This is a genomic window from Caballeronia sordidicola (assembly GCF_000729995.1).
Taxonomy (GTDB): domain Bacteria; phylum Pseudomonadota; class Gammaproteobacteria; order Burkholderiales; family Burkholderiaceae; genus Caballeronia; species Caballeronia sordidicola_A.
Genome location: NZ_JNFG01000202.1, coordinates 288,358 through 344,266 on the forward strand (window position 1 = coordinate 288,358; position 55,909 = coordinate 344,266).

Below are 55,909 nucleotides of genomic sequence, written 5' to 3' on the forward strand. Positions count from 1 at the left end.
TCCAGTTCCAGCGGTTCGATAAACGTCTGGAACATGTTCAGCACCAGCGCATTCGAGCGCTGCACGATCTCGTTCGACGCACTGTCCACCAGCGTGGTGAACACAATCGGCCGACGGCCATCGAGCGACACGGCCTCGTTGATCTTCGCGATAGTTGCGCGCGCCTTTTCGGTCGAATCGACAAACGGCACGCGCACGAGCCGGAATTTCTGGTCGAACTGGGACAGGATCGAATGCGCGAAGGTCTCGGCAGTGATCCCGGTGCCATCTGAAACGATGAATACGGTAGGCGGCATCGGCGTGAAGGTGCGTGAAATTACGTGAAATGAATTGACGGTGATTATGGCCGATTAAAAAACCCGCCATATTGACGCAAACGCGTGAATATCACTACCCACCAACGCCGTGGCGCGCATGGCGTCGGGCGAATAGCTCCAAACTAAGCGTCCGCTAAAACGCGCGATGTGCGCCGCCACACCATGCGCGTGTGAGGGGTCTCATTACGCAGCGTTTTTATGCCCTGCCATGAAACATTTTCGAGAGGTAGCACGGTAGAATAGCGGCAACCTGTTCGATAAGCAATTGCGGACGATTAATCATCGATTCACGAAAGTTACCGCCTATTCGTGCGTTTTCGAAACAAAACGTAGATTTTGTAGGCAGTTTTAACCGATATCGATATGTTTCGACGTCGTGCTTTTCAGCGTCGCAGCGTGGTTCATGCAGGGCTTCACGCTCCGGCCACAGCACGATGCGTCGCGCCCTCAAGGCGCGTAGAGAAGCGGCATGTGCTTATCAAACAGGTTATGCAGGTTGCGGTACGCGCTTCCAATGAGCGCCGCCGCTTCGAGCCCACTTGCATGATCGTGAATTCCATCCACCTTAGGGGCTTACATGACTAACGAAGCTAACGTTGCAAAGGACCAGGCGTATGTAGTGCCATTCGAGCAGTTGCGAATGACCGATGTCGACATTGTCGGCGGTAAGAATGCGTCGCTCGGCGAGATGATCAGCCAGCTCGCTGAAGCCGGCGTGCAGGTGCCGACCGGTTTTGCAACGACGGCGCAGGCGTTTCGCGATTTCCTGCATCACAACAACCTGACGGAACGCATCGCCAAACGTCTGGAACTCTTCGACGTAGACGACGTGAAAGCCTTGGCCGAAGCCGGCAAGGAAATCCGCCAATGGATCATCGACGCGCCGATGCAACCGCGCCTCGAAGAACTGATCCGCAAAGGCTTCGACACGCTGCAAAACGGCTCGCCGGAAGAGCTTTCGTTCGCCGTGCGTTCTTCGGCTACCGCTGAGGACTTGCCGGACGCATCGTTCGCGGGTCAGCAGGAAAGCTACTTGAACGTGGTTGGCATCGACGAAGTGCTCGATCGCATGAAGCACGTGTTCGCGTCGCTGTATAACGACCGCGCTATTTCGTATCGCGTGCACAAGGGTTTTACGCACGCTGAAGTCGCGTTGTCGGCGGGCGTGCAGCGCATGGTTCGCTCGGACGTGGGCGCAGCCGGCGTGATGTTCACGCTCGATACCGAATCAGGCTTCAAGGACGCCGTGTTCATTACGTCGAGCTACGGCCTGGGCGAAACGGTCGTGCAGGGCGCCGTGAATCCGGACGAGTTCTACGTCTTCAAGACCACGCTCGAACAAGGCAAGTACCCGATCATCCGCCGCTCGATTGGCTCGAAGCTCATCAAGATGGAATTCACGAACGCTGGCGAAGCCGGCCGCGTGAAGACGGTCGACGTATCGCACGAGCAGCGCAACCGCTTCTCCATCAGTGACAATGATGTGATCCAGCTCGCGAAGTACGCGGTGATCATCGAAAAGCACTATCAGCGTCCGATGGATATCGAGTGGGGCAAGGACGGCCGCGACGGCAAGATCTTCATTCTTCAGGCGCGTCCTGAAACGGTGAAGAGCCAAGCTGCGGGCAAGGCTGAAATGCGCTTCAAGCTGAAGGGCCAGTCGAACGTGATCGCCACGGGACGGGCTATCGGCCAGAAGATCGGCGCGGGTCCGGTGCGCGTGATTCACGATCCGTCGGAGATGGATCGTGTGCAGCCCGGCGACGTGCTGGTGGCCGACATGACCGACCCGAACTGGGAGCCGGTGATGAAGCGTGCATCGGCCATCGTCACGAATCGCGGCGGTCGGACCTGCCACGCGGCCATCATCGCGCGCGAACTGGGCGTGCCGGCCGTGGTGGGTTGCGGTGACGCAACCGACGTGCTGAAGGAAGGCCAGTTGGTGACGGTGTCGTGTGCTGAAGGCGACGAAGGCAAGATCTACGACGGCCTGCTCGAAACCGAAGTGACCGAAGTCGAGCGCGGCGAACTGCCCGAGATTCCGGTCAAGATCATGATGAACGTCGGCAATCCGCAACTCGCGTTCGACTTCTCGCATCTGCCGAATGCAGGCGTGGGCCTGGCGCGGCTCGAGTTCATCATCAACAACAACATCGGCGTGCATCCGAGGGCGATTCTCGAGTACCCGAACATTGATGCCGATTTGAAGAAAGCCGTGGAAAGCGTTGCGCGTGGTCATGCATCGCCGCGAGCGTTTTATGTCGACAAGCTGACCGAAGGTATCGCGACGATCGCGGCGGCGTTCTATCCGAAGCCGGTGATCGTGCGCTTGTCCGACTTCAAGTCGAACGAGTACAAGAAGCTGATCGGCGGTTCGCGTTACGAGCCGGACGAAGAAAACCCAATGCTCGGCTTCCGTGGCGCATCGCGTTATATCTCGGAGGACTTCGCCGAAGCCTTCCAGATGGAATGCGTCGCGTTGAAGAAGGTGCGCGAAGAGATGGGCCTGGACAACGTCGAGATCATGGTGCCGTTCGTGCGTACGCTGGCACAGGCTGAGAAGGTCGTTGGCCTGCTCGAGAAGTTCGGTCTGAAACGCGGCGTGAACGGTCTGCGGCTGATCATGATGTGCGAGATTCCGTCGAACGCGATTCTTGCCGAAGAGTTCCTGCAGTTCTTCGACGGCTTCTCGATCGGATCGAACGACCTGACGCAGCTCACGCTGGGTCTGGACCGCGATTCGGGCATGGAGTTGCTCGCAGTCGACTTCGACGAGCGCGACCCGGCTGTGCAGTTCATGCTGAAGCGCGCGATCGAAACCTGTCTGCGGCTCGGCAAATACGTGGGTATTTGCGGTCAGGGTCCGTCGGACCATCCCGACCTCGCCGAATGGCTCGCGAAGGAAGGCATTGAGTCGATGTCGCTGAATCCGGACACGATCATCGACACATGGAAGACGCTGGCCAAAGCTTTGAATAAGTAAGCGCGATAAGTAAAACATGCAGCTGCATCGAAAGAGCATCAAGCTTTCAAAACAGTAAGCGTGCTATAACACCCCGGACGTTCCGGGGTGTTTTTGTTTGGAGGTAACGCATGGCTGCTAACGGATATTTTTGGTGGATCGGCGCCGGGGTGCTCGTGTTGCTCGAGCTGATGTCCGGTACGTTTTATCTATTGATGGTGGCGATTGGTTTTATCGCGGGCGGGATCGCGCATTTGTTTGGCGCGGGGCTGGAGATCGAGCTGCTCGTAGCCGCGCTGGTCGCGATGATCGCCGTCACTGTGTTGCGGCGCTCGAAGCTGGGCCATGTGACCCGGCGCGATGCATCGCATGATCCGGGCGTGAACCTGGACATTGGCGAGACGCTGAAGGTGAACGAGTGGCACGAGGGCCGCGCGCGGGCGCTGTATCGTGGGGCGGAGTGGGACATTGAACTGGCGCCGGGCGAGACCGAAGGCGCGCATATGTACAGGATCACGGCGTTTTCCGGTAACACGCTGGTGGTGGCGGCGAAACGCTGAGACGTTGGACCGGGGTTTGAGCTTTCCCAAGCAAGTCGATAAGCAACTCAATAAGCAAGACACGCATAACAAGGAGTAGAGATGGACGTGACTATCATCGGGGCAATTTTGTTGATCATCGTCATCGCGATTGCCGCGCAGACGATCAAGATCGTGCCGCAACAACATGCATGGGTGCTGGAGCGGCTCGGGCGCTATCACGCGACCCTGACGCCGGGGCTGACCATCGTCGTGCCGTTCGTCGACCGCGTGGCCTACAAGCACGTGCTGAAGGAAATTCCGCTCGAAGTGCCGAGCCAGGTCTGTATCACGCGCGACAACACGCAGTTGCAGGTGGACGGCGTGCTGTACTTCCAGGTGACCGATGCCATGAAGGCGTCGTATGGATCAAGCAACTTCATCTACGCCATCACGCAGTTGTCGCAGACCACGTTGCGTTCGGTCATCGGCAAGCTCGAGCTCGACAAGACCTTCGAAGAGCGCGATTACATCAACCACAGCATTGTCACGTCACTCGATCAGGCCGCGGCGAACTGGGGCGTGAAGGTGCTGCGCTATGAAATCAAGGATTTGACGCCGCCGAAGGAAATCCTGCACGCGATGCAGGCGCAAATTACGGCCGAGCGCGAGAAGCGGGCGGTGATTGCTGCGTCCGAAGGTCGCAAGCAGGAGCAGATCAATATCGCTTGGGGCGCGCGTGAGGCAGCCATTCATAAGTCCGAAGGCGAGCGTCAGGCGCAGATCAATCAGGCCGAAGGTGAGGCGTCTGCCATTCTGGCGGTGGCTGTTGCGAATGCTCAGGCGATTGAGAAGGTGGGCGCGGCGATCACGTCGGCTGGCGGCATGGAAGCCGTGAACCTGAAGGTGGCCGAGCAATACGTCACTGCGTTCGGGAACATCGCGAAGCAGGGCAATACGCTGATCGTGCCGGGGAATTTGTCGGAGATGAGTTCGATGATCGCGTCCGCGCTGACCATTATCAAGGGCGATGGAGCGGGTGGCGGGGTAATTCGGAAGAGCTGAAGCCTTACGTAGAATCAGCTAGCCACACGCAAAAAGGGCGTCGACTTTCATGGTCGACGCCCTTTTTGATTGGATATGCTCACGATCATGCTGGTGGTGCTCAATGCTTGGCGCCGCGCATGATTTGCGCTTTTTCGCGTTCCCAGTCGCGCTTTTTCTCGGTTTCGCGTTTGTCGTGGAGCTTCTTGCCCTTCGCAAGGCCGATCTCGCATTTCACGCGGCCGCCCTTGTAGTGGAAGTTCAGCGGGACAAGCGTATGACCTTTCTGCTCGACCTTGCTGATGAGCTTCGAGATCTCTTCACTGTGCAGCAGCAGCTTGCGCGTGCGGACCGGGTCCGGGTGGATGTGGGTCGATGCTTCCGGCAACGGGCTGATGTGCGCGCCGATCAGGAACAATTCTCCGTCGCGAATGATGACGTAGCCTTCCTTGATCTGGCCGCGGCCGGCCCGGAGCGCCTTGACTTCCCACCCTTCCAGCACGAGCCCCGCCTCGTAGCGATCTTCGATGAAGTAATCGAAGAAGGCTTTTCTGTTGTCGATGATGCTCATGAATGAAAAGTGCCTAACTCGTTTAAAATCCTGATTTTAGCAGCGCGGGCGAGGTAAAGCCCGCAAAGCTTCCCACTCTTGCCACGCGTTGCGCCCTTTATGGCAGATGTCCAGAAAACTGTATTGATTCGTCATTCTGCAGAGCAGATGTTCGACCTCGTCACCGATGTCGCCGATTACCCGAATTTCTTGCCGTGGTGTGGAGGCGTGGAAGTAGGCCGGCACGACGAACACAGCATGGAAGCGAAGATCCACATCAATTTCAAGGGCATCAAACAGCATTTCGCCACGCGTAACGTGCATACGCGGCCGACCACCATCGATATGGAGTTCATGGACGGTCCTTTCAAGAAGTTCACCGGATACTGGCGGTTCACGCCGCTGCGAGCCGATGCCTGCAAGATCGAGTTCGCGTTGCACTACGAGTTTTCGAACATCATTCTCGAGAAGATCATCGGGCCGGTTTTCAGTCACATTGCGCACACGTTCGTGGATTCGTTCGTGAAGCGCGCCGATCAGCGGTATGGAAAGTGATGACGCTCTCCGTTGAGGTTTGTTATGCGCTGCCGGAGGGGAAGAGTGCGGTATGCGCGCTTTCCTTGGGCGAAGGCGTGACTGTGCGGGAGGCTATCGATGCAAGTGGTTTGCTCGCACAGTTTCCCGAGATCGACCTGAACGTGCAGAAAGTGGGCGTTTTCGGGAAGATCCAGGCGCTGGATGCGGTTCTCGTCGATCACGACCGGGTGGAGATTTATCGGCCGCTGAAGGTCGATCCGAAGCTGGCGCGGCAAAGGCGGGTTGAGAAGACGCGGCGCGGCGGGTCCATTGAAGGGCGCCGGTGGACCCGTAAGGAAGCGCGGTAAGGGCGATCCTCCTGGTTGCCGAGATCTTTGCCGGCATCCGCCGGTATCCTTCGGGCATCCGCAAAACCGAACTTGTATCGAACATAAATCGAGCGAAAAACCGAAACGGCGAGGCAAATCGCCTTGCCGTCCGAGGCCCGTAAATTGCGGCAGAAAATGAGGGACGCCGCGTAAGCTGCTGTTCGGGCAGTGAAAATCCGGGGAACTATCGGTATAATTCGGTTTTGCGCCCATAGGATTTGCCATGCGTCTGATCCAGAAAGCACTCACGTTCGATGACGTGCTCCTCGTGCCCGCGTTTTCCAACGTTCTCCCGCGCGACACCAGCCTGAAAACACAGGTAACCCGCAAGATCTCCCTGAATATGCCCCTGCTGTCCGCCGCCATGGACACAGTCACCGAAGGCCGGCTCGCTATTGCGATGGCCCAGCTCGGCGGCGTCGGCATCATTCACAAGAACCTTACCGCTGCCGAACAGGCCCGCGAAGTCGCGAAAGTAAAGCGCTTCGAATCCGGCGTGGTGCGCGATCCGATCACCGTTCCGCCGCAAATGAAAGTGCGCGACGTGATCGCTCTCACGCAACAGCACGGCATTTCCGGCTTTCCCGTGGTGGAAGGGCCGAAACTGATCGGTATCGTGACGAACCGGGATCTGCGCTTCGAAGAACGTCTCGACGACGAAGTGCGCAAGATCATGACGCCGCGTGAACGTCTCGTGACCGTCAAGGAAGGCACGCCGCTCGCAGAGGCCAAGGCGCTGATGCATAGCCATCGGCTGGAACGCGTGCTGGTTGTGAACGACGCGTTCGAATTGCGCGGCCTCATGACCGTCAAGGACATCACCAAGCAAACCGAACACCCGGACGCCTGCAAGGACGAACACGGCAAGCTGCGCGCTGGCGCGGCAGTGGGCGTGGGTCCGGAGAACGAAGAGCGCGTTGAGCTGCTGTCGGCGGCGGGCGTGGACATTATCGTCGTGGATACGGCGCACGGTCACAGCCAGGGCGTGCTTGAACGCGTGCGCTGGGTGAAGCAGAACTATCCGCACATTGAAGTGATCGGCGGGAATATCGCTACGGCTGCAGCCGCCAAGGCGCTCGTGGAATACGGCGCGGACGGCGTGAAGGTCGGTATCGGCCCGGGTTCTATTTGCACGACGCGGATTGTGGCGGGTGTCGGCGTACCGCAAATCACGGCGGTGGCGAATGTTTCGGATGCGTTGCGCGGTTCGGGCGTGCCGGTGATCTCCGACGGCGGCGTGCGTTTTTCCGGCGATGTCAGCAAGGCGCTTGCCGCCGGCGCGGACGCCGTGATGATGGGCAGCATGCTGGCCGGCACGGAAGAATCCCCCGGCGACGTGTTCCTGTTCCAGGGCCGCCAGTTCAAGGCGTACCGCGGCATGGGTTCGGTCGGCGCGATGAAGGACGGCGCGGCGGACCGGTATTTCCAGGACAACTCGGCGAATATCGACAAGCTTGTGCCTGAAGGCATCGAAGGGCAGGTGGCTTATAAGGGTTCCGTTAATGCCATCCTGTTCCAGGTGGTCGGCGGCGTCCGGGCGAGCATGGGATATTGCGGTTGCCGCAATATCGCTGAAATGCACGACAAGGCCGAATTCGTCCAGATCACGGGTGCCGGCATGCGCGAGTCGCATGTGCACGACGTGCAGATCACGAAGGAAGCGCCCAACTACCACGTGGACTGACCATGAAACCGCTGCTGCGCGCTGTTCTTGTCATCAATGCACTGATTTTCCTGGCCTTTGGCGTGCTGTTCCTGCTCACGCCATGGACAGCCTTGTGGGCATCGATGCATCTCGTGACCGTGCAGCCGCCGTTTGTCGGACAGTTGTTCGGGATCGCGCTGATCGGGATTGCGTGGCTGGCGGTTCATGCCGCTATTGATGGCGCCTTGACTGCGACTGCCGCCAAGGTGTCGGGGCATGTGGAGTGGCTGTCGGGCCTGGTGATGATGGTCTGGCTGCTCGGGCTGCGTACGCCCGAGTTGACGGGGTTTGGCCAGGTGATCGCGGCGTTGGTCGGCGTGGCCATGCTGGTGCTGGGGCTGGGCAGCGTGAGGCTGTCAGGGGCGGTGCGGCGGCGTGAACGCGCTGCGCTGGCCGGTGCTGCCGCGGCTGAGCGTGCTGAAAAGCGTGCGGCGAAGACCAAGGTGGACGAGCGTGTGGAGCGCGTCACTCCGGCGCCCAGGCCTTTGTCGTCCGATCCCGTTGCCCCGGCGAATCCGCGCTGGGATAACGAACCGGTCGTGGGTGAGGCTATTGCGCGTCCCCTTGCGCCGGCGCCTTCGGTTACCGCGTTTGATCCTGCTACCGGACATGTCATCGATCCAGCCACGGGCCGCTCGCTGGATCCCGCCACTGGTCGCGCGTTCGAGCCCGTTAGCGGTCACAAGATCGATCCTGAAACCGGTCGCCCGATCGATCCGGTCACAGGGCGCACGGTAGATCCGGTGACCGGACAGTTCATCGATCCGGTTCGCCGCGACCCGCGCTGAAAGATTGCACGCGCAGGTCCTGACGATTGCGCTGGGTCGGTTGAACCTCTATCGAGGAACGGAGCGTTGTGTTTCGTTGTATCGATGAATCAGTCTTGCTGCGGTCGGCGTCAAGCGCCGGCCGTTGAACTCTCTGCGTAACGTGATGCGCGGGACCTCGTTCCTGCTGCTTGTGTTTACGCCTTTGCCAACTATTTCCGTTCACTCGCCTTCCGGCCGCTGCCATGCACGACAAGATCCTGATTCTCGATTTCGGCTCCCAAGTCACCCAGTTGATCGCACGACGCATCCGCGAATCACATGTGTATTCGGAGATCCATCCGTACGACGTCGACGAGGCGTTCATTCGCGAGTTCGCGCCGAAGGGCATCATTTTGTCGGGCGGCCCGAACTCGGTGACCGAACACGGTTCGCCGCGCGCGCCGCACGTTGTGTTCGATCTCGGCGTGCCGGTGCTCGGCATTTGCTACGGCATGCAGACGATGGCCGAACAGCTCGGCGGCAAGGTCGAACTCGGCAATGTCCGCGAATTTGGTTACGCCGAAGTGCGGGCGCATAACCATACGAGCTTCCTGAACGACATTGAAGACTTCCAGACGCCCGAAGGTCACGGCATGCTGAAAGTGTGGATGAGCCACGGCGACAAGGTGTCGGACATGCCGGTCGGATTCAAGCTGATGGCTTCTACCCCGTCCTGCCCGATCGCCGCGATGGCCGACGACGAGCGCCATTTCTACGGCCTCCAGTGGCATCCGGAAGTCACGCACACCGTGCAGGGACGCGCGATGCTCGACCGCTTCGTGCTCGAGTTGTGCGGCGCGCGGGCGGATTGGGAGATGGGGCATTACATCGATGAAGCGGTGGAGAAGATCCGCGCGCAAGTCGGTGATGAGCACGTGATTCTCGGGTTGTCGGGCGGCGTGGATTCGTCGGTGGCGGCGGCGCTTTTGCATCGTGCGATTGGCGCGCAACTGACGTGTGTTTTTGTCGACCATGGGTTGCTGCGGTTGAACGAAGCCGAGCAGGTCATGACCACGTTCGCCGATCACCTGGGCGTGAAGGTGATTCATGTTGATGCGAGCGAAGTGTTTTTATCGAAGCTTGCCGGGGTGACGGATCCTGAGGCGAAGCGGAAGATCATTGGCGCTGAGTTTGTTGAAGTGTTCCAGACGGAAGCTAATAAGCTGAAGGACGCGAAGTGGCTCGCGCAAGGGACGATTTATCCGGATGTGATCGAGTCGGCAGGCAAGGGCAAGAAGGGCCACACGATCAAGAGTCATCACAACGTGGGTGGTTTGCCCGAGACGCTGAATTTGAAGTTGCTTGAGCCGCTGCGGGAGTTGTTCAAGGACGAAGTGCGGGAGTTGGGCGTTAAGTTGGGGCTGCCGCCGGCGATGGTTTATCGGCATCCGTTCCCGGGTCCGGGTTTGGGTGTGCGGATTCTGGGCGAGGTGAAGAAGGAGTTCGCTGAGTTGCTCCGACACGCAGATGCGATTTTTATCGAAACGTTGAGGAATACGTTTGATAAGGAATCGGGGAAGTCGTGGTATGAGCTCACGAGTCAGGCTTTTGCGGTGTTTTTGCCGGTGAAAAGCGTGGGTGTTATGGGCGATGGGCGGACTTATGAGTATGTGGTCGCTTTGAGAGCCGTGCAGACGCTCGACTTCATGACCGCGCAGTGGGCTCATCTGCCGCATGAGCTGTTAGGGCATGTTTCTAACCGGATCATTAACGAGGTGAGAGGGATTAATCGCGTTGTTTATGATATTTCGGGGAAACCGCCGGCTACGATTGAGTGGGAGTGACTGAACGTCTGGCATACGGGGACGACCTCACAGTGAGACACACCTAAGCCCGCGCGATTGCGGGCTTTTTTTCGCATTTAACTTGGCAACACTTGGCACGGTAGAGCGTCAGGAAGCATCATTTTTATTCGATATGCACGTGATGGCAGAAAGCGAAAGGCCGGGTCAACCAGCCCGGCCTTTCGCTTTAACGCGACGCGGAAATCCTGCCACTAGAGCAGACGCGCAGCCTGCCCCTGCTTCGTCAGCAGAGACACCGCCTTCTTGTCGAACGAAACGAAGGTTTCTGCGCCGAGCCAAGTACCATCATAGGCAGTGACACCATCGGCAAAATCTCCGCCCGCATCGAGCAACGCAAGGCCCGCCTCGGCGGCCGGGCGATTGACCACGACATTGCTTGTGCTCAACAGCGTGCGGATCGCGGAGGCGATATGCGTGCGCTCCACACCGTATCGGCCGCGCAGCACCCATACAAGCTCACATAGCGTCTGCAGGCTCACCGCTACCATGTCGGCCGCTTCCAGCAGTTCGACAGCGCGCGTTGTTTGGGCTTCGTCGTCGTCAACAATCGCGCGAAGCAGGACATTCGTATCAGCAGTCACTTTCATGCTTTACCGGCCGCAGCCCCGGCATCGACTATGGCATCGTTGATTTCCTCAATACTCAACCGAGCGCCATTCGTCTTACCTTTGAGGATGCCCCGCAGCTCCCGGAACGAACCTGTCGGTTGCGCGGCCTTCAACTCGGCCCGGCCGTCAGGCAGCAAATCCAGCTCAATCCTGTCGCCGGGTTTAATGCCCAAGTGCTGCAATACCTCTTTCCGGAATGTCACCTGGCCCCGCGCGGTGACGGTCAGTGTGCTCATGGCGTTGGCTCCATCGGTTAAGGTGTACAGCGTAATGCAAAATTGCATTACGATCAAGCCGCTGGGCTCGGGTGGATTGCTCAGCTCAGCTCAGCCAATTTAAGTCGCTTATTGTTTTTCTTGACGCATATGGAAGGGTCGGCTCATTTGGCGATACCCAAATGAGTCGGCCTCCCGGCGTGTCCAAGATCATAGCCACGGGATTCACAATCGAATGAAAGTAGAAAGGATAATATTCTTTCCTTTTTGAATGGATAAGGCTGTAATATTATCTTTATGGCCAAGAAGACTGCTCCTTTGCTCCCCGCTACCGAACTGCGACTGCAGCAACTCGGGGAGCGCTTGCGCCTGGCCCGCCTGCGTCGCCGCTTGACCGGCAAGCAGGTCGCCGAGCGTGCAGGTATGACGCCGATCACGTTGCGCAGCCTGGAAAAAGGCAGCTCGGGGGTCACTATTGGTGCTTACCTGGCGGTTATGCAAGCGCTGGGAGCGGAGAAAGACCTCGATCTCCTGCTGAAGGACGACACGCTCGGTCGCGACTTGCAGGATGCAGCGCTGGTGCCGCGCTCAAGCCGAACAAAGCGAGCTGCCGCTTCGCCACCGGAGCGTCGAGAGTCGCCTTCTCCTCAAGACTCAACCGTGCAAGAGCCAGTCGCCAGCAGCGAATGGATGGCGGATGACACATTCGTGAGCGCTGAAAGCCTGGCGTCTCTTCTCAAGCCTCCCAATTCAAAGAAAAAGGGACCGGCGAGATGATCGAGGGCTCCGTTGGAATTTATGCAGACTGGGACGGTCTCGCCGAGCCGCTGCGCTTGGGCAGGCTCTATTCGCATCGTGCGGCTGCCCGGGAAGTATTCGAGTACGAATTTGACGCCGACGTGCTGGCGCGTCCCGATATGGCGGGTCTTAAACTCGATCCGCGGCTCGGTTGGTTTGCAGGCCGGCAATATCCGCCTGGAGGCCAGGAGACGTTTGGTGTATTCGCCGACGCCAGCCCGGATCGCTGGGGTCGGGTGCTGATGCGCCGCCGTCTTGAGCGCGCACAGCGTGCCGGCCAGATTGATCCCAAGACCCGACTCTATGAATCCGACTATCTCTTAGGCGTGCATGACATGTATCGCGCGGGAGCGCTTCGTTTTCGACGCGACGATGAAGGCCCGTTCCTGGACGATCGGAACGATATCGCTGCGCCTCCCTTCGTGCAGTTGCGCGCTCTGGAGGCCGCGAGCCTGGCTCTTGAGCGCGACGAAAACAATACGGCGAGCGAAGCGGATGAATGGCTGCGGATGCTGATCGCGCCCGGTGGCTCTTTGGGTGGCGCGCGGCCCAAGGCCAGCGTGGTCGATCCGAATGGCCATCTGTGGATTGCGAAGTTTCCCAGCGTTCGAGATGAGTCCGATGTCGGAGCATGGGAAATGGTGGTGTATACGCTGGCCAAGGCCTGCGGGCTTAATGTTCCCGATGCACTGGTAAGGCGGTTCAACAGCAACTATCACACCTTCTTGGTCAAACGCTTCGATCGCACGGTAGTGGGACGGCGGCGGCACTTTGCTTCTGCGATGAACCTGACTGGTCATCAGGATGGCGACGATGCTTCGACCGGTGCCGGCTATCTGGAGATCGCGCAAGTGTTGATGACAGACGGCGCACATACCGAAGCTGATCTACGCGAGCTATGGTCGCGCATCGTTTTTAATCTGTTGGTATCGAACACGGATGACCACCTGCGTAACCACGGATTCTTGCTTGAGCCGGGCAAGGGGTGGGCGCTGTCCCCGGCGTTCGATATGAATCCCGTGCCGCACGCGCATGGGCTAAAACTGAATATCAGCGAGGCGGACAACGCAATGGATCTGGAGTTGGCACGGTCAGTGGCGCCTTATTTCCGGTTGTCCACGAGCCACGCTAACGAAATTGTCAGTCAGCAGCAGCAGCTCATTTCTCAATGGCGAACTATCGCGACATCCCTGGCGATTCCGATCCAGCAGCAACGTCAATTTTCGACCGCCTTTCGGTTATCTGAGCAATAGGTGAGCGGATCGGCTCATCGATTTCGTGTCCATCTTCGGAAGCAAGTTTCAGATTTTTCGAGGAACTGTGCGGACAGCCACGACATCCCCTGCAAGGCCTCCTCTGACTAGGCTCTGCTCACGCCAATCGTCAAGCGCGCCACTGTCCACACTCTGCCCGACGCCCCGGTTCGTACGAATTCGACACGTCACCTGAGAATCCAGATTTCAGGTACGAACCCCGGGCGATCCACCACGGCGCCGATCCCCCCATTAGGTGATATCCGGTGATAAAGAGTCGACGCAAGATAAATAAATCTTGCCACACCAGTGGCTAATCATTACACGCAAAGACCACCTTCAGGAGCGCCGACATGACCAAAAAAGTCGCCGAAATTATCGTGAACACGCTCGCCTCGGCGGGCGTCAAGCATTGCTACGGGATCGTGCGCGATACGCTGAATCTCATCACTCACCACATCAACGAGAGCGACATCGAGTGGGTCCATGTGCGTCATGAGGAGGCGGGAGCATTCGCTGCCGAAGGCGAAGCCATGTTGACCGGCAACCTGACGGCCGTTGCGGGAAGTTGCGGCCCGGCCAGTCTTAACTTCATCAACGGCCTGGTGGATGCTAACCGCAATCGGGCTCCGGTTATCCTGATCGCAACCCAGGTAGCGAGCGAGGAACTCGGCTTCGACTTTCCGCAGGAAGTCGACTTCAAGGCGATCTACGGATCGTGCAGCGTGTTCTGCGACATGATCATTGCGCCGGAGCAGGCACGCCGCAAAACAGTGATTGCCTGTCAGACCGCGATTGCAAAAGGCGGCGTCGCCGTGCTGATCGTTCCGGTTGACATCGCCCATGCCAATGCGAGCGACGACGTCCCGTATTCGGTCCACACAAATGTGCCTATAGTTCGGCCGAGTGACGCAGACCTTGACCGTGTCGCTGACATCCTCAATTCGGGAGGTGACAAGATCGCGATCTATGGCGGTTCGGGATGCCGTGGCGCCCATGCCGAAATCCTGGCCGTCGCCGAGCGGCTCAAGGCGGCCATTGCGCATACGTCCCGTGCCAAAGATGCGCTTGAACACGACAACCCGTACAACGTCGGCATGACCGGGCCCATAGGATAGGGGAAGACCCTCGTTCGCCACGGCGCCGGAGATCCTGCCCGCACCGATCGCTTCGCCGCTCGCCCGCCGATCCGTCAAAACCTCTCTCATCTTCCCGCCGCGATCCATGCCCCGTGCGGCCTGCGTCAAAGCCTGCACCCGCGCCGGGATCCGCACCACTCGCCAGCATCCAAAAAGCTCCCCTGTTCGGGGGATGGTTCCTACCTTCGAACAATCCGATGATGGCATCAACCGGGAGGCCACCGCGTGCGACATGCAACGACGGATTTGTGTCATCCCGATCCATTTCTCGACTTGAGGAGACGTAGATGCAGGACGCCGTGCAGGGCTCGACGCCAACCCCCTATGCTTATCCGCTGCTGATCAAGCAATTGCTGCATACACCGTTCGTTCAGGCGGCGGAACAGGAAATCGTGTACCGCGGCCAGGTGCGGATGACCTATACCACGCTGAGGGAACGCATCGCCCGGCTTGCCAATGGGCTGAACGAGCTCGGCGTGCGGCACGGCAGCACCGTGGCGGTAATGGACTGGGACAGCCACCGATATCTGGAATCATACTTTGCAGTCCCGATGATGGGCGCCGTGCTTCAGACGGTCAACGTGAGGTTATCGGAGGCGGAGATCGCCTACACGATCAACCATGCCGGCGCAGAAGTGCTGTTTGTCCACACCGACTTCCTGTCCGTGGTCGAAGCGATCAAGGATCAGCTTGAAACGGTCCGCACATTCGTGTGGATCGACGAGCCGGACAGTGAAGCGTGCCCGCACACCATTGCGTTCGCCACGGAATACGAGGCAATGCTCTCGGCGAGCGCGACAAGCTACGATTTCCCCGACTTCGACGAGAACACCCGCGCAACGACGTTCTACACGACGGGAACCACCGGCCTGCCCAAGGGCGTGTACTTCTCGCACCGCCAGTTGGTCTTGCACACCATCACGCTGATGGCGGCGTTGGCGAGTCCGGTCTCGGGACAGCGTTTCCATCGTGGCGACGTGTACATGCCGCTCACCCCAATGTTCCACGTCCATGCGTGGGGCATGCCGTACATCGCCACGGCTCTGGGTGTGAAGCAGGTTTATCCCGGACGCTATTTGCCGGACCGGCTCGCACGACTCGTGCGCGAAGAGGGCGTCACGTTCTCGCATTGCGTCGGCACGATCCTGCACATGCTGCTCTCGTGCGAGGAAGGCAAGGCGACCGACATGAGCCAGTGGAAGATCATCATCGGTGGCGGCGCGTTGCCGCAAGGCCTCGCTCAAGCGGCGCTGGACCGAGGTATCGATGTGTTTGTCGGTTACGGGATGTCGGAAACCTGCCCCGTACTCAGTCTCGCGCAACTCCCGCCCGGCGCCGAAAAGCTCCCCGCCGACGAGCAGCTTCGCCTGCGCTGCAAGACCGGCCGGCCTGTTCCTCTGGTTGACCTGCGTGTCGTCGATGACGACATGAACGAGCTCGCCCACGACGGTAAATCCACCGGCGAAATTGTCGCGCGGGCACCGTGGCTCACGCAGGGTTATCTGAACAATCCCGAGGCTTCCGAGCAGTTGTGGACCGGCGGTTATCTCCATACGCAGGACATTGCCAATATTGATCCGACAGGCAACATACAAATTACCGACCGCATCAAGGACGTGATCAAGTCCGGCGGCGAGTGGGTTTCATCAATCGAGATAGAAGATCTGATCTCGCAATACGAAGGCGTGTCCGAAGTGGCCGTCATCGGCATCAAGGATGACAAGTGGGGAGAGCGGCCGGTGGCGCTGGTCGTGCTCAGGGAGGGGACGGCAGTCACGGAGGACGATATTAAGCAGCACGTACTGTCGTTCAGCGTATCCGGACAGATATCGAAATACGCGGTGCCGCAGGTCGTGACGTTCGTCGATGCGCTCGCAAAAACGAGTGTTGGCAAGATCAACAAGAAGGGGCTGCGCGAGCAGTTCGCCAGTACCGTCGCCCGGGAGCAGACACGATGAGCATCAAGGGATACAGCATCGCCACGATCGACGACTTCGTTGGCCGCGAACTGGGCATATCGGATTGGGTCGTCATCGATCAGTCTCGTATCAATGCGTTTGCCGAGTGTACGGGCGACAAGCAATGGATTCATGTGAACGAGGAGCGGGCGAAGCGCGAGAGTCCGTTCGGCGGCACGATCGCTCACGGCTATCTGACGCTTTCACTACTGGCAGCGCTCGCGATGGAGATCGGACTCATTCCTGAAGACGCATCGGCCGGGCTGAACTATGGGCTGGACAAAGTGCGCTTCATGACACCGGTGAAGGCGGGTGCGCGGGTGAGAAATCGCGTGACGCTGATATCGGTGGAAAAGAAGAGCGGCGGCCGGATCATCGTCAAGACGATGAACGAACTGCAGATCGAGGGCGAGGAGAAGCCGGCGCTCGTCGCCGAGACCTTGGCGATGCTGGTCGCGTAAGCGGCAGGCAACGGTGATGGCACAGCGGACAAAGACAGCGGACAGAGACGTTTGAGGAGCGGCAAGATGGCGGCAAATGATAAAAGCAAGGCACGCAGCGAGGAGCAGAACGACCTCGCGGCGTCTGCCGCGGAAGGCATGCTCGGACCGAATCCGTTCGTGGGATTGCGCCCGCGCGATATTCTGGCAACCGCGCAGCAGATTGGTACCCAGGCGATGCGGCAACCCACCTTGCTCATGGAGCAGGAGGCGGCGCTCGTCCGCGATCTGATGGCGGTTCTTGCCGGCAGCGCGGACTGTGCGCCGCCTCAGGGCGACAAGCGCTTCACCGACCCTGCGTGGCAAGACAATTCGCTTTACCGCATGGCGATGCAAGGTTACGTCGCGTGGCGTAGCGCGTTGACAGGGTTTGTCGAACGCTCCTCGCTCGACGCGAAGAGCAAGGAGCGCGCGCAATTCGTGCTGTCGCTGTACACCGATGCCATGTCGCCGACGAACACGCTGCTCGGCAATCCGGCAGCGCTCAAGAAAGTCATCGATTCGGGCGGTGCGAGCCTGCTCGGCGGCATGAAGAACCTCGTGACGGATATGCTGCAGAACCAGGGGATGCCCGCGCAAGTCGACAAGACGGCGTTCAAGGTAGGCGACAATCTCGCCACGTCGCCGGGCTCGGTGGTCTTTCGCAACGATGTGCTCGAGCTGATCCAGTACACGCCGGCAACGGAACAGGTGTACGCCCGCCCGCAGCTGATCGTCCCACCCCAGATCAACAAGTTCTACATTTTCGACCTGTCTGACGGCAAGAGCATTGTCGACTATCTGGTGAAGAGCGAGTTCCAGGTGTTCGTGGTGAGCTGGCGCAATCCCACCGCTGCCCAGAGGCACTGGGATCTCGATACCTATGTCGCCGCGCTCCTCGAAGCGATCGGTGCGGTGCGGGATATTACCGGCAGCGACGACGTCAACCTGCACGGCGCCTGCTCGGGTGCGATGACAATATCGGCGCTCCTCGGCCACCTCGCAAGCCGTGGTGACAAGAGCGTCAATGCCGCCACGCTGATGGTCGCCGTGCTGGACAATACGGCTGACTCGCAACTCGGTCTCTTTGCAACGCCGGAAGCCATCGCGGCCGCAAAGCAGAACAGCACATCGAAGGGCGTGCTCGCCGGCGAAGAAATGGGCCGCGTATTCGCATGGATGAGACCCAACGATCTCGTCTGGAACTACTGGGTCAATAACTATCTGCTCGGTAAAACGCCGCCCGCTTTCGACATCCTCTATTGGAACAACGACGCGACCCGGTTGCCCGCGGCGATGCATGGGCAACTGCTCGATATCTTCACGGGCAATCTGTTCAGCAAGCCTCGCGCGCTGACGGTCCTGAGCACGCCGATCGACCTGTCCGAAGTGACGTGTGACAAATACGTGGTCGCGGGCATGACCGATCACATCACCCCGTGGAAGGGCGTGTACAACACGGCGCGCACGTTCGGCGGCGACACGCGCTTCGTGCTGAGTTCGAGCGGTCATATCCAGAGCCTGATCAACCCGCCGGGCAATCCGAAGGCGAAGTTCTTCCTCAATCCCGATTTATCCACCAATGCCGATACATGGCTCACCAATGCCCGGGTCGAAAAAGAAACGTGGTGGCTCGACTGGCGCACATGGCTCGCCGACCATTCCGGCGAGCGGCGGCCTGCACCGGCCAAGCTCGGCAACAAGCAGCACCCCGCGGGCGTGAAAGCGCCGGGAACGTATGTGGTGGAAGCATAAGGCACACGCACCGGCACGCTCGTTGACAGCACGGTGGCCAGCATTTTCTTAACGTAGTTTAATTGGAGTACTGATGATGGATTCAACCAATCCGAACAACATTTTTGCCGAGTACCAAAAGGTCGTTGGACAGTTCAAGCTGCCCGGCATCGACGTCAACGCGATCCTCGAGACGCGCCGCAAAGACATCGAGGCGATCGCCGAAGCCAACACGACAGCGCTTGCAGGCGTGCAGTCGCTGGCCCAGAAGCAGTCGGAGATCCTCCGCACGACGCTGACCGAATTGCAGTCGTTCGCGAGCCGCGCGGCCCAGTCGGGAGGCCAGCCCGCCGCCAACACAGGCGAAGTGGTCCAGCAGGCATTGCAAAAGGCGCTGCTGGACATGCAGGAACTCGCGGGCACGGCATACCGTGCGCAGTCGGACAGCTTCGCCGTAGTCACCAAGCGCGTCGCCGAGCATGTCGAGGAACTGAAGACGCTCCTCCAGCCGAAGAAGTAATGGTGGTGTGACGCAGCTCCTGCGCAATGCCGACGCCTCGAACGATATGTCCGTCCTGAAGATGATCCGGAAACAAAAAATGCACACGATCCCCGAGTCTCTTCGCGCCATGCAAATCCAGACGATCGATCTGGATGGTCAGACACTACGTGTCGCAACATGGCACGGCAGTGATGCTTCGCCGCCGTTGCTCATTTTCAACGGCATCGGCGCCAACCTCGAACTGGTGGAGCCGTTCGTCGCGGCACTCGAAGATGTGACCGTCATCATCTTCGACGTTCCCGGCGTCGGCGGCTCGCCTGCGCCGGTCGTGCCGTATCGCTTCTCGACGTTGTCCGTGTTGGCCGACAAACTGCTGACGCGTCTCGGTCATGAGGGGGCCATCGATGTGCTTGGCGTATCGTGGGGCGGCGCGCTGGCGCAGCAGTTTGCGCGTCTGTATCCGGAGCGCTGCCGCAGGCTGATACTCGCGGCAACCTCTCCGGGCGTCATCATGGTGCCGGCCAAACTGTCGGTGTTGTCAAAGCTGATCGGGCCACGCCGCTATACCGATCCCGCTTACCTGCAACAGGTGGGCGCGGACATCTACGGAGGCGCTTACCGGCGCGACCCGGCGCTGCTGAAGGCGCACAGCGAGCATATCCAGCCGCCGCGCGGGCGGGGCTACGTGTATCAGCTGCTGGCCGCGGCAGGCTGGAGCAGTTTGCCGTGGCTTGGTTCGTTGCGCCAGAAGACCCTGGTCATGCACGGCAACGATGACCCTATTGTGCCGCTGACCAACGCGAAGATTCTTGCGGCCCGTATCCGCGATGCGACGCTCTATGTGATCGATGACGGTCACCTGTTTCTTATCTCGCGCGCGAGCGAAGTCGGGCCTGTGGTGCGCAAGTTTCTCCGGCAGGAGGGGAGTTGAGTTTCCCGTTTGACGATGGCGGTGGTGAAAGTGCATGGCCGGGCACTGCGAATGCACGCGAAGACCGCAAGGCAATGGGTCTGAAGCGCATGCGGCAAACGGCGATGTGCCTGCTCGCCTTCATGATTGCGTTGCTGTTCGCGTGTGTCGCCTGGCAGGCTGACCATTCATGGCTTGCGTGGCCGCGCGCGTTTGGGGAGGCCGGCACGATCGGCGCGATCGCGGACTGGTACGCAGTCGTCGCGCTGTTCCGTCATCCCTTGGGTCTGCGGATCCCGCATACGGCGATCATTCCGCAAAACCAGCAGCGCATTGCCGAGAGCCTCGGCAGCTTCGTCGAAGAAAATTTTCTGACACCGGAACTCATCATCGGCAGGCTGAGCGGCCACGATGCCGCACAGGCACTTGCCCAGTGGCTGGCGCACCCGGCGAATAGCAGCGGGGTCGCCGATATCGTCTCGGACGCCGTCGCAGGATTGCTTGAGGGCATTGACGAAGCAGACCTCCAGTGGTTTTTCGACCGCCTGGTGATACCGCAGTTGCGTACACTCGACGTCTCTCGCGTGGCTGGCGACATCCTCAAGATACTGACCGAAGGCGAGCGGCATCAGCCGTGGCTGGTTCACGGACTCGAGGCGTTTGAGAAGTGGCTGACGGCGAACGTCGACATGATCAAGGCCAAATTCAGCGAGACCTCGAGGTACACACCCGCGCCGCTGGACGACTATATTGTCAGGAAATTTATCGACGGCATCATTGCGCTTCTCCATGAAGCGGCGGCGAGTCCGGATCACGCGCTTCGCCGCCAGTTCGATGAGACCTTGCAGACGCTGACCGAGCGATTGCAGACATCGGCTGTGCACCGCCGTATCGGCAGGTCGCTGATGCGCGACTGCATCCGTCATTTCAGGCATGCAGACTATTATCGCGTGCTGCTGGAGCGCTTGCGTATGCGCGTGACCGCCGATCTCGGTCGCGAGCAATCGGCCGTGCGCGATGCATTGGCGAACATGCTGGCTTCGCTCGGCAAGCGCATCAGCCGTGAGCCTGCGATTCGAAACAAGCTGAACGCATGGTGGCTCGCGCTCGCGCGGGAACTCGTCGTGCGCTACAGGCGCCAGCTCTCCGCGCTGATCACCGAGGTCGTGAAAGGCTGGAATGCGGGTGAAGTGAGCCAGAAGATCGAAGCGGAAATCGGCCGTGACCTGCAGTATGTCCGGATCAACGGTACCTTCGTGGGCGGCTTGGTCGGCGTGCTGCTTCACGCCGCCACACTCGCCGTCATGCGGTGACACGCGCGCTAACCGGCCGCAACTAGTCCCAATGCCTGCGCGCGCGCAACGGCATGCGCGCGCTTCTCAACGGCCAGTTTCACGAAGATGTTCTTCACGTGAGTCTTGACGGTTTCGGGCGTAATTCCCAGGGTGCGCGCGATCTCCTTGTTCGACTGCCCCTGCGCAATCAGCTCGACAATACCGCGCTCCCGTGCGCTCAGCGACTCGCGCTCCGGCTCACGCCTCGCGCCGGCAGCGGGCTCGTAAAGCGCTCGCCAGCCGTCCAGCAGGCGATCGATGTAAGCAACGGTCTCCTTGGTCTGCGGGGTGGAGCGCGTGTCGTCGCGAACCGCACGCAGGAGCGGCCCCATCTCCGGCCCCTGGTCGAGAATCGAGCGGTAGATGTCGCTATTGGCGTTCAGGACTTCGCGAAAGATTTCGACGGCGCGGGTCTGTTCGTTCGCACGCAACCAGACGAGCGCGAGCACGGTGCGCAAGCGCAGCGCAAGATAGTCGCCGCGCCGGTCTTCGACGCTTCGCAAAGCGCATGTCAATGACCCGAGCGCTTCCTCTGTGTGGTTCTGGGCCATGGCCACCCAGGCCACCGCGATGGCACGGAAGGTTTCGATCTCCGGCGAGACTGCTTCCTCCGCGGCGCAACGGGAGCCCACCAGCTGATCCAGCTGCACGACACATGCCGATGCTTCGGTCACTCTCCCTTCCGCAAGGTAGAGCCGCGCGCGCTCGACGAGGACGCCGGCGGTCAGCCGGTCCCAGCGGCGTGCGTAACCCAGGGCCTGCGCCTGATCGAGCAGCGCATAGGCCTGCTCGTTGTCGCCGCGCGCGATAGCGATCCGCACAAGCACCCGATAGGCGATCAAGGTGCTATCGAGCAGGACCGCGAGGTCGATCAACGGCATGAGATCGACCAGCAACGCTTCAGCCTCATCGAGCCGCCCTTGCTCGTACCAGATCTGCGCAATCATGGGCGCGCACAACGCGGCCGAGATGGATTTCGGACCGGAATGGCGCTCGGCGAGTTGCATCGACTCGGTGAAATAGCGCTCGGCGAGCGCGAAGTGCATCTGCTGCATTTCCGCGTGGCCGAGCAGGCATAGCCGGTAGACCGAAGCAAACACGTTGCGCTGGTCTTCCTCGATCGAATAGGGGATCCACGGTGTCGCGTACAGCGCTTGCAGGTTGCCTGCTTTCCAGTGCCCGAAGCGCACGACGTTGGAGACCACGTTGGTGGTCCAGCTGTCCGTCGACGGCCGGTCGAGACACGCCTGTGCGATCGCAAGCGCGCGCGGCGCGTCGTCCTGTAGCCCGGCCACCACCGAGCGGATCCCCTGGCACTCCCAGCGGATGTTTTCGTGGGCGTTGCTCGAACCCGTACCCGCGTCGCGCTCGATCTCATCGAGCATCGCGAGCGCTTCGTCGAAACGCATCGCAAGCGCCATTCCCCACGCGATCGCGAGCGTAACCGCGACCTGCCCGCGCATCAGGCGCGCCGGGAACTGCCGTTGCCAGCCGAGCAGCGTGAGCAGGTCGCCTTTCGTGACAAGCGCCATCGCGCAGTGACCCATCAGGGAGACGGCGTCTTCCGTATCGCCCGCGGCGATCGCGTGCTTGACCGCGTCTGTCCATTGCTCCGCTCGGGCGTACCACTGGCACGCACGACGATGCAGGTCCACGACTTCATCGCGATGCCGGGTTTCGAGCCGCCGGCGCAGGTACTCGCCCATCAGATGGTGATAGCGAAACCAGCGTCCTTCGATATCGAGCGGTTCGAGTAGCAACTGGCGGGCGGAGATCGTGTCCAGCATGCCTTGCCCCGCGCCAATGCCGGTTACCGCTTCACACAGCGACGCCGTCAGGCGATCAAGGATCGACGTGCGCAACATGAACTCGACCATGCCGGCCGGCAAACGCTTGAGGATGTCTTCAAGGTAGGCGGCGAACGGCCGGGAGGCACCGGACGGCGCGCTCACATCCCAGTCCGGTTTGCATTCGTCCCGCGACAGCACCGAGGCGGAAATTCGCAGCGCCGCAGCCCAGCCTTCCGTGTTCGCGAACAGCGACTTGATGCTGGCAGCCCGCAGCCCGCCGGGGCATTCGTGTTCGACAAAACTACGGGTCTCGTCGAAGTTGAAACGAAGTGCCGACGCGTCGATTTCCAGCAGCTCGTTCCGGGCTCTCAGGTTGGCGAGCGGCAGCGGCGGATCGGTACGCGTGCACACCACGACATGCACGCTCGTCGGTGCGTTCACGATGAAATACGACATGGCGTCGTGAATGGCGGGCAGGCTGATCAGGTGATAGTCGTCGACAAATAGATAGACCTCGTCGTCGACATCGACGAGCTCATTGATCAGCGTCGACACGACCGAGTGCGCGGGCACGAGCGACGCCTCGGTGGTCAGGCTGAGCGCGGACGCGCCGACGCTGGCGCAGGCGTTGCGCAACGCCCGCGCCAGATGATGGAAGAAGCGCGCGGGTTCGTCGTCCTCCGTGTCGAGCGACAGCCACGCGACATAGGCGCCGCTTGCATTCAGCCCGTTGAGCCACGTGAGCGCAAGCGATGTCTTGCCAAAACCGGCAGGCGCCTTGATGACGGTCAGCCGTTTGTATTCTGCTTTCCCGGCCAGCGCGACGAGCCGTGGCCGATCGATCAATCCGGCGGGCAGGCGCGGCGGGAAGACCTTCGTTGCGAGGAAGACAGGCGGCCTGTGCGGGGGTGGTGCTTCTATCACGTGCATCAGTTGCTCCAGGCGTTCGGGTTGACCCTGACTGCCATTTTCCGTCCTCGCGATCGCGCTCCCCTGTAAGGGGGATTTTGCGCGGCGCCGCGTTCAGACACCATTCATTCCAGTGAGGAGACATGCAGTTCCACAGTTGGACAACGGTGCGGCACGACGACCGGTCATTGGGAGTCGCCCCTCGGCGGGCGCGGCCTGTTGGGGTGCTCTGCTCGGGAAATGATACGCGCAACCACCTTGAGGCTGCAGACGTGTCTACCCGCATCTGATCGTATTGCGGTGCACAAGCCCGGGCCGGTGGCGCGGATCCCGTACGAACAAAACCAAGCCTCTGGCGATCGGTTCACATCGCCGGCGCGACAGAGTCCCTTATCGAAACGGAGAAGGCAATGAAAGTACTGGTTCCTGTCAAACGCGTCGTCGACGCGAACGTGAGAGTCCGCGTAAAGGCCGACGGCAGCGCTGTTGACATCGCGAATGTGAAGCTGTCGATGAACCCCTTCGACGAAATCAGCGTGGAAGAGGCGGTGCGTTTGAAGGAAGCCGGCGCGGCGTCAGAGGTGGTCGTTGTGTCTTGCGGCGTGCAGGGTTGCCAGGAAACGCTGCGCACGGCGATGGCGACGGGCGCTGACCGGGCCATCCTCGTCCAGACCGACGCCGAGTTGCAGCCGCTGGCGGTTGCGAAGCTGCTCAAGGCGCTGGTGGACAAGGAGCAGCCGCAACTCGTGATGCTCGGCAAGCAGGCCATCGATGACGACGCGAATCAGGTCGGCCAGATGCTCGCGGCGTTGCTCGGCTGGCCGCAGGCGACCTTTGCATCGAAGCTGAGCGTCGAAGCAGGCAAGGCACTCGTTACGCGTGAGATCGACGGCGGACTGGAGACGATCGAGGTCGATCTGCCGGCGGTGGTGACCACCGATCTCCGGCTCAACACACCGCGCTATGCGACGCTGCCCAACATCATGAAGGCGAAGAAGAAGACGCTCGATGTGGTGACGCCCGATGCGCTCGGCGTCGACATCTCGCCCCGGCTGTCGACACTGAAGCTCGCTGAGCCGACGAAGCGCGAGGCAGGCGTTCGCGTCGCCGACGCCGCTGATCTCGTGGCCAAGCTGAAGAACGTCGCACACGTCATCTAAAAAGGAAGAGGGAGACATGTCCATACTTGTTATTGCAGAACACGACAATCAGACGCTGAAGGCCGCGACGTTGAATACCGTCACCGCCGCTGCGCGTCTTGGCGACGACATTCATGTGCTTGTCGCCGGATCGCAATGCGCGGCCGTGGCCGAGCAGGCTGCAAGCATCGCCGGCGTGACCCGCGTGCGCGTCGCCGATGCGCCGCACTATGCGCATCCGCTGGCCGAGAACCTGGCCGCGCTGATCACGACGGTCGCGACCGACTACCACCACATACTGGCGCCCGCCACGACCACCGCGAAGAACGCGCTGCCCCGCGTGGCTGCGCTGCTCGACGTCGCGCAGATCTCTGACGTCGTTGCCGTCGAGTCCGCCGATATCTTCGTGCGCCCCATCTACGCGGGCAACGTGCTGGCGACGGTGCGAAGCGCGGACCGTATCAAGATCATGACGGTACGCACGACAGCCTTTGCAGCGGCGCAGGCGGTTGGCGGCGCGGCGGCGATCGAAGCGCTCGCGCCGGCCGTCGAGGTTCCGGGCTCACGTTTCGTGAGCCACCAACTGACCCGCTCCGAGCGTCCTGAGTTGACAGCGGCGCAACGGGTGATCTCGGGCGGCCGGGGCATGGGTTCGGGCGATAACTTCGCATTACTTGAGGATATCGCTAACAAGCTGGGCGCAGCGGTCGGCGCATCGCGCGCTGCCGTGGATGCCGGCTTCGCGCCGAACGACTATCAGGTGGGCCAGACCGGCAAGGTCATCGCGCCGCAGCTCTATATCGCGGTCGGCATCTCCGGCGCGATCCAGCATCTGGCCGGCATGAAGGACTCGAAGGTGATCGTTGCAATCAACAAGGACGAGGAGGCGCCGATCTTTCAGGTCGCCGACTATTGGATCGTTGGCGATCTCTTCAAGGTATTGCCGGAGTTGTCCGGTGAGCTGGACAAACTGCAACAAAACTGATTCCGGAGACCATGATGAGCACCTATATTGCACCGCTGCGCGACATGCGCTTCGTGATGACGGAACTGGCCGGTCTCGGTGGGTTGTCTTCGCTGCCGGGCTTCGAGGAGGTCACGCCCGAGCTCGCCGAGGCTGTGCTCGACGAGGCGGCGAAGCTCGCAACCGAAGTGCTGGCGCCGCTCAACAAGCCCGGTGACGAGCAGGGCGCGCGCCTGACGAAGGACGGCGTGGTTGCAGCGGACGGTTTCGCGGCAGCCTACCGGCAGTTCGTCGAAAGCGGCTGGAGCGGCCTCTCAGGTGACCCGGATTTTGGCGGCCAGGGGCTGCCCGAGTTGTTGAGTGCGGCGACCGTCGAGATGTGGAATTCGTCCAACATGGCGTTCGCGCTGTGTCCTCTGTTGACGGCAGGCGCCACGGAGGCGTTGAGGCAGCACGGCTCGGACGAACTCAAGGAACGCTATTTGACGAATCTCGTCAGCGGTGAGTGGACGGGCACCATGAACCTGACCGAGCCGCAAGCGGGCTCGGATCTCGCTGCCGTGCGCACGAAGGCGGTGCCCGAGGGGGACCATTATCGCCTCTCTGGTCAGAAGATCTTTATCACGTGGGGCGATCACGATATGACGGGCAACGTCATTCATCTGGTCCTTGCACGCACGCCGGATGCGCCCGAGGGCGTGCGCGGCATATCGCTCTTTGTCGTGCCCAAGTTCCTGCTGAATGCCGATGGCTCTCCGGGACAACGCAACGACGTTCACTGCGTGTCCCTCGAACACAAGCTAGGCATTCACGCGAGTCCGACCTGCGTGATGAGCTTTGGGGACCAAGGCGGCGCGATCGGTTATCTGGTGGGGCAGGAGAACAAAGGGCTCGCGCATATGTTCACGATGATGAACGAGGCGCGCCAGAAGGTAGGCATCCAGGGGCTCGCGATTGCCGAACGCGCTTATCAGCAGGCCCGTGAATACGCGAAGGAACGCGTCCAGGGCCGGCTCGCGGGCAGCAAGTCGGGTGGAGCAGTGGCAATCATTCATCACCCGGATGTGCGGCGCATGTTGATGACGATGAAGTCCCAAGTCGAAGCGATGCGTGCTTTCGCGTACGTGATGGCCGCGGACATGGACCGCGCGCATCGTGACCCTGACGCCGGTGAACGCGCACGTCGCCAGACGCGTGTCGATCTTCTGATCCCCGTGTTGAAAGCATGGTGTACGGAGTTGGGCGTCGAGATTGCATCGATGGGTGTGCAGGTGCATGGCGGGATGGGTTACATCGAAGAGACGGGCGCATGCCAGTTCCTGCGCGACGCACGCATCGCTCCGATCTACGAGGGCACGACGGGCATCCAGGCTGCCGACCTTGCCGGCCGCAAGCTCGCGTCAGATCAGGGCAAGGGGATGGCTGAGCTGGTGGCCGAGATTCGTCAGGCCGCGTTGGAGTTGGAGCGCAGCACGGACCGCCAGGTGGCTTCCATTGGCACGGCGCTCGCGGCCGGTGTCCAGGCGCTCGACGATGCCACCACCTGGATGCTGCATGCGTTGGCAACTGAGCCTGACGCAGCGCTTGCCGGTTCGGTCGACTATCTGATGCTCACCGGATACGTGTGCGGCGGGTGGCAGATGGGGCGCGCTGCGCTTGCTGCGTCAAAACATTGCGCGGCAAATGAAGACCCGGATTTCCATCGCGCGAAGCTTGTCACTGTGCGCTTCTACGCCGACAAAATATTGCCCAAAGCGATTGCGCTTCTGGAGACAATCCGCAGCGGCGCACCGAGCGAGTCGAGCCTCCCAATCGAGCAGTTCTGACCAGTTCCGACCAGTAATGAGCGGCGCTATAAGAGAAAACGGCGGCGTTGAAACATTGATACGTCATGCTAAATAAATCAGAGACAAAATGATGAAAAAACTTCTATGCCTTGCGTTAATACCGGGTGCGATATGTTCCACTGCGATGGCGCAAAGCGCGGGCAGTCTCATAACCAGCGTAGGTGGAGTGTGGCTCGATTTTGGCCCGTCTTCCGCAACATCGTTGCAGAGCACCTCGACCTTTGGCACATTCACGTCGACAGGAACCGGTGGTCAGATCCATAACACGTTCACCATGGAGCTCGCGACCACTTATTTCGTCACGGACCATATTGCCTTTGACCTGGCGGCAGGCATACCGCCCAAGCTCCAGCTCTTTGCGCAGGGCAAGGCCACGCCATTCGGTGCTGGCGGGCCATCGCTCGATCTGGGGAATCTGGCGCCGCTCGCCACCACCCGGTCGTGGTCACCCATTCTGTTCCTGAAGTATTACTTCTTCGACGCGCAGACGAAGCTGCGCCCGTTCGTCGGTGTCGGCGGGAATTACACCTGGTTTTCGCATACCAATCTCAACTCGACATTCAGTGCTGCGGGACAACTGATTGCAGGGCCTGGCGGGCAGGTCAAGGCAACGCTCAGTCCGTCATGGAACCCCGCGGTCACCGCGGGCGCGTCTTACAACATCAGCAAGAACTGGTATGCGACCGGGTCGGTGACCTATCTGTCTCTCAAGACAAATGCGACGGTCACGTCCGTAGCCGCCAACGGTCAGACGGTGTTGACAAGCAGGACGCGCATCACGGCGGATCCGGTGATCGTTTTTCTGGGTGTTGGGTACCGGTTTTAACCAGAGCGTATCAGCGGGGCATCGGAACGGTCTGGTGGCGGCTGTACTTGCGTGACGATGCGCCGAGAGCCGATTGCCGCCATCGCTGCATTCCAGATACGTCTTCGCGGAAGATCAAGTCAGTTGATCAAGTGCAGCGTATCAAGCACGCGCCCGAATGGGATTGAACGTCTCGATGCCGGGAAAATCCCGCTCATTGTCGGTTACGACAACGCATTGGTTGGCCTCGGCGACGGCCGCGATGATCGTGTCCAGTGCGCTCCTTGGCTGTCCTATGCCCTTTGCATCGGCCATCAGGCGAGCCCAGATGAGACTGGCGCTTTCGTCGAAGGAAAGCACGCGCCCAGCGAACAGTGACTGAGGTCCTTCAGGCCCGAAGAACCAGGCGTCCAGTTGATCTCGCCGTTTCCCCGCGGGCTTTTCCAGTAATCCCCGACGGATCTCCGCGACCGTCAGGGAGGCGATGAAAAGGTCGTCGTCGTTCTGTCGGGCCATCCACGTCAGCAATGATTTGGACGGCGCTGGTTTGGTGACTTTGCTGATGATGTTGGTGTCGAGCAGGTAGCGCATCAGATATCTACGCGACGTCCATCATCGTGGGAACGAACGAACTCGATATCAGTTTCTACCAGCGGAGAGCGTCGGAGAGCCGCCAGGATGCCGCCCTTTTTGGGTGAGCTGCCGGAGAGGGTCTGGATTATTGCTGCACGTAGTTGTGACGCTTGGAGAGTGTCTTCGGCCAGGCGTCGGGCCAACGAGCGCAGAAGGTCGCGATCAGCGTCACGGCCCAGCACTTCGAAACGTGCAAGGCCACGCTCGCTGAGCCGAGTGCGATAGTTCTGTATGGCGCGATTTTGGGATGTACGCATGATGCCCTCCGGATATATCCAGTAATATAGCCGGGTATCGGGATTCGAGCAAGCGCTGCTGCCGGGTGACGGTTCGATAACTGCTCTAAAGTTCATGCACGACAAGCTTTCAGGCAAGCGCTGGAAGCGCTGCGCCGGGACACCGGCGCAACGTCTTGCGGACTGATTTTTTCCGACTGTTGTGCTAAACCCGCGGCCACGTGGAAATAGGCTCGAACGAGTGGCATAGGGTCTTTACCCCTTTCAAACGCTGCCCACGCCGCCGGTGGTGTCTTCGTTGCCGTGGTGCGGCAGGTTCTGTATGGTGAGTCAACAGATGCAGCGCTCCCGGCTGCATGACACCACGGATACCGAATGACTTCCGATGCAGACATCCTAGTAGAGGCATCAACATCCCCAATACGAACCGATGTCCTGATCGTCGGCGCGGGGCCTGTAGGCCTCTTCGCGGCATTCGAGGCAGGAGTGATCGGGTTATCGTGTCAGATCGTCGATACGCTTGAACGGATCGGCGGCCAATGCATTGAGTTGTACCCGGACAAGCCCATCTACGATATCCCCGCCATTCCGTCGTGCACCGCACGCGAACTGGTCGACCGGCTGATGGAGCAATGTCGCCCTTTCAATGTCCCGATTCACTTAGGTCAACGAGTCGAAACTGTTCAGCAGCGCGAAGACGGCCGCTGGACGGTCACGACAGGTCAAGGCCTCGTCTTCGATACCGCCGCGATCATGCTGGCCGCCGGTAACGGAGCGTTCATACCGCAACGCCTGGCACTTCCCGAAGCGACATCGCTTGAAGACAGCCATGTCCACTACAGCGTGCGCAATCTCGCCGATTTCGCCGATAAAACCGTGATAGTCGCCGGCGGCGGCGACTCCGCACTCGATTGGGCGCTGGCCCTGCGCAAGGTGGCGCGCCGAGTCGTGCTGGTGCATCGGCGCAATGGGTTCAGCGCGGTGGCATCGAGTGTCGATGAGATGAGGCGCGCGGTTGATGCCGGGGAAATGGAGTTCATGGTCGGTTCTATCGCCGCGCTGGCAGCACCCGAAAACAAGCTGGCATCGATCGAGATCCGGCAGATTGGCGGAGCCGCGCAGATCGATGCGGATCATCTTGTGGTGCTGTATGGTCTGGTCGCGGACCTGGGACCGATCGCGAGCTGGGGTTTGAAAATCATCGGTGGACGGGTGGATGTGGATACCTCGAACTACGAGAGTTCACAACCGGGGATCTTCGCGGTGGGCGACATCGCGAATTATCCGAACAAGCAAAAGCTGATCCTTTCGGGCTTTCACGAGGCGTCGCTGGCGCTGAGGAAAGCGTACGCCTATGCGTATCCCGACAAGAAGCGGGTGCATGTCCATTCCAGTTACGACGCAGGGCTGGCCGAGCGGATTGCGTCCGGTTCGATGCATCAGGAGTGAGATCCCGCTGCCGTGTGATGGGAAACGGGAAACGGGAAACTGGAAATGCCGGCGTACATCAGCAGCGTTCGTCTCAACCTAGGACCCAGCTTGCCCCGCAATCGCCGCGATTCTTTCCGCGAGTCCGCGCGTGTCCCAATACACGCGTCCTTCGATCATACGGTCGTCCTGTAGGCAAAAGCGATCCACCCCTGTCCAGCTAAGCGGTTGACCCGCAACGGTCGCGCTCGCCCGCCATTCCACCAGCACCGCATTCTCCGTGGGCGCCCATCGCTCGACGGCGATTCTTAAGTCGGGCATCCGCTGCAGCACCTGCCGAAAGAGCTCGACTACATCCTCCCGATTACCCGGCGTCTTCATCGGCGGGATCAGATTTTGAGTGTCTGGATGCATCAGGTCGCGAAGATCATCTGCTTGCGGCTGATCCCAGCGTTCTGCGAATCGTCCAACAATATCTCGCGCGGCGGCCAGTTGCCCGGACGTAGGCGGCACGTAACGCGCGGCGGCGTCAAGGCGGATTGCTTCTGTCATGAGTTGCTCCATGTCGGCGCTGCGGAGACACACCCAGTGCGGTCTCATTTCACATACACCGTGTATGTAACATACCATGAGAATTAAAAAGACGTCGGGTACACTAAAACGATGAACCAGCCCACGCCCATCAAGACACGCCGCGAGGAGTACGCCGATCAGACCCGTTCGGCATTGCTCGCGGCCGCTCGCACGATCTTCACGACCCAGGGTTACAGCCAAGCGAATGTCGGCGAGATTGCCGAGATTGCGCGTGTGACACGCGGCGCTTTCTATCACCACTTCGACGACAAGCAAGCGCTCTTCGAAGCGTTGGTCGTGTCGCTCCAGGCGGCTGCCGCGGAGCAGATCCGGGCGCACGCGGTGGCGGAGCCGAACGTCGAAGCGCGTGTGATGGCGGGTGCCGCCGCTTTTCTCGATAGTTGTATGGAACCCGCCTACCGGCGGCTGGTGATCCAGGACGCGCCGGCGGTTCTCGGTGAGTTGCGTTGCCGCGAGATCAGCGAGGCTTACCCATACGGCTTGCTGATAGCCGCGGTGACGGAGCTCAGGAAGGCGGGGCGCCTTGACTGTGAGAACCCGTACCTGGTGGCAAGAATGATCGGTTCGATGATCTGTGAGGCCGCGTTGCTGCTGGATGGAGCGGGGTCATCGGAGCAGGAACTGAAGCAACAGGCATTGGCGATCGTCGCCCGGGTATTTGCTGCGTTCTCCAGTCCGCCCGCTTGAGCGATTGGCAGCGGCGTGCACGAGCACGGTACAAGCTCCCGAGCGATGTCCGGTTGCTCGTCAGGCCGGCTGGAATAAACTGGGAACACTCACGTCCGCCACGTAGCATCTTTTCAGGGAGCGTTGCATGATCACTCTCTTTTCATACCCGGGACTGTTCGGTCTCGAAGACAACAATCCCTATGGTCTGAAGATATTCGCGTTCCTCAAGCTCTGCGGTTTGCCGTTCGAGCATCGGCACATTCTCGATACAGGATCTGCGCCTCGCGGGCAGCTTCCCTACGTGACCGATGACGAGGCATCGATCGGCGACAGCGACGCCATCATTGCTTATCTCAAGCGCAAGTACGGCCTGGATATTGATCACGCACTGACGCCCATCCAGCATGACCTGGACTTTCTGATCAGGCGAGCGCTCGACGATTTGTATTGGGTCATGTCGTATTCACGCTGGAGCGATCCGCGTTTCTGGCCGGTCTTCAAGGACGCGTTTTTGTCGACACATCCGGGCATCACTGCAGACAGTCTCGACGCGGCGAGGCAATACAACTTCGAGCGGTATCGATATCAAGGCATCGGTCGCTTTGAAACCGGCGAGGTCTACGCGCGAGGCATCGCTGATTTGACGGTGATTTCGAACTTGCTTGGCGACAATGAATTCCTGTTCGGTGCGCAGCCTGCGAGTATCGATGCCGCCGTGTATGGCTTCGTGGCAAACATTTTTTTCTACGATATTGACACGCCGCTCAAGCAGTTTGTTTTGACACGACTGGATCTTGTGCGGCACTGCCGTGCGGTTCGTGCGGTGATAGACAAGCCGGCCTGACTACGACGCATACCGAAGCAATTTGGCGGCAAGCGCTGCGGGCGCGCTGATCATCGCGTCGTGTCCGGTTGCTATCTCGTCCCATGTCCAATGCTCTTGAGCACGGACGAAATCGCGGCTGGATTGCAGCGGCTCGTACACCGGATCGACACACTGGATGTACACCTTCGGGATCGTGCCGCCCACGGGCTCGTTGAGCGTGATGGGGTCATCGAAGGTCTTCAGCGGATGCGGCGTGCAATTACGTTCCAGCAGCGCCACCTGGGCGGGTTCGAACACACCGAATGCACTCGCGGGCGGCACCGGTATGGAGAGGCCGCCGCTGCTTTTGTTCGATAGCGCGATGCGTTGCGCCACGATCTCGGGCGCGAGTCGGGAGAACGCCGTCTGTCCGTGCTCGAGCACGACGGCATCAAGAAAGACAAGTTGCCGGATGCGCTGAGGCACGCGATCCGCTGCACCGGTGATCGGCAGTCCGCCGAAACTGTGGCCGACCAGAACGACGTCGGTCAGGTCTTCGTACTCGAGGACATTGACGACGTCCTGGATAAACACGCTGAGATCAATAGCCTTCGAAAGCAGATGCGCACGTTCACCAAGGCCGCTGAGGGTGGGGGTAAAGACCTGATGCCCCTGCGCGCGCAAGATTCGAGCGACGGCATTCCAGCACCATCCGCCGTGCCAGGCGCCGTGAACCAGCACGTAGGTTGCGCCTTCGCGGGCAGTCATTGCATCGATCAGATTGTCTGGGGTAGCCAAGTTCGTCCTCGTCTTCGTCTCTGTCGCTGTTGATAAAGCGTTGCGCAGCGCGATCGTCTCAACCGCGTCCAGACGGAAATAGTACGCGCAACGCCGTGCTCGATGCGCGGCAGCCGCTTCGCTTGCGAGGGCTTTTAAACCGCGCCACGTCCCTCTTGCTGCCTCATGGTCAACGAGACGACAGCCGCAAACCCGCCGCCTTCGCGTTGCGCTAATTGAAGCTCACCGCCATGGAGCTTCGCGATCCTTTCGACGATAGCCAGACCCAACCCGGTACCTCCCGGATGCTTGCCCGTCGATCGCCCCCGCTTGAACGGTGCTTTCAACGCATTCAGATCGCCTTCATTCACGCCTTTGCCGCGATCGGCGATCTCCACGTACGCGGTGTGAATGACATCGTCGGTCCACGTCCGCACCGACAAACCCACGCGGCCATAAAGCACCGCGTTCTGCATCAGGTTCATCAGCACGCGCATGACGCTGATAGGACGAAACGCGAACGGTTGCAGGTCGCCGAGAGCGAGTTGGAACACGTGACCGAGACCCGCGAAGTCGGCGGCAAGATTGCTCACGAGCGCATTCAGATCACTGACCTCGGCCACCTCCCGCGTGCCGCTGCCGGCATAGTCCATGAACTGCTGGAGAATGGCGTCGATCTGATCGAGATAATGATCCGTCGATACCGCGAGTTCATCGTGTTCTTCCGATGGCGTTGTCATGGCTACCGCGAGACGCAGCTTGGTCAATGGCGTGCGGATATCGTGGGAGATACCGGCGAGCATCAGCGAACGGGTCGCATCGGCTTCCTGCAACGCGTGGACCATCTGGTTGAAAGCGACGCTTACCTGCGCGATCTCGGTCGGTCCATCCACACGTAGTGCCTGATGCGCGTCTCCCGAGCTCAAACGGCGCGCTGCGTTGGCGAGATCGCCCAACGGCCGGTTGATGTGGCGCTGGATCAGGTAGGCGGTGACGATGGCAAGTCCACCAAGCGCAAGCGACAGTGCGATTGCCGAGAGCGCGCCGTCGTTGTGCGCGGCCTCAGGAACGGGCAGGGCGATCCAGTAAGGCTCAAGACCCAGATGCGCGCGAAGCCAAAGCCGTTGTTCGCCTTCTGTTTGCCATTGAACCTCCATGTTCGCGGGCAGATGCTGGCGCAAGGTATCGATAAAAACATCGCGCTGATAAGTCCGATAAAAATTACGCCATGTCACCGCAGGTTCCGAGGCGGCGCCGACAGGGAATTCTCGCTTGGCTTCGAAGCGAACCGCGAGTCCTTTTTGCGCGTCCGGCGCCGTGGTCTTCAACAGGTCATCCAGCGTTTGCACGTAGATCGCGAAAGTTTCGGCGGCGCGTTCGATCCGCGGTCTCTGGACGAAGTGGAATAATACGCTTAACGAACTAATTTGACTGACAATGACCAGCGCCACCAGCAGCGCGATATTACGTGCGAACAACGAGCGCGGTAGCGTGATCTGGCTCATCCGCCGGCTCACGATTCGACTTCCGCGACCAGCATGTAGCCCACGCCCCACACCGTCTTGACGAAGCGCGGTTTCGACGGATCGGCTTCCACGATCTGCCGCAGCCGCAGTACCTGCACATCGATACTGCGATCAAGCGCATCGTGGTCGCGTCCGCGTGAGCGGGCGATCAGGTTGTCGCGACTGACGGGCCGGTTCGGTGAGGCACCCAGCGCGTTCAATAGCAGCATCTGGGTAGAATGAATCTCGAACACCTCGCCCGACTTGTACAGACGCTGTTTGCCGAGATCGAGGCAATAGTCGCCGAAACGCACGGTCTGCGACCTGAGTACAGGTTCGCCTGCAGCAATCTTTTGGCGTCTCAGCAGCGCGCGGACGCGTGCAACGAGTTCGCGCGGCAGGAACGGTTTGGCGAGGTAGTCGTCGGCGCCGGTTTCGAGACCAATGACCTTGTCGACGGGATCGCCTTTAGCCGTGAGGATAAGAATGGGCAGCGTCTGGCCTTCGGCACGCAAGCGCCGGCAGACCGACAGCCCATCCTCCTGATCCATCATCAGGTCGAGGATCAGCAAATCGAAGGGCTCGCGCTGCAGATAGCGATCAAGCCGCTTGCTGTCGGCGACTACGCGGACTTCGAATCCGTGACTGCTCAGGAAACGCTGCAGCATATTGCGCAATTCGGCTTCATCGTCGAGAACGATGATCTTCGGCTGACTCTCCATTCATGTCTCCTTCAATGCGTCGGACGGTCGGGCTTCTTGATGTTCGCCAAGCCTCTGTAGCAGTGCTTGGGCCGGCAGACTTTCAGACCACGGGTTCAGCACGCTCGCCTCCAGCTGCTTCAAGCAAGGCGCAAGCGTCAGGATGAACGCCACGCTGGCTGCAGGAAGAAGGCAAAGCGCTCCTCAGTTCAAAAACAATAGTCCAGTACGCACAGAACAAAAAGCTTCTACCTCTTGTCGCGTCGCCGTCAGTGCGATGTCGCGCGCTGCTGCATGAATTGCTCGATCTGCGGCAGCGTGATGTAGCCGGCTTTTTGCGTGTCGATCTGATCGAAGTTCTGCGCGACCATTGGCATGCCTTGCGCTGCTTGCGCCTGGGTCAGCTTGCCGTCGTGCGTGGTGTTGGCGGCAGCAAAGCGCGCCTGCAGTTGCTGCATTGCGCGCTCCATGCGTTGCGGGCTGACCGTGGTTTGCGGCGCGGTTTGCGCCATGGCGCCCGCGCTGGCGAAGGAGGCGGCGATGGACAGGACGAAGACGGCAATCGTATTTTTCATGGGGTGCTCCAGTGAATTCCAGTGAATGAAGGGTTCGTTTGCCATCGGTTGCGAGCGTCTGTGTTTTGCCGTTTGAAGCGGCCCTGACTGATGGCAGACCGAAGCTTATCGACCGGCACCGGAAAATGAATGACAAACCGGCTACGAATCATGTCGCCGCATGTCACGCATGGGACTCGTGAACTAAGCATCTGCTCCCTACAAAAATGTTCGCTCCGGCGTCCGAGCGCCGATGGTCCGTGACATCGAATGAAATATGTTTTGACGTGGCTTTCAAGCTCTCTTTGCGTATCTTTCGGTGGTCGGCGCTACGAGCGCTTTAACGGATTCGCAAGGCGCTCAAGCAATGCGAATGATCCGGCGGAACGGCTTCCAAAGAAGACGAGACCTGCCGATCGAATCGAAGGGAGTTCACATGAATATTCGTCTTATCAGTGCATCCGCCGCCACCGCTCTAGGCCTCATGATTTCCACCGGCGTTGAAGCCCGGACATTGGTTGTCTACGCAGGACCAGCGGTGGTTTATGTGCCGCCGCCGCGGCCTGTCTATTACGCTGTACCTGTTCATCATAGGTATGTCGCGGTGGTGCGCCCGGCCCCTGTTGTTGCGGTTCCAGTCCACGTGCCCGCGCCGAAGCCAGTGGTCTATGTGCCGGTGCAGCGCAGCTACGCTGCCGTGCCTGTGGCGTACGTAAGGTACGCACAACCCGTCATGGTGGTTCCCGTCGCCGGGATGCAATGAGCGAGTGGAAGTTGCCGGTACGGCGGTGATTAAAGCGCGATGTGGCGAAGAATACGTTCGCCCGGACGCGGTTGGCGCACTATCGAGGAGCGTGGGACGTGGATCAACGTCCGGCGATGGTGCGGCATTTATTCCTCTGGAGGAGGTGATCCATGTGCGTTGATTCGATGTGTTCTTTGTCGCGGCGGCGCGCCTTGTTCGCCGGTGTGGCGTCCGCGACTCTTGCTGCGTTTTCGTTGAAGGATGCGCGTGCAGATGAACCTTCAACGGGGCCTGGTCCCAACGCGATTGCACCCTCGGATGCACTTGCTCGTTTGCTGCAGGGCAACAATCGATATGCCGCCAATACGCCTGCAAACAAGGACTATTCTGCTGGCCGGGCAGCACGCGTCACAGCGCAATACCCCTTTGCGGCGATTGTCGGTTGCGCGGATTCGCGGGTGGCGCCGGAATTGGCGTTCGATCAAGGCCCGGGTGACTTGTTCGTCGTCAGGGTCGCCGGCAATTTCGTCAACGACGATGGACTCGCCAGCCTGGAATACGGAGTGAAGTTCCTGGGTGTACCGTTGATCATGGTGCTCGGACATACAAATTGCGGCGCGGTCTCCGCCGCAGTCAAGGCGATCCGCGAACATGCCGTCCTGCCCGGCCATTTACCCGAACTGGTCAGGGCGATCAGGCCGGCCGTCGAGATTGCCAGAACGCACGGGCACGGCGATCTGGTGGCGGACGCCACGATCGAAAACGTGCGGCTGAATGCCAACCGCTTGAGGGTCTCGCAGCCGCTGATCGGAGAGTATGTGAAGGCGGGCAAGGTGCAGGTGGTCGGAGCGATCTACGATCTCGCTTCGGGGAAAGTCCGGATGGTGGATTGAAACGATCGCGCGGGTTTAAGCGGGTCAACGATGCATCGACGATCGTATGAGCACCAGTCGAGCGGAGGATCTCATGAAAGGCAGTCAGCTTGCGGTCTATGCCGCGACGCAGGGTCATCGCATGCATCACCTGACGGTGGTCGACTGGATCCTTGAAGAGACCAGGAAGATCGGCATTGTGGGGGCGACGGTCGTCGAGGTTACCGAAGCTATCGATATGCTCGGCAAGTATCATGCTGCGCGGTTTTTCGAACTGGCTGATCAACCGGTCGTGGTGACGGTCGTTGCGGAAGATGCGCAGATCGACGCGCTGCTCGCGAGCCTCAGGCAAGGCGGCGCGAAGCTGTCCTATACGCGTGCTCCGATCGAGTATGAGGTGCTGGGGGAACCGTGAGAATCAGCCGGTTGCTGCATTGCGCCAAGCGTGACGGTATTAAGGACGTGACCTACAATTAAGTATCGTGCGATTTATCGCCAGCGTCACGCAGTCGATCTGTTTTAATCTGCGCGGCGAGTGTACGCATGAAGTTTGTAAGGGCGGCGTTCGGTCAGCACTCGGAATGTCGCCGTGGAGGTCGGTATGAACGGCTATCAACTGACGTTCTACACTGAGCAGAATCGCAAATGCGGTCATCTGACGTTTTGTGAATGGCTTCTGCAAGAGGTTCGCAAACGCGGTATTCGAGGGGCGACCGTCATCAGTGCAGCGGAAGGCATCGGGCACGCAGGTGCTCATCATGCCGCGCATATTCTTAAACTCGCTGACCAGCCCGTGCAAGTCATTCTGGCAGTGACCGAGCATGAAGCCGACGAAATACTGGAAGTGGTGCGTGCACAGCACGTGCATGTTTTCTACACGCGCGCGCCCATCGAATTCGGGTTGCTAGGTGATGAACCGCCACCGAAGAAAGCGAAAACGTTTTTCCGGTTTCGTCGGCCGACGAGTAGTAGGCTGGGGTGATGGGAGCGTTGGTTAAAGCTGGAACTCGAGCCGTGGGCGTGACAAGCGTATGCCAGAGCATCTAGTGCCGCCGGGATTAGACGCAATACCTGCGCCGTTGCCGGTTGAGCGTCATCGCCTATTCTTCGCGATTGTGCCGGACCCGGATACGGCTTTGAATATCGAACGGTTGGCACAACGTCTGCGTGTCGAACATGGCTTGCAAGGAAAGCCGCTTCCGACTGCACACTTTCACGTGACAGTGCATTTCATCGGTATCCACGATAAGTTCTTTGAGCGTGTCGCATCTTGGGCACAAGCCGCTGCTTCCACCATTTCAATGCCTGCATTCGACGTTGCGTTTGATCATGCCGCCAGTTTTCACCGGACGGCCCGCGATCGGCCTGTCGTGCTACTTGGAAGCGAAGGCATCGCTGCGCTAAAGGAGTTCCACGGCATTCTCGGCGCGACGTTGGCGAAGGCGGGATTTAATCTAAAACCGTCAAGTTTCACGCCACATGTGACCTTGCTTTACGACAAGCTCGAAGTCGCCGAACGAACTATCGAACCGGTTCGCTGGACCGCGCGCGAGTTTGTTCTGGTTGATAGCAGGGTCGGTAAAACGCAGCACGTGCAGCTTGCGCGATGGCCGCTTACGGTGTGAGTTGAGGCATAGGCAGAAACCTTGATCCTGAAGACGGCCGCTTGCCAATCCATAGTGCGCTCGCGGCTCGCGCCGAGGGCATGGGCTTAACTGACGTTGAAATGCACACGCACGTCCTGATGACTTTCCACGGGATGTCCTCCTTGCATCGCGGGGAAAAAACGCCATTTTCGCAGCGTTTCAATCAGTAGCGCGTTCAGGCGAGGGTTCTGCGTGGGCTTCGAAAGTTCTACTTCAATCGTTCCATCCGCGTGGATATCGAAACGCGCGATGGCGATCATCTGATAGGCATCTTCACGAAGATCGTCAGGAAGTGAAGGCATTGGTTGACTGATGGCACGTGCGGCGGAACCCTCAGGCGTGGCTGCCGCATTGCTCGGCGATGCGGAAGATGACGCCGTAACAGTTGCAGTAGATATCGCCGAGGGGCGTGCCTCCGGTTGCGCTGGCGGTGCCGGTTGGTCCGTTTTCGCAATCAAGTGCTCCTGGGTCGGGTGCTGGATTTCGTGCGGTTTCGTCACTCGGGCGGGCGTTGGATCTCGTCGTGCGTGCGCTTGCGGGGTGACTGGCGCAGGAGCCGTCGAAGGGGCAACTGCATGCGTATTGGCGGGAGGCGCGGCCAGTTCGACAAGACGCATCTCCATAGTCGCTTGTACCGGGGCAGCGACGCTCGGCAGAGGCCGCAAGAGCGGGTTCACGATCTGGGTCAGCAGAACGGCCCAAAGGCCAAACGCAATCAAAAGGGCCACGCTAAATCTGAGTCGTGGCGCATCCATCAAATCTGCACGTCTCCCCATCCCGCTACTCACGATTTATCGCTATCAGGAAATGCTCCGCGCCCGCGCGGCGTGCGGCCAGCATGGCCTGAACGACGGCTCCTTGCGCCGCGGCGTGGTCCGCGGCAATGATTACGTTCCGGTCCGGTTTGAGAAGCCGCCTGACGCCGGCTTCCACCTGATCGAGACGCACGGGCTGTCGATTCAAAAAGACCGTGTTCGTGCGATCGACCGCGAGCGTCAACGGTTGATCCACGGACATCTGCTGCGCCTGTCCCCTCGGCAAATCGACCCTGACTGCATCCAGCCGTTGCATAGCCAGCGACGCCAGCATGAAGGTGGCGAGCAGAAAGAACATCACGTCGATCATCGGAATGATCTCGATGCGCCCACGCTTCGACGCCCGCGAGCGCCGGAACTTCATTGCGCATCTCCGGCCATCGCCCCAGCGCTTTCGGCCTTGAGCCGAATCTCGCTGAGGCGCTCGTTGGCGTGCACTTCGAGGTCATCGATCAGGCGTTCAAGGCGTCGCGAGAAATAGTTGAATGCGAAAAGCGCGAACAACGCGACGACCAATCCGATAGCCGTGGCCACCAGCGATTGCGCCACGCCACCGGTCACACCGCCAGGATTAACCAGGCCATTGCCTCCGAATAGCTGGAACGAATGCATCATTCCGACAATGGTCCCCAGCAACCCGAGCAGGGGCGCGGCCGTCACGATAGTCTCCAACACCCAGAAGCCGCGGCTCATGTCACGTTCGATACGCGTGGCGACCGATTGCGCGCGGGCTTCGACCAACCATAACGGTGTGCCGGTTGGGGCTTCCACCGTTGCGTCGAGGCGCTTGAACGCGTGCTGAGCCGGCAGCGTGTTGGTGCCGGTTCCCGGCTGGCTTGCAAACCGAACGAACATATAAGCGCGATCGATTGCTATGGCGATCGCGAGCACGGCCAGCAGCGTGAGCGGGTACACCACCCAGCCACCGACTTGTGCCGCGGCAGTGATTCCTGCCCAATCCTGCATGATAAAAGCCTCTTCGCTAAGTAATCCGATTGATTAGAAATTCTTCGTGACGCCCGCGTACACGGCAATGTGCGGGCCATACTGCGGTGCACCCACGCCAATGCCGGAGCCGTCGCGCAACTCGTAGACGCGGTTGAACGCGTTGATGAGCAGGAGGCGCGCATCGAACTTGCCGATCAGCGGTTCGTTGAAGTTGAAGTGATGGATCACGCCGAGATTTACCTGCGTGTACACAGGCAAGCGGTCCGTGTTTGCGAAGCCGCTGCGCAAGCCGCTACCCACGATGCCATCGAAGGTGAAGGTGGTCTTACCCAGCTGGTAAGCGCCGCCGAACGACGCAGTCACACGCTGGTCGTGATCGAGGAACACATAGTGGTTGCTGATGAAAGCGAGTTCATCGGCGCTGAAATTAAACTGTGCTGAGTCTATGTCCTTGCCCTGCGCGCGGCTGAACGCGACGTTCATGTAGGCCGAAACATTGCCCTGCTTATAGTTGCTGGTGAATTCGACCCCGTAGACACGGCCGTATTGATAGTTGAAAGGCGTGAAGATCAGCGCAGTGCCGAATTGACCTTCGTCGAGGAGGTTCGTCGATTTCTTGTAGTACGCGTCGACGCCTACCGTGATAGTCGAGCTTAGCCGCTGCGTGACACCGAGATCGAAATAGTGGCTGCGTTCCGGTTGTACAGGATCGTTTTGGGTCGACGCCTGGGCGGTCGTACCGGCAAAGCGCGCGATATCTTCGCCCGATACAAGCTCGAATGCAGGCGGCGTGAAATAACGGGAATAACCGGCGTGAACCGTTGTTGAAGACGTCAACGCATAGACGAGGCCCACGCGTGGACTCAGCTGGCTTGCACTTACGTACTCGTCCATCTTGTCGTAGCGCAGGCCGTAGTTGATCGTGAGTTTGTCGGTCAGTTTCCACTCGTCCTGAACGTACGCGCTATATAGATAACCCGTCTTGCTGCTCGAATCAGGCACGTTGAACGGTTGATCGGAGAGCTGGTTACCGTCGGCATCGGCGGGGAAGACGCTCAGGTTGTTGTTGAAGATCGCGTGTTCCTGCTGGAACGAAATGCCCGCGCGAAGCGTGTGTTTATCGTTGAGCCGATAGGTCGTATCAGCCTGAACGCCGTTGGCGCTATCGCTGTGGAAATCATTCGCTGCCACGCCGTTGAACAGCAGGTCGCCCACCGGATCAGGATTGAATTGCGTACGCGAGTAGCGAGTAAAGAGCGCGACCTGATAGTCCAGCGCGCCGCCGTTGGTACCTTGCAGCGCGACGACCGCGAACTGGTTGAGTTCGGATTGTGTCTCGTTGAGCTTGCTCGAATCGAACGTGGTGTTGCCATTCAAAGTAAAGGCGGTCGGCAAGCCTGGTGTATTGGGAATCTCGAACTGGTTGCTGGTCGTGCCGAACATCAGGCTCACGCGCGTGAGCGGATTGATAATGTAGGACATCAGGCCGAACGCATCGCCCTGACGCGTGTGATCGTGAATCGGGCTCGCGCTTGAAGTCGGATTCTCGATGCCAAGATTGTTTTCGCCCAGCGAGCCGCTGAAATAGTAGCTGAACGGTCCCTGGTTGCCGAAGACGTCCGCGCTGGTCTTGATGGTCTGGTGACTGCCGCCGAAGACATCGATGGAACCGCCGTTGCCCTGGTCGCCGTTCTTCGTATGAATATCAACAATACCCGCCGTGCGGTCGCCGTATTGCGCGGGCAATGCTCCGGTCAGAAGATTGAGCTGGTCGATGATGCGCGTATCCAGCGACTGGCCGAATCCACTGATTGGCTCCGGAATGATGATGCCGTTGATACGGTATTGCAGGTTCGCGTGATCGCCGCGCACGTGCAGCTGGCCGTACGAGTCACTCGCCACGCCGGGCGCTTGTAGCAACACCTGGTTAAGCGGCGTGTCCTGGCCGGCGGGGAGGGTATCAATATCCGCCTGGCTGAAGCGATACACGCTGCTGCCCGTTTCAGGCAGCAGGCCGTTGCGTGCGCGATCGAGCCGCTTTGCATTGACCTGCACATCGATCGCGTCGCTCTTGCTGAGCGCCATCGACACCGACGCATCCACGCCCTCGCTCGCCGTCGCGATGCTGCTGCCGCTTGCGTAGCCCGGCGCCGCAACGACTACCGCGTAAGTTCCCGGCGCGACATGATGGACCGCGAAGTGTCCGGTACCGTCTGTGCTTGTGGCGCCAACGGACGCACCGCTGGCGTCTTGCAATGTCACGCTGGCGTTGGCGACGGGCTCGCCGGAACTATCGATGACGGAGCCTGATACGGCACCGTCCGGACCTGCGGCATAGGCCTGTCCTGCAACGATCTGTGCGAACAACAATAAGGCCCCGTGGGCGATGAGCGTACGATTTTTCATCGATTATTTTTCTGGAAGGGTTGTGTTGGATGTGCGCCGCCCGGCGACGTAATAGGGTCCCCGAGGACTGACCTTCGTTTGTAAAGAACGTAGTCCTAATCGATAGTGGACAGGCGCCAGGTGCAGACGTGACGAGCCGCGCGGCTGAAGCGGAGCGCGCGGAACGCCAGACGGATAAAAAGTTCTACAATTTACAAATGAAATGTTATAACATTCGTAACCAATTGTGCGAGAACTTTTTGGACGGAAAGAATGGACAAGCTACCGGTGACTGTTTTGTCGGGCTTCCTGGGCGCAGGAAAGAGCACGTTGCTCAATCACATCCTGAAGAATCGAGAGGGCAGGCGGGCGCCGTATGCCGGCACTGCGAGATGGGGTGGTGCTGGGCAGCCGTACCAAAAGCCTACTGGCCGGAAGAGCTGAATCGCTCAAATCGATCGATGATGAGTGGGACCCTCAAGTCGGCGACGCGCGGCAAGAGCTCGTGCTGATCGGCATTAAAATGGACGAAAGGACGTTACGACGCGCCTGGATGCGTGCCTGCTCAACGACGTGGAAATGGCGCAGGGTCCGCAAGCTTGGCAGTGATTCACGGACCCTTTTCCTACGTGGGATAACGACGCTCAGAACGCGGTATAAGCCGCGGCCCGGGTCGCCAATAGCACTAAGCATTTGTGCGTCAGAGCGTCAGCTGCCGCACGAGGACAGTTCTGCCACTTGCAGCACTTCCCCCGTTGCTCCGCGCTCGACGAATGCCACCACGCCTTCGTGGCCATCGGCAGACGCGTAGTCGCCGGTAATCACCGCGCGTCCGTCGACTATCCGGACCGGCCCGATCCAGCGACGCACCACGCGGTCGTGATGCAGTGTCGCTCCGCTGTTTTCTCCGCCTTTCACCGCGCTGACGAGCTGATTTTCGTACACCGCGGCGTACGCGACCGCATCGTCGGGAAGGTTCTGGCGAGCCGTGAATGCAGCGTCGAATGCGACATGGCCGGGCGCGGCAGGATGACCGCCAATGTGGATATCGGCGAGCGGGGTTTCGCTATTCAACTGTTGAATGCGGGACTCGAAGCTGGCGTTGCTCGACCAGCTTCGCAACTCGCGGCCGCCTACGAAAATCTCCGGCGTGTACACCACGTGGCCCCCGCCCGTGTAGGTCAGTTGTTGCTGTCGTGTAGTAAATGCGGCTTGCGCAAAGCGATCCTTCCACGCCCAGCTATCCCAGTAGTCCACATGCAGTGCCAGGGGTACGATCGTGCTGGTCTTGCGGGCATGATCGAGTTCGCTCAACCAGTTGTCGGCAGGCGGGCAACTGTTGCAACCCTCGCTCGTATAGAGTTCGACGAGCGCGGCGCGATGATCGGGGCTCGACGCGCTGCATGCGTTCGCGGACGCGGCGCTGGCCGTGGCGGTGGAGAAGGCAACGAGCAGCGCTGCGAGGGACAGTATCGATGAAGCACGCATGATGGGCTCCGAAGGTAAAAGGAAGGATGTCGTAGAACGTGACGCGGTTCGGCAGAACCGCGGTCACGGTCCATCGTCGTCAAGATTGACGAGCGTCGGTATTTATTCGCAGTTCAAATAAGGCTGGCGAATGCCTGATCAAGAAGTCGCGTCGCCTGATAGGTATTTCGTCGCTCCGTAAAAACCGGTTACAGCCAACGCGAAATTGGCTTGGTGCATCCGCAAGCTCGTGTGAAACGTATATAACACTGCGGTAATAAAAACTTCCGAGGGCAAGCCAAACACCAAGCGCGCCGGCCAGCGCACGGAAGATTCACAGGAAGTGAGCTGATACGTGTAACCGTATCGAATAGGTAACCGAACTACCAACATCACGGTTGCTGCCCATCTTGGCGTGCCTCACGACTTAACTTGCGCACGCACGCCGCCTGAGGCACGCTAACCCGGCGTAGACCGCCAGCACCGCAGTTCCCGACAGCATCAGGAGAACGCCATGACCCCGGACACCGCTGCACCCGCTGCACCTATTGAAGCTGGACAGTTGCTGCCGTTCCGCGAGTCGGTACTGGCGATGCTTGGCGTTTCATTTGTAGCGATGCTGGTCGCCCTCGATCAGACGATTGTGGGGACAGCGCTGCCACGTATAGTCGCCGATCTCAAGGGATTCGATCTGTATGCATGGGTCGCGACCGCGTACATGCTGACATCGGTCATCACGATCCCGATCTTCGGACGGCTAGGCGACTTGTTTGGCCGCAAGCCGTTCTTGATGGCCGCGATTATTCTCTTCACGATCGCATCGGTCATGTGCGGCATGGCGGGCAATATGATGTTCCTCGTGATCGCGCGCGGCTTGCAAGGGATCGGCGGCGGCATCCTGGTGGGCACGATGTTCGCCACGGTCGCCGATCTTTTTCCCGACCCGAAGCTTCGCCTGCGTTGGTTGGTGTTTGTCAGTTCGGCGTTTGCTTTAGCGAATATTGTTGGCCCGACGCTAGGCGGCGTGCTGACCCAGTACGGTGGCTGGCGGCTCGTGTTTTTCGTCAACTTGCCGGTGGGTATCGTCTCGTTGCTGTTCGTGCACGCTTTCCTGCCACATCTCCGGAGGCCGCGTTCAGCCGGCCCGGTAAAGCTGGACTGGGTTGGCGCGCTGGTGTTGGCGTCCACGTTCGGCGGGCTGCAACTGGTGATCGAATGGGTCCCGAATGAAGGAATCACACCCCTCACCTGTGCAGTAGGTCTCTTAACTCTAACCGGCGCAACGGTGCTGCTGTTCTGGGAAAAACGCATGACTTACCCGATCGTTCCCATCGACATGCTGCTGGATCGAAAGTTGGCGGCGTTGTTCGCGATGGCGGTGCTCGGTGGTTTCTCGCTCTTCTCGCTGGTCTTCTACGTGCCCTTGCTATTTCAAGGCGGCTTTGCGATGTCGCCGCATGACTCAGGCATGCTGATCACGCCGCTGCTGCTGGGTACGACGGTGGGCAGCGTGTTGAATAACCGGATCGTTACGCGCATCAGGCATGCGAATGGTGTGATGTATATCGGCTTTGCGCTGTTCGCGTGCGCCGCGCTTTGTCTCGTCGCGATCACGGGGACCGTGCCTCATCTTGTGTGGATGGCGTGCATGGGATTCAGCGGCGTCGGGCTGGGTCTGGTCGTGTCGAACCTCACGCTCTTTTCGCAGCAACTCGTGGCGCGCGACCATCTTGGCGCCGCGACGGCACTGCTGCAATCGCTGCGGTTGTTTGGCGGCATGCTTGGCACCGCCATGACGGGCGCTTTGCTCGGCCACCTCTATACGAGCGGCGTGCATCGGTCGCTGGATACGTATCAGGCGACGCAGTGGTTTAAGTCATTCGCGAGCCCTGAGTTGCTGATCGATCGTGCGGAACAGGCGGCGCTGATTGGTCGCCTGATCATGGCGGGTCATGCCGGCGACGCGATGATGCAGTCCGCGCGCGGTGCGTTGATCGAATCGATACACGTGGGACTTGGGCTAGCGGCTGCGGCAGCGATCGTAGGGCTTTGCCTTGCCTGGTTCGTGCCGCCAGTGCGGGTTGATCGGCTGGATACGGGGACCCGTACGCGGTAGAAGCTCCATCTGCACGACTTACCAGCGCAGCACTCTGGGCCCTATCAAAGCACCAAGGACGGTCGGGACCGCCATGCCCAGCACATACCACACGCCCCAGAACGGCACGGTCATCTCCACGCAATAGAGCGTATAAACGAGCACCGCTTGCGCGCCGCTTAGCAGGCCGGCTGCCGCGCCCGCAACAACCGGCCGCGTTGGCGCCAGCCCTTTCATGGCCCAGAACACAGCGACAAACGTGGGTACTGACAAGATCACGATATTCATCGTGCAGACTTGCCAGGTTCTGCCAAGCACAAGCTGAAGCCGGAGCGTGGGCGGAGCCGCAACCATCACAACCAGCGCCGTCAGCCAGATCAGCACGAGCGGAATGGCGAGCGTGACCCAGGCCATTGTCGTGTCCGCGCCTGGACGTGATAGCCGCATCGCGACGAAAAGCGACGCGCCTACGACCGCGAGCGGGAACGCAACCTTCAGCCAGAAGAGGGGAGTGGTCAGCATTTGCGGCATGTCGCCGCGCACGCCGTAGATGGCGACGACCATGCAGGTAGCGCCGGATAATCCAAAGAACAGGGCGGTTGTGAAGCGTCGCGCGATGACATGCGGATGGGTCGGGACGATGCCTGTTGCAAGCATCGATACGAACTCGCTGGTTTTCATGACCACTCCGCTGATAAGGAACGACAGCGAAGCGACAGCGCTGCCAGCTGTTAAGCAGCGTCATGCACTAACGCATGATTTCTATTCGTTTCGAGGAGTGGCCGGGTTACGCCCGCGGTCTATTTTTTACGCAGAGCTTTACTTACCAGCGCAAGAACCGCGGCCCAAGCAATGCACCGATCAGCGTGGCCAGCGTCATGCCGAGCAGATACCAGACGGCCCAGAACGCGACGCTCATCTCGGGGCAGTGGAAGCAATAGGCCATCGTCGCGAGGGTTCCCGCGAGCATGCCGCCCGCTGCCCCCGCGAGCCTCAGCCGGGTTGGCGCGAGTCCGCGGATTGCCCAGAACACAGCAACAAACGCCGGCACCGACAACAGCAGGATATTGAACGGACAGGTACGCCACGTGTAGCCCATGACAAGCGGCAGGCGTGCGTCGGGTGAGGCGAGGCACAAGACCGCGACTGCCGCGCTCCAAACAACGAGCACGGGCACAGCAGGCATTGCCCAGAACTTGCCAATGGTCGTACCGGGCCTCGATAGCCTCACCGCCAGGAACAATGCCGTCGCGGCGAGCGATGTCGGGAACGCAAACTTGGCCCAGAAAATCGGCGTGCGCGAGATCACGGCGATGTCCGGACGTACGCCGAAAATCACCGCCATCAGCACGAGCGCGCCGAGCCCGCCCATTACGATTGCACGCCCGAAGCGGCGCGCGGGCACGCGAGAGTCGACCGGCGTCACGCCAGTCGATAGAAGCGAAATCAGGTCCTCGGTTTTCATGCGGTGCCTCGAATCTTTGCTGCCAGTGCTTTCAATCCACGATGGATGCCCACTTTGACGGCCGACTCCGACATGCCCGTGAGCGCCGCCGTCTCCGTCACGGAGAGCCCTTGCAGCTTGACGTGAACGATTGGCAGCCGGTGACGGTCCGGCAATTGTTCGAGCAGCTTGCCGACATCGCGTTTGGCATCGGCGGGTTCTTCATCCGAGGTCGCGAAGATCTCGAGCGCGTCGTCCAGCGGATCGTTCAATGCTTCACGCCGCGATCTCGCGCGGAAAAAATCCATCAGCTTATAACGTGCGATCCCATGCACCCAGGCGGTGAGCGGCTCGTCCGGGCGATAGGTATGGCGGCTGTTGTGCACGGCCAGCAGGATCTCTTGCACGACATCCTCGATGTCGTCCTGCAGGTAATAAATGCGCTTTCTCAGGAAGCCGCGCAGATGTCCCGTCAGGTCGTCGAGGAACGTCCGGTAGGCGACAGCGTCGCCATTCAGGCCGCGAATGAACAAGGCCCTCAACCGTTCTTCGACACCAGGCACAGAACCACTTTGTATTATTCGCTTCATCGCGGAATCGGGTTACAGCGCGCTTCAAATAAATTGCGACGGGTTTGCCGACGGGTGTCGACGGTCCCGGCGCCGGGGATGGATACAGTTCGCGCGGTCATCTACAGCAGGTATTTCGACGGGTCTCTTGCAGTGCGCGAGGCTCGTCGCCCAAGGTTCTGACGCCGGAGATTACCGCGATTTTATGTCGGGATCGATCTTGGCCGCGCTGCAAGCCAATGCTTCGCGGCGGCTGCAAGCTACAGATCCGGCATGCAAGCGCGGCGCAATCGCATGCGCGGTGGTCCTAACGGCACACAACAAAGCGAGCGGATTGTGCCGGATCGGCTTGCTTCTGTCGATCGCAGGCCGAGGTCAAAAACCATCCGCCCTAAGCGAGCTCTTGCTTAGCGCGTGGTCTCAGGATAATTCGATGGGAACAACGCGCGCCGCGTCTCTTCGTCCACCTCGCGCTTGAACGTAAGTTCGCGGCCTACCGCTCGCGCCCGAGCGACAGCTGGGCGTACGCAAATGGCGTCAAAGAAACGGCTCAGATTCGGGAAAGCGGCAAGCGGTGCGTCGGTGGCTAACACCCGCGACGCGCGCTCGAGCCATCCCCACGCGGACATATCGACGATTGAATACTCGTTTCCCACGATGTAGTCGCGCCCCGACAAGTGCTCGTCAAGCACGCGATAGTGCCGCTCGATCTCCCGCCGATACCGGTTGATCGCGTACGGAATCTTCTCGGGTGCGCCGTGCTGGAAGTGCACTGCCTGGCCGGAGAAGGGGCCGAGTCCGGAGCTGATAAAGAACAGCCAAGAGAGCAGTTCGGGCCGGTCCGAGGGCTTACCCGCGAAACGCTGCGTCTTGTCGGCGAGATAGAGCAGGATGGCGCTGGAATCGAACACCCGTGCTTCGGTGCCGCCGGGACCGTCTGTATCGATGATGGCGGGGACCTTACCGTTCGGATTGATGCTCCTGAATGCCGGCAGATGCTGCTCGCCCTTGCTGGTGTCGACGGGAAATACCTCATAGTCGAGTCCTGCCTCTTCGAGAAAGAGCGCGACCTTCGCGGGATTCGGTGTCGGGTGAAAGTAGAAACGGATCATGTCGTCCTTGGGTGATGGGGTGGGCCGCTTGCGGACGGCAGGGTCCCGCCAGGCGCCATGCGCGGAGGGCGTCAAACGTCACGGACAGCGCGATAAAGGAGAGACCATCCGGACGCGCCGATGCGCACCCTTGAAATGCAACTGTAAGACTCAGGCAGCGACGCCGTCTTCATTGCCCGACGCGCATTGTTATTTATGATTTAGATCGATCGATTTAGAATATCGTAACGAAAACGGAATGGCAATATCGCCTCGTTCAAGGGCTTGTTCAAGGGAGTGAGGGACTGCATGCCACGGCCAAGAGAATTCGACGAAGCCGCCGTACTCGACGCCGCGGTCCTGTGTTTCTGGAACCGTGGCTACGAAGCTACCTCGGTTCGTGAACTCGCAGATAGCATGGGCATCACGGGCGCGAGCCTCTACAACGCTTTCGGCGACAAACATTCGCTCTATGGCAAGGCGCTGGCTCACTACGTGTCGCAAAGCGTGGACGACCGTGTCCGGCGTTTCGACGGCACGCTCTCGCCGCTTCAGTCGATCAAGGCTTTCTTCGATGAGATCGTCCACCGCTCACTGACTGACAAGGATCGAAAGGGCTGCATGCTGGTGAATTCGGCGCTGGAAATGGCTCCGCATGATCCGGAGTTCCAGCAAGTCGTGGCGGGCGTGCTGGTGAAACTTGAGGCCTATTTCGGCCGCTGCGTGAGCGCGGGGCAGCAAACCGGCGAGATCTCATCCGCGCAGCCTGCTGAAGACTTTGCTCGACTCCTGTTGGCGGTCTTGCTCGGCGTTCGGGTACTCGCACGTAGCCGGCCGGAACCCGCGCTGCTGGAAGGACTCTTGCGGCCGATGCTCGCGTCGCTCGATTCCCGGACTGTCGCCGGATAACTGAGCGGCCGCCCTGGCTTCGCTCTTGATCGCCTCGCTGACCCTTCCCAACGGTCATTCACTCTTCGTGCTTGATTGTCCGCGGCAAATAAATAGCTCGCTGTAACCCATCCGTCTTCCCCGCCGAACTAACTCACATACGCACCGTGTGACCGCTTTCGTGTTCTTGAAATATTTCGTCGGGCGATGTAACCCGCCGCGCATTCGGAGCGAATTAACTAGCAACCAACGACCTGCTTCTGAAGGCCTCTTGCAGACGATAGAGGAACGGATCAAGAAAGCGAGTTGCACAAGATGCACTTGGCGGCGTTTTTTCCCCGCCCATGGAAACTAGTCATGGAGGCCCAGATGAACGCAACACATGAAACGAGGCGCGTAAGCATTCCCTCGCGGACCATTCAGCCGGTCTGGGTACGAATCACGCACTGGCTGAACGCGCTCGCGGCGATCCTGATGATGCTCTCGGGATGGCGGATCTACGATGCATCGCCGGTATTCAAGGGTTTTGTGATTCCGCCGGGTATCACGTTGGGTGGATGGCTTGGTGGCGCTTTGCAATGGCATTTCGCGGCCATGTGGCTACTGTTCTTCAACGGTCTCTTTTACCTCGCGATGAACATTGTCACAGGGCGCATCAAACGCAAGTTTTTTCCGCTCTCGCCGCGTGCCATTTTGCATGACCTGGGCGAGGCGCTTAAGGGACATTTATCGCATGCCGACCCGAGCAAATACAACGCGGTGCAGAAGTTCGCGTACCTGTTCGTGATGCTCGATATTGCCGTGCTGATCCTGTCTGGCCTTGCAATCTGGAAGTCGGTGCAGTTTCCGCTGCTGCGCGAATTGATGGGCGGTTATGACTTTGCGCGTGTCGTGCATTTTTCGGCCATGTCGTTGCTGGCGGCGTTCATTGTCGTGCATCTGGTAATGGTTTCACTGGTGCCGCGTTCGCTGCTTACGATGATTCGCGGTCGCTAACACGGCTGTGCGAACACGCCCGATTAAAAGATAACTTAAGGACTCGAGGAATCTCGATCATGAAACCCGTCAAGCCAAACCGCGTGAGCGTAGATCGCGAGTCGCTGATCATCGACGTTCGCCGCGAACTCGACATGCCGTCCCGCCGCCTCTTCGGCAAGCGCATTGTGACGCTCGGCGGCCTGGCCATGTTGGCCGGTTGCAGTATCTCGGACGACAAATCCGTCGAGACCTTCCTCAGCCGTGTGTCTCGCCTGAACGATACCGTGCAAGGCTGGCTCTTCGATCCGAACCGTCTCGCGCCGACATACACGGAAGCACAGATCACGCGGCCGTTTCCATTCAACGCGTTCTACGGCATTGACGATGCTCCTGTTGTCGATGGTTCCGACTTCCGCCTGAAAGTAAGCGGGTTGGTGCAGAACACGAAAACGTGGAGCTTGCCCGAGCTTTACGCATTGCCGAAAGCCGAGCAGATCACGCGGCATATCTGCGTGGAAGGGTGGAGCGCGATCGGACGCTGGGGCGGCACGCCGTTCTCGGAGTTCCTGAAGCAAGTGGGCGCGGATACATCGGCGAAATACGTCGGTTTCAAGTGCGCGGACGACTACTACGAAAGCATCGATATGCCGACCGCCCTGCATTCGCAGACGCTGCTGGCGTTCACCTTTGATGGCCAGCAACTGCCGCCAAAATATGGCTATCCGATGAAACTAAGGATGCCTACAAAATTGGGCTATAAAAATCCGAAGCACATCATGGAGATCTTCGTCACTAACAAATTCCCTGGCGGCTATTGGGTCGATCAGGGCTACAACTGGTTCGGAGGTTCCTGACGTCACGAAGGATCGAGACATATCGCGGCGTCAGGTACTTCGATTCACCCCGGCATGACCGGTTACTTTTACTCCAGCAAGAGGTTTATATGAAACTGTTCATCACTGCAGCACTCGCAGCAACGTTGGCCCTGAGCGGCTCCATGGCGTTCGCCCAGGCAAGCGATGCAATGGCCCACGATTCGATGTCGAAGGACACCATGTCCAAGGATGCAATGTCGAAAGACTCGATGTCCAAGGACACGATGAAGAAGGACGACAAGATGAAAAAGAACGACGCAATGGGCCATCCGGCTTCGGGCGCGATGGCGCAGTAATCTGTGCAGTAGTTTGCATGAGCATCGAAAGCGGTTCTGCGGGTGTGGTCGAACCGCTTTCGATTGTGCTTTCACCTTCTGTCGATACTTCCGGTATCCGCAAGACCTTAAAGCCTGGCAAGGCAAAATCACCACTCAATCCGCCTGAGTTGCCAGCAGACTGCGGCCCTCAGCGCATCCGTCCCCCTAGTTGAGCGTCACCGAGCGTGCAGCCATTTCCGCCCATGTCTTCTTCCGAACCCAATCCCTGTATTTTTGGCGGGTTCTAATCGAGAATCTGGTGATCTGGGACAAGTGCGACCGTCGGCGATAGCTTCCCGACCATGATCTCGACCTGTTGCCATGCCCCGACTACGAGCGGCCCAATGGCCATGCGCGAATGTGGCATTTATCGACCAAGTGCGGCATGTCCGCCACATTCACCCCCAAACCACTCATTTTGATAAACAATAACGGCACCGCACGAACTCGTGAGCCTCGAAACCAACGCCGCCGATGCCCGATCACCGTCTGCTGAGAATCTCTCCTGAAACGCACCGCGTCGCGATTGACCTGGTCTACGCAACCGATCGAAACCTGACAGGCAAGCCGATCTACAAGACGGCACATTGCTTGCTACTGGCTCCCGCCGAAGCCGCCCTGAAGAAAGCCGTCGAGCTGGCGGCCAACATCGGTATGACGCTGAAAATATTTGACGCCTACCGTCCGCCGCAAGCCCAGCAAGTACTCTGGGACTTCCTTCCCGACCCGACCTACATAGCAGACCTTCAGCGCGGCTCGAACCATAGCCGCGGCACCGCGATCGACCTGACACTGGTCGATTCTCAAGGCCAGGACCTCGATATGGGCACAGGTTTCGACGAGATGTCGGTCGCTTCCGAACACTTCCATCCGGGTTTGCCAGAGCATGTGCAGCGCAACCGCACGTTGTTGCTTGGCGTGATGCATGGCGCCGGCTTCATCCATATTCACAGCGAGTGGTGGCATTACGAATTGCCCGGCTCGCGCGCACTGGACCTGATCGACAACGCCGACAGCGGCCCCTTGCGCCTGATGTAACCGCACGGAGTCACCACACGGAACGCGCAGAACATCTCATCAACATCCCTCACGGAGCAAGTATGAAACGGGTTTTGTGCAACGCGTTGGCAGCTATCGCGGCAGTGTCCACTCTGATGCTTGCCGGCACGCGAATGGCCGAAGCAGCCACGCCGAAGGACATGCTGGTCATGGCCACTTTACTCGATGAGTTCACCACGCTCGACCCGGGCGAGATCTACGAACTGGTGCCGCAGGAATACGTCGCCAATACCTATGATCGCCTGATTCGCGTTGACCTGAAGGACCCGGCCCACTTCAACGGCGACGTTGCTCAATCCTGGGCAGTGAGCCCGGACGGCCTCACGTTCACCTTCAAGATTCGCTCCGGGCTCAAGTTCCACTCGGGTAATCCGCTCACCGCCGACGACGTCGCGTGGTCGATCCAGCGCACCGCGTTACTCGATAAAGGCGCGGCCGCCGTGCTGGCCGGCATTGGCCTGACGAAAGAAAACGCGCTGCAGAACGTGAAGAAAATCGACGACAGCACCGTATCGATCACCACCGACCAGAAGTACGCGCCCACGTTCGTGTTGAACGTACTGGGCTCGTGGCCGGCCTCCGTGCTCGACAGGAAGTTGCTTGAATCGCACGCGAAGGGTAACGATTTCGGCAATGAGTGGCTCAAGACAAACGAGGCGGGATCGGGCGCATACAAGCTGGTGAAGTGGACCGCGAACGACAGCATCGTGCTGCAACGTTTCGATGGTTATCGTGTGCCGCTTGCGATGAAACGGATCGTGCTGCGGCATGTTCCCGAAGCATCGAGCCAGCGGCTGATGATCGAGAACGGCGA

58 protein-coding genes and 1 pseudogene (2 of these 59 running past the window's edge) are annotated in these 55,909 nt (G+C 59.8%); 38 read left to right on the forward strand and 21 right to left on the reverse strand.

The features are described 5' to 3' along the window. Positions 1 to 296, reverse strand: the start of a protein-coding gene (locus FH08_RS0141605; protein ID WP_031364023.1) for a pyruvate, water dikinase regulatory protein. The gene continues 523 nt to the left of window position 1, outside the view; the window shows 296 of its 819 coding nt (coding positions 1-296); its start codon is at positions 294 to 296; the stop codon falls past the left edge of the window. Positions 297 to 894: 598 nt separating this feature from the next. On the opposite strand from FH08_RS0141605, the gene ppsA reads away from it, so the two are divergent. From ppsA to FH08_RS0141625, 3 genes are all read left to right on the forward strand, one after another. Further along, positions 895 to 3,300, forward strand: a complete 2,406-nt coding sequence (gene ppsA, locus FH08_RS0141615) for a phosphoenolpyruvate synthase (protein ID WP_031364024.1) — start codon at positions 895 to 897, stop codon at positions 3,298 to 3,300. Between the two features lie 110 nt (positions 3,301 to 3,410). Continuing rightward, a complete protein-coding gene (locus FH08_RS0141620; RefSeq protein ID WP_031364025.1) occupies positions 3,411 to 3,839 on the forward strand; it encodes an NfeD family protein in 429 nt (142 codons plus the stop codon). An 81-nt stretch (positions 3,840 to 3,920) separates the two neighbouring features. Then, the gene (locus FH08_RS0141625) at positions 3,921 to 4,862 is read left to right on the forward strand and encodes an SPFH domain-containing protein (protein ID WP_031364026.1); all 942 of its coding nucleotides are present in this window, start codon (positions 3,921 to 3,923) and stop codon (positions 4,860 to 4,862) included. Positions 4,863 to 4,962: 100 nt separating this feature from the next. Here the strand turns inward: FH08_RS0141625 and smpB are convergent, their stop codons facing one another. After that, complete coding sequence (smpB, locus tag FH08_RS0141630; protein ID WP_031364027.1) at positions 4,963 to 5,412, reverse strand: SsrA-binding protein SmpB; 450 nt, start codon at positions 5,410 to 5,412, stop codon at positions 4,963 to 4,965. Positions 5,413 to 5,511: 99 nt separating this feature from the next. Here smpB and FH08_RS0141635 point away from each other — a divergent pair, with 99 nt between their 5' ends. The 5 genes from FH08_RS0141635 (at position 5,512) to guaA (ending at position 10,594) form a co-directional block, all read left to right on the forward strand. Beyond that, the gene (locus FH08_RS0141635; protein ID WP_031364028.1) at positions 5,512 to 5,946 is read left to right on the forward strand and encodes a type II toxin-antitoxin system RatA family toxin; all 435 of its coding nucleotides are present in this window, start codon (positions 5,512 to 5,514) and stop codon (positions 5,944 to 5,946) included. Next, complete coding sequence (locus FH08_RS0141640; protein WP_031364029.1) at positions 5,946 to 6,275, forward strand: RnfH family protein; 330 nt, start codon at positions 5,946 to 5,948, stop codon at positions 6,273 to 6,275. The genes FH08_RS0141635 and FH08_RS0141640 overlap by 1 nt, the downstream gene beginning before the upstream one ends. Positions 6,276 to 6,519: 244 nt before the next feature. Next, entirely contained in the window at positions 6,520 to 7,980 is a 1,461-nt protein-coding gene (guaB, locus tag FH08_RS0141645; protein ID WP_031364030.1) for an IMP dehydrogenase, read from the forward strand. A 2-nt stretch (positions 7,981 to 7,982) separates the two neighbouring features. Continuing rightward, positions 7,983 to 8,789: a hypothetical protein gene (locus tag FH08_RS0141650; protein WP_051888933.1), complete on the forward strand. Its 807-nt coding sequence runs from the start codon at positions 7,983 to 7,985 to the stop codon at positions 8,787 to 8,789. 224 nt (positions 8,790 to 9,013) lie between these two features. After that, complete coding sequence (gene guaA, locus FH08_RS0141655; RefSeq protein WP_031364032.1) at positions 9,014 to 10,594, forward strand: glutamine-hydrolyzing GMP synthase; 1,581 nt, start codon at positions 9,014 to 9,016, stop codon at positions 10,592 to 10,594. Positions 10,595 to 10,806: 212 nt separating this feature from the next. Here guaA and FH08_RS0141660 read toward each other — a convergent pair whose 3' ends face one another. Then, positions 10,807 to 11,202, reverse strand: coding sequence for a type II toxin-antitoxin system VapC family toxin (locus tag FH08_RS0141660; protein ID WP_031364033.1), 396 nt, complete (start codon positions 11,200 to 11,202; stop codon positions 10,807 to 10,809). Next, positions 11,199 to 11,459, reverse strand: coding sequence for an AbrB/MazE/SpoVT family DNA-binding domain-containing protein (locus tag FH08_RS0141665; protein ID WP_031364034.1), 261 nt, complete (start codon positions 11,457 to 11,459; stop codon positions 11,199 to 11,201). Before FH08_RS0141665 ends, FH08_RS0141660 begins: the two co-directional genes overlap by 4 nt. A 297-nt stretch (positions 11,460 to 11,756) precedes the next feature. On the opposite strand from FH08_RS0141665, the gene FH08_RS0141670 reads away from it, so the two are divergent. The 9 genes from FH08_RS0141670 (at position 11,757) to FH08_RS0141710 (ending at position 21,524) form a co-directional block, all read left to right on the forward strand. After that, positions 11,757 to 12,215 carry a helix-turn-helix domain-containing protein gene (locus FH08_RS0141670; RefSeq protein WP_235210665.1) on the forward strand — a complete coding sequence of 153 codons (459 nt, stop codon included), beginning with the start codon at positions 11,757 to 11,759 and terminating at the stop codon, positions 12,213 to 12,215. A 122-nt stretch (positions 12,216 to 12,337) separates the two neighbouring features. Then, a complete protein-coding gene (locus FH08_RS0141675; RefSeq protein WP_235210666.1) occupies positions 12,338 to 13,489 on the forward strand; it encodes a type II toxin-antitoxin system HipA family toxin in 1,152 nt (383 codons plus the stop codon). 353 nt (positions 13,490 to 13,842) lie between these two features. Beyond that, positions 13,843 to 14,607: a thiamine pyrophosphate-binding protein gene (locus FH08_RS0141680; RefSeq protein WP_031364037.1), complete on the forward strand. Its 765-nt coding sequence runs from the start codon at positions 13,843 to 13,845 to the stop codon at positions 14,605 to 14,607. 308 nt (positions 14,608 to 14,915) lie between these two features. Continuing rightward, positions 14,916 to 16,586, forward strand: a complete 1,671-nt coding sequence (locus FH08_RS0141685) for a fatty acid--CoA ligase (RefSeq protein WP_031364038.1) — start codon at positions 14,916 to 14,918, stop codon at positions 16,584 to 16,586. Beyond that, positions 16,583 to 17,047 carry a MaoC family dehydratase gene (locus FH08_RS0141690; protein ID WP_031364039.1) on the forward strand — a complete coding sequence of 155 codons (465 nt, stop codon included), beginning with the start codon at positions 16,583 to 16,585 and terminating at the stop codon, positions 17,045 to 17,047. Before FH08_RS0141685 ends, FH08_RS0141690 begins: the two co-directional genes overlap by 4 nt. A gap of 66 nt (positions 17,048 to 17,113) precedes the next feature. Next, a complete protein-coding gene (locus FH08_RS0141695; RefSeq protein WP_031364040.1) occupies positions 17,114 to 18,820 on the forward strand; it encodes an alpha/beta fold hydrolase in 1,707 nt (568 codons plus the stop codon). Between the two features lie 76 nt (positions 18,821 to 18,896). Beyond that, positions 18,897 to 19,319, forward strand: coding sequence for a phasin family protein (locus FH08_RS0141700; protein WP_031364041.1), 423 nt, complete (start codon positions 18,897 to 18,899; stop codon positions 19,317 to 19,319). Between the two features lie 79 nt (positions 19,320 to 19,398). Beyond that, entirely contained in the window at positions 19,399 to 20,232 is an 834-nt protein-coding gene (gene phaZ / locus FH08_RS0141705; RefSeq protein ID WP_031364042.1) for a poly(3-hydroxyalkanoate) depolymerase, read from the forward strand. Beyond that, positions 20,229 to 21,524 carry a DUF445 domain-containing protein gene (locus tag FH08_RS0141710; protein WP_035568591.1) on the forward strand — a complete coding sequence of 432 codons (1,296 nt, stop codon included), beginning with the start codon at positions 20,229 to 20,231 and terminating at the stop codon, positions 21,522 to 21,524. The genes phaZ and FH08_RS0141710 overlap by 4 nt, the downstream gene beginning before the upstream one ends. Positions 21,525 to 21,532: 8 nt before the next feature. Here FH08_RS0141710 and FH08_RS0141715 read toward each other — a convergent pair whose 3' ends face one another. Beyond that, complete coding sequence (locus tag FH08_RS0141715) at positions 21,533 to 24,265, reverse strand: LuxR C-terminal-related transcriptional regulator (RefSeq protein WP_031364044.1); 2,733 nt, start codon at positions 24,263 to 24,265, stop codon at positions 21,533 to 21,535. Positions 24,266 to 24,654: 389 nt separating this feature from the next. Between FH08_RS0141715 and FH08_RS0141720 the strand changes: the two genes are divergently transcribed. The 4 genes from FH08_RS0141720 (at position 24,655) to FH08_RS0141735 (ending at position 29,020) form a co-directional block, all read left to right on the forward strand. Continuing rightward, positions 24,655 to 25,404: an electron transfer flavoprotein subunit beta/FixA family protein gene (locus FH08_RS0141720; protein ID WP_031364045.1), complete on the forward strand. Its 750-nt coding sequence runs from the start codon at positions 24,655 to 24,657 to the stop codon at positions 25,402 to 25,404. A 16-nt stretch (positions 25,405 to 25,420) separates the two neighbouring features. Continuing rightward, positions 25,421 to 26,368: an electron transfer flavoprotein subunit alpha/FixB family protein gene (locus tag FH08_RS0141725; protein WP_031364046.1), complete on the forward strand. Its 948-nt coding sequence runs from the start codon at positions 25,421 to 25,423 to the stop codon at positions 26,366 to 26,368. A gap of 14 nt (positions 26,369 to 26,382) precedes the next feature. After that, positions 26,383 to 28,173: an acyl-CoA dehydrogenase C-terminal domain-containing protein gene (locus FH08_RS0141730; RefSeq protein WP_031364047.1), complete on the forward strand. Its 1,791-nt coding sequence runs from the start codon at positions 26,383 to 26,385 to the stop codon at positions 28,171 to 28,173. Between the two features lie 88 nt (positions 28,174 to 28,261). Next, positions 28,262 to 29,020, forward strand: coding sequence for an OmpW/AlkL family protein (locus tag FH08_RS0141735; RefSeq protein ID WP_235210667.1), 759 nt, complete (start codon positions 28,262 to 28,264; stop codon positions 29,018 to 29,020). A gap of 141 nt (positions 29,021 to 29,161) precedes the next feature. Here the strand turns inward: FH08_RS0141735 and FH08_RS0141740 are convergent, their stop codons facing one another. Together FH08_RS0141740 and FH08_RS0141745 are read right to left on the reverse strand one after the other, a co-directional pair. Next, positions 29,162 to 29,590: a type II toxin-antitoxin system VapC family toxin gene (locus tag FH08_RS0141740; protein ID WP_031364049.1), complete on the reverse strand. Its 429-nt coding sequence runs from the start codon at positions 29,588 to 29,590 to the stop codon at positions 29,162 to 29,164. Continuing rightward, positions 29,590 to 29,889: a hypothetical protein gene (locus tag FH08_RS0141745; RefSeq protein ID WP_031364050.1), complete on the reverse strand. Its 300-nt coding sequence runs from the start codon at positions 29,887 to 29,889 to the stop codon at positions 29,590 to 29,592. The genes FH08_RS0141740 and FH08_RS0141745 overlap by 1 nt, the downstream gene beginning before the upstream one ends. 354 nt (positions 29,890 to 30,243) lie before the next feature. Here FH08_RS0141745 and FH08_RS0141750 point away from each other — a divergent pair, with 354 nt between their 5' ends. After that, positions 30,244 to 31,317: an NAD(P)/FAD-dependent oxidoreductase gene (locus FH08_RS0141750; protein WP_031364051.1), complete on the forward strand. Its 1,074-nt coding sequence runs from the start codon at positions 30,244 to 30,246 to the stop codon at positions 31,315 to 31,317. Positions 31,318 to 31,395: 78 nt separating this feature from the next. Here the strand turns inward: FH08_RS0141750 and FH08_RS0141755 are convergent, their stop codons facing one another. Beyond that, entirely contained in the window at positions 31,396 to 31,848 is a 453-nt protein-coding gene (locus FH08_RS0141755; protein WP_160172552.1) for a nuclear transport factor 2 family protein, read from the reverse strand. 111 nt (positions 31,849 to 31,959) lie between these two features. Between FH08_RS0141755 and FH08_RS0141760 the strand changes: the two genes are divergently transcribed. After that, positions 31,960 to 32,577 (forward strand): TetR/AcrR family transcriptional regulator, encoded by a 618-nt coding sequence (locus FH08_RS0141760; RefSeq protein WP_031364053.1) that lies wholly within the window; start codon positions 31,960 to 31,962, stop codon positions 32,575 to 32,577. Between the two features lie 127 nt (positions 32,578 to 32,704). After that, positions 32,705 to 33,403, forward strand: coding sequence for a glutathione S-transferase C-terminal domain-containing protein (locus tag FH08_RS0141765; protein WP_031364054.1), 699 nt, complete (start codon positions 32,705 to 32,707; stop codon positions 33,401 to 33,403). On the opposite strand, the gene FH08_RS0141770 is transcribed toward FH08_RS0141765, so the two are convergent. From FH08_RS0141770 to FH08_RS0141790, 4 genes are all read right to left on the reverse strand, one after another. Next, a complete protein-coding gene (locus FH08_RS0141770; RefSeq protein WP_235210668.1) occupies positions 33,404 to 34,162 on the reverse strand; it encodes an alpha/beta hydrolase in 759 nt (252 codons plus the stop codon). A 134-nt stretch (positions 34,163 to 34,296) separates the two neighbouring features. Further along, entirely contained in the window at positions 34,297 to 35,658 is a 1,362-nt protein-coding gene (locus FH08_RS0141775) for an ATP-binding protein (protein ID WP_051888934.1), read from the reverse strand. Next, complete coding sequence (locus FH08_RS0141780; protein WP_031364057.1) at positions 35,655 to 36,368, reverse strand: response regulator; 714 nt, start codon at positions 36,366 to 36,368, stop codon at positions 35,655 to 35,657. The genes FH08_RS0141775 and FH08_RS0141780 overlap by 4 nt, the downstream gene beginning before the upstream one ends. A 248-nt stretch (positions 36,369 to 36,616) precedes the next feature. Beyond that, entirely contained in the window at positions 36,617 to 36,922 is a 306-nt protein-coding gene (locus FH08_RS0141790; protein ID WP_031364058.1) for a hypothetical protein, read from the reverse strand. A gap of 415 nt (positions 36,923 to 37,337) precedes the next feature. Between FH08_RS0141790 and FH08_RS0141795 the strand changes: the two genes are divergently transcribed. The 5 genes from FH08_RS0141795 (at position 37,338) to thpR (ending at position 40,143) form a co-directional block, all read left to right on the forward strand. Beyond that, positions 37,338 to 37,664, forward strand: a complete 327-nt coding sequence (locus FH08_RS0141795; protein ID WP_031364059.1) for a hypothetical protein — start codon at positions 37,338 to 37,340, stop codon at positions 37,662 to 37,664. Positions 37,665 to 37,816: 152 nt separating this feature from the next. Next, entirely contained in the window at positions 37,817 to 38,539 is a 723-nt protein-coding gene (locus FH08_RS0141800) for a carbonic anhydrase (protein WP_031364060.1), read from the forward strand. A 73-nt stretch (positions 38,540 to 38,612) separates the two neighbouring features. Further along, positions 38,613 to 38,933 (forward strand): DUF190 domain-containing protein, encoded by a 321-nt coding sequence (locus FH08_RS0141805; protein WP_031364061.1) that lies wholly within the window; start codon positions 38,613 to 38,615, stop codon positions 38,931 to 38,933. A 186-nt stretch (positions 38,934 to 39,119) separates the two neighbouring features. After that, entirely contained in the window at positions 39,120 to 39,500 is a 381-nt protein-coding gene (locus tag FH08_RS0141810) for a DUF190 domain-containing protein (RefSeq protein WP_031364062.1), read from the forward strand. A gap of 49 nt (positions 39,501 to 39,549) precedes the next feature. Beyond that, positions 39,550 to 40,143 carry an RNA 2',3'-cyclic phosphodiesterase gene (gene thpR, locus FH08_RS0141815; protein WP_031364063.1) on the forward strand — a complete coding sequence of 198 codons (594 nt, stop codon included), beginning with the start codon at positions 39,550 to 39,552 and terminating at the stop codon, positions 40,141 to 40,143. Positions 40,144 to 40,229: 86 nt separating this feature from the next. Here thpR and FH08_RS53810 read toward each other — a convergent pair whose 3' ends face one another. The 4 genes from FH08_RS53810 to FH08_RS0141835 form a co-directional block, all read right to left on the reverse strand. Then, positions 40,230 to 40,466, reverse strand: coding sequence for an energy transducer TonB (locus tag FH08_RS53810; RefSeq protein ID WP_235210669.1), 237 nt, complete (start codon positions 40,464 to 40,466; stop codon positions 40,230 to 40,232). Positions 40,467 to 40,944: 478 nt separating this feature from the next. After that, positions 40,945 to 41,343, reverse strand: a complete 399-nt coding sequence (locus FH08_RS0141825) for an ExbD/TolR family protein (protein ID WP_031364065.1) — start codon at positions 41,341 to 41,343, stop codon at positions 40,945 to 40,947. Then, complete coding sequence (locus FH08_RS0141830) at positions 41,340 to 41,945, reverse strand: MotA/TolQ/ExbB proton channel family protein (protein WP_031364066.1); 606 nt, start codon at positions 41,943 to 41,945, stop codon at positions 41,340 to 41,342. Before FH08_RS0141830 ends, FH08_RS0141825 begins: the two co-directional genes overlap by 4 nt. A 33-nt stretch (positions 41,946 to 41,978) precedes the next feature. Further along, on the reverse strand, positions 41,979 to 44,333 hold the full coding sequence (locus tag FH08_RS0141835) for a TonB-dependent receptor (RefSeq protein ID WP_031364067.1): 2,355 nt from the start codon (positions 44,331 to 44,333) through the stop codon (positions 41,979 to 41,981). Between the two features lie 252 nt (positions 44,334 to 44,585). Here FH08_RS0141835 and FH08_RS54545 point away from each other — a divergent pair. Further along, positions 44,586 to 44,681 (forward strand): annotated as a pseudogene (locus FH08_RS54545) (GTP-binding protein); the annotation flags it as partial. A gap of 339 nt (positions 44,682 to 45,020) precedes the next feature. On the opposite strand, the gene FH08_RS0141840 reads toward FH08_RS54545, so the two are convergent. Continuing rightward, positions 45,021 to 45,800, reverse strand: a complete 780-nt coding sequence (locus FH08_RS0141840; RefSeq protein ID WP_035568595.1) for a DUF1223 domain-containing protein — start codon at positions 45,798 to 45,800, stop codon at positions 45,021 to 45,023. A 493-nt stretch (positions 45,801 to 46,293) separates the two neighbouring features. Here FH08_RS0141840 and FH08_RS0141845 point away from each other — a divergent pair, with 493 nt between their 5' ends. Then, on the forward strand, positions 46,294 to 47,895 hold the full coding sequence (locus FH08_RS0141845; protein ID WP_031364069.1) for an MFS transporter: 1,602 nt from the start codon (positions 46,294 to 46,296) through the stop codon (positions 47,893 to 47,895). 18 nt (positions 47,896 to 47,913) lie between these two features. Here the strand turns inward: FH08_RS0141845 and FH08_RS0141850 are convergent, their stop codons facing one another. The 4 genes from FH08_RS0141850 to FH08_RS0141865 form a co-directional block, all read right to left on the reverse strand. After that, positions 47,914 to 48,555 carry a DUF1109 domain-containing protein gene (locus FH08_RS0141850; RefSeq protein WP_031364070.1) on the reverse strand — a complete coding sequence of 214 codons (642 nt, stop codon included), beginning with the start codon at positions 48,553 to 48,555 and terminating at the stop codon, positions 47,914 to 47,916. Positions 48,556 to 48,697: 142 nt separating this feature from the next. Further along, entirely contained in the window at positions 48,698 to 49,339 is a 642-nt protein-coding gene (locus tag FH08_RS0141855) for a DUF1109 domain-containing protein (protein WP_031364071.1), read from the reverse strand. Then, positions 49,336 to 49,908 carry a sigma-70 family RNA polymerase sigma factor gene (locus FH08_RS0141860; protein ID WP_031364072.1) on the reverse strand — a complete coding sequence of 191 codons (573 nt, stop codon included), beginning with the start codon at positions 49,906 to 49,908 and terminating at the stop codon, positions 49,336 to 49,338. Before FH08_RS0141860 ends, FH08_RS0141855 begins: the two co-directional genes overlap by 4 nt. A 386-nt stretch (positions 49,909 to 50,294) precedes the next feature. After that, the gene (locus tag FH08_RS0141865; protein ID WP_031364073.1) at positions 50,295 to 50,999 is read right to left on the reverse strand and encodes a glutathione S-transferase family protein; all 705 of its coding nucleotides are present in this window, start codon (positions 50,997 to 50,999) and stop codon (positions 50,295 to 50,297) included. 288 nt (positions 51,000 to 51,287) lie between these two features. Here FH08_RS0141865 and FH08_RS0141870 point away from each other — a divergent pair, with 288 nt between their 5' ends. The 7 genes from FH08_RS0141870 to FH08_RS0141895 form a co-directional block, all read left to right on the forward strand. Then, on the forward strand, positions 51,288 to 51,887 hold the full coding sequence (locus FH08_RS0141870; RefSeq protein WP_031364074.1) for a TetR/AcrR family transcriptional regulator: 600 nt from the start codon (positions 51,288 to 51,290) through the stop codon (positions 51,885 to 51,887). Between the two features lie 348 nt (positions 51,888 to 52,235). Next, positions 52,236 to 52,862, forward strand: coding sequence for a cytochrome b/b6 domain-containing protein (locus tag FH08_RS0141875; RefSeq protein ID WP_031364075.1), 627 nt, complete (start codon positions 52,236 to 52,238; stop codon positions 52,860 to 52,862). 59 nt (positions 52,863 to 52,921) lie between these two features. Beyond that, on the forward strand, positions 52,922 to 53,698 hold the full coding sequence (locus FH08_RS0141880; protein ID WP_031364076.1) for a molybdopterin-dependent oxidoreductase: 777 nt from the start codon (positions 52,922 to 52,924) through the stop codon (positions 53,696 to 53,698). A gap of 89 nt (positions 53,699 to 53,787) precedes the next feature. Next, positions 53,788 to 54,015 carry a pentapeptide MXKDX repeat protein gene (locus tag FH08_RS0141885; protein ID WP_031364077.1) on the forward strand — a complete coding sequence of 76 codons (228 nt, stop codon included), beginning with the start codon at positions 53,788 to 53,790 and terminating at the stop codon, positions 54,013 to 54,015. A gap of 17 nt (positions 54,016 to 54,032) precedes the next feature. Then, positions 54,033 to 54,209, forward strand: coding sequence for a hypothetical protein (locus FH08_RS52785; RefSeq protein WP_160172553.1), 177 nt, complete (start codon positions 54,033 to 54,035; stop codon positions 54,207 to 54,209). A gap of 301 nt (positions 54,210 to 54,510) precedes the next feature. Further along, positions 54,511 to 55,074 (forward strand): D-alanyl-D-alanine dipeptidase, encoded by a 564-nt coding sequence (gene ddpX / locus FH08_RS0141890; RefSeq protein ID WP_031364078.1) that lies wholly within the window; start codon positions 54,511 to 54,513, stop codon positions 55,072 to 55,074. Between the two features lie 62 nt (positions 55,075 to 55,136). Then, positions 55,137 to 55,909, forward strand: partial view of an ABC transporter substrate-binding protein gene (locus FH08_RS0141895; RefSeq protein WP_031364079.1) — the beginning only. 829 nt of this gene lie beyond the right edge of the window; the window shows 773 of its 1,602 coding nt (coding positions 1-773); the start codon lies at positions 55,137 to 55,139; the stop codon falls past the right edge of the window.

Bases quoted from the DNA above. Each gene is read 5' to 3' on its own strand.
- ppsA (WP_031364024.1), top strand. From the start codon at position 895: ATGACTAACGAAGCTAACGTTGCAAAGGACCAGGCGTATGTAGTGCCA.
- FH08_RS0141620 (WP_031364025.1), top strand. From the start codon at position 3,411: ATGGCTGCTAACGGATATTTTTGGTGGATCGGCGCCGGGGTGCTCGTG.
- FH08_RS0141625 (WP_031364026.1), top strand. From the start codon at position 3,921: ATGGACGTGACTATCATCGGGGCAATTTTGTTGATCATCGTCATCGCG.
- smpB (WP_031364027.1), bottom strand. From the start codon at position 5,412: ATGAGCATCATCGACAACAGAAAAGCCTTCTTCGATTACTTCATCGAA.
- FH08_RS0141635 (WP_031364028.1), top strand. From the start codon at position 5,512: ATGGCAGATGTCCAGAAAACTGTATTGATTCGTCATTCTGCAGAGCAG.
- FH08_RS0141640 (WP_031364029.1), top strand. From the start codon at position 5,946: ATGACGCTCTCCGTTGAGGTTTGTTATGCGCTGCCGGAGGGGAAGAGT.
- guaB (WP_031364030.1), top strand. From the start codon at position 6,520: ATGCGTCTGATCCAGAAAGCACTCACGTTCGATGACGTGCTCCTCGTG.
- FH08_RS0141650 (WP_051888933.1), top strand. From the start codon at position 7,983: ATGAAACCGCTGCTGCGCGCTGTTCTTGTCATCAATGCACTGATTTTC.
- guaA (WP_031364032.1), top strand. From the start codon at position 9,014: ATGCACGACAAGATCCTGATTCTCGATTTCGGCTCCCAAGTCACCCAG.
- FH08_RS0141660 (WP_031364033.1), bottom strand. From the start codon at position 11,202: ATGAAAGTGACTGCTGATACGAATGTCCTGCTTCGCGCGATTGTTGAC.
- FH08_RS0141665 (WP_031364034.1), bottom strand. From the start codon at position 11,459: ATGAGCACACTGACCGTCACCGCGCGGGGCCAGGTGACATTCCGGAAA.
- FH08_RS0141680 (WP_031364037.1), top strand. From the start codon at position 13,843: ATGACCAAAAAAGTCGCCGAAATTATCGTGAACACGCTCGCCTCGGCG.
- FH08_RS0141685 (WP_031364038.1), top strand. From the start codon at position 14,916: ATGCAGGACGCCGTGCAGGGCTCGACGCCAACCCCCTATGCTTATCCG.
- FH08_RS0141690 (WP_031364039.1), top strand. From the start codon at position 16,583: ATGAGCATCAAGGGATACAGCATCGCCACGATCGACGACTTCGTTGGC.
- FH08_RS0141695 (WP_031364040.1), top strand. From the start codon at position 17,114: ATGGCGGCAAATGATAAAAGCAAGGCACGCAGCGAGGAGCAGAACGAC.
- FH08_RS0141700 (WP_031364041.1), top strand. From the start codon at position 18,897: ATGGATTCAACCAATCCGAACAACATTTTTGCCGAGTACCAAAAGGTC.
- phaZ (WP_031364042.1), top strand. From the start codon at position 19,399: ATGCACACGATCCCCGAGTCTCTTCGCGCCATGCAAATCCAGACGATC.
- FH08_RS0141715 (WP_031364044.1), bottom strand. From the start codon at position 24,265: ATGCACGTGATAGAAGCACCACCCCCGCACAGGCCGCCTGTCTTCCTC.
- FH08_RS0141720 (WP_031364045.1), top strand. From the start codon at position 24,655: ATGAAAGTACTGGTTCCTGTCAAACGCGTCGTCGACGCGAACGTGAGA.
- FH08_RS0141725 (WP_031364046.1), top strand. From the start codon at position 25,421: ATGTCCATACTTGTTATTGCAGAACACGACAATCAGACGCTGAAGGCC.
- FH08_RS0141730 (WP_031364047.1), top strand. From the start codon at position 26,383: ATGAGCACCTATATTGCACCGCTGCGCGACATGCGCTTCGTGATGACG.
- FH08_RS0141735 (WP_235210667.1), top strand. From the start codon at position 28,262: ATGATGAAAAAACTTCTATGCCTTGCGTTAATACCGGGTGCGATATGT.
- FH08_RS0141740 (WP_031364049.1), bottom strand. From the start codon at position 29,590: ATGCGCTACCTGCTCGACACCAACATCATCAGCAAAGTCACCAAACCA.
- FH08_RS0141745 (WP_031364050.1), bottom strand. From the start codon at position 29,889: ATGCGTACATCCCAAAATCGCGCCATACAGAACTATCGCACTCGGCTC.
- FH08_RS0141750 (WP_031364051.1), top strand. From the start codon at position 30,244: ATGACTTCCGATGCAGACATCCTAGTAGAGGCATCAACATCCCCAATA.
- FH08_RS0141755 (WP_160172552.1), bottom strand. From the start codon at position 31,848: ATGACAGAAGCAATCCGCCTTGACGCCGCCGCGCGTTACGTGCCGCCT.
- FH08_RS0141760 (WP_031364053.1), top strand. From the start codon at position 31,960: ATGAACCAGCCCACGCCCATCAAGACACGCCGCGAGGAGTACGCCGAT.
- FH08_RS0141765 (WP_031364054.1), top strand. From the start codon at position 32,705: ATGATCACTCTCTTTTCATACCCGGGACTGTTCGGTCTCGAAGACAAC.
- FH08_RS0141780 (WP_031364057.1), bottom strand. From the start codon at position 36,368: ATGGAGAGTCAGCCGAAGATCATCGTTCTCGACGATGAAGCCGAATTG.
- FH08_RS0141790 (WP_031364058.1), bottom strand. From the start codon at position 36,922: ATGAAAAATACGATTGCCGTCTTCGTCCTGTCCATCGCCGCCTCCTTC.
- FH08_RS0141795 (WP_031364059.1), top strand. From the start codon at position 37,338: ATGAATATTCGTCTTATCAGTGCATCCGCCGCCACCGCTCTAGGCCTC.
- FH08_RS0141800 (WP_031364060.1), top strand. From the start codon at position 37,817: ATGTGCGTTGATTCGATGTGTTCTTTGTCGCGGCGGCGCGCCTTGTTC.
- FH08_RS0141805 (WP_031364061.1), top strand. From the start codon at position 38,613: ATGAAAGGCAGTCAGCTTGCGGTCTATGCCGCGACGCAGGGTCATCGC.
- FH08_RS0141810 (WP_031364062.1), top strand. From the start codon at position 39,120: ATGAACGGCTATCAACTGACGTTCTACACTGAGCAGAATCGCAAATGC.
- thpR (WP_031364063.1), top strand. From the start codon at position 39,550: ATGCCAGAGCATCTAGTGCCGCCGGGATTAGACGCAATACCTGCGCCG.
- FH08_RS53810 (WP_235210669.1), bottom strand. From the start codon at position 40,466: ATGCCTTCACTTCCTGACGATCTTCGTGAAGATGCCTATCAGATGATC.
- FH08_RS0141825 (WP_031364065.1), bottom strand. From the start codon at position 41,343: ATGAAGTTCCGGCGCTCGCGGGCGTCGAAGCGTGGGCGCATCGAGATC.
- FH08_RS0141830 (WP_031364066.1), bottom strand. From the start codon at position 41,945: ATGCAGGATTGGGCAGGAATCACTGCCGCGGCACAAGTCGGTGGCTGG.
- FH08_RS0141835 (WP_031364067.1), bottom strand. From the start codon at position 44,333: ATGAAAAATCGTACGCTCATCGCCCACGGGGCCTTATTGTTGTTCGCA.
- FH08_RS0141840 (WP_035568595.1), bottom strand. From the start codon at position 45,800: ATGCGTGCTTCATCGATACTGTCCCTCGCAGCGCTGCTCGTTGCCTTC.
- FH08_RS0141845 (WP_031364069.1), top strand. From the start codon at position 46,294: ATGACCCCGGACACCGCTGCACCCGCTGCACCTATTGAAGCTGGACAG.
- FH08_RS0141850 (WP_031364070.1), bottom strand. From the start codon at position 48,555: ATGAAAACCAGCGAGTTCGTATCGATGCTTGCAACAGGCATCGTCCCG.
- FH08_RS0141855 (WP_031364071.1), bottom strand. From the start codon at position 49,339: ATGAAAACCGAGGACCTGATTTCGCTTCTATCGACTGGCGTGACGCCG.
- FH08_RS0141860 (WP_031364072.1), bottom strand. From the start codon at position 49,908: ATGAAGCGAATAATACAAAGTGGTTCTGTGCCTGGTGTCGAAGAACGG.
- FH08_RS0141865 (WP_031364073.1), bottom strand. From the start codon at position 50,999: ATGATCCGTTTCTACTTTCACCCGACACCGAATCCCGCGAAGGTCGCG.
- FH08_RS0141870 (WP_031364074.1), top strand. From the start codon at position 51,288: ATGCCACGGCCAAGAGAATTCGACGAAGCCGCCGTACTCGACGCCGCG.
- FH08_RS0141875 (WP_031364075.1), top strand. From the start codon at position 52,236: ATGAACGCAACACATGAAACGAGGCGCGTAAGCATTCCCTCGCGGACC.
- FH08_RS0141880 (WP_031364076.1), top strand. From the start codon at position 52,922: ATGAAACCCGTCAAGCCAAACCGCGTGAGCGTAGATCGCGAGTCGCTG.
- FH08_RS0141885 (WP_031364077.1), top strand. From the start codon at position 53,788: ATGAAACTGTTCATCACTGCAGCACTCGCAGCAACGTTGGCCCTGAGC.
- FH08_RS52785 (WP_160172553.1), top strand. From the start codon at position 54,033: ATGAGCATCGAAAGCGGTTCTGCGGGTGTGGTCGAACCGCTTTCGATT.
- ddpX (WP_031364078.1), top strand. From the start codon at position 54,511: ATGCCCGATCACCGTCTGCTGAGAATCTCTCCTGAAACGCACCGCGTC.